This window comes from Pseudomonas parasichuanensis (assembly GCF_021601385.1).
In the GTDB taxonomy this organism is placed as follows: domain Bacteria; phylum Pseudomonadota; class Gammaproteobacteria; order Pseudomonadales; family Pseudomonadaceae; genus Aquipseudomonas; species Aquipseudomonas parasichuanensis.
Window position 1 is genome coordinate 55610 of record NZ_BQHO01000010.1, and the last position, 55710, is coordinate 111319.

54 protein-coding genes, 2 pseudogenes and 1 riboswitch (1 of these 57 running past the window's edge) are annotated in these 55710 nt (G+C 64.1%); of the genes and pseudogenes, 28 read left to right on the forward strand and 28 right to left on the reverse strand.

From position 1 onward, the window contains the following. Positions 1–291: 291 nt before the first annotated feature. From L6D77_RS10625 to L6D77_RS10635, 3 genes are all read right to left on the reverse strand, one after another. Positions 292–1638, reverse strand: a complete 1347-nt coding sequence (locus L6D77_RS10625) for an OprD family porin (RefSeq protein ID WP_232884150.1) — start codon at positions 1636–1638, stop codon at positions 292–294. Between the two features lie 100 nt (positions 1639–1738). Beyond that, positions 1739–3055, reverse strand: coding sequence for an MFS transporter (locus L6D77_RS10630; protein WP_232884151.1), 1317 nt, complete (start codon positions 3053–3055; stop codon positions 1739–1741). Between the two features lie 25 nt (positions 3056–3080). Beyond that, positions 3081–4256, reverse strand: coding sequence for a M20 aminoacylase family protein (locus L6D77_RS10635; protein WP_232884152.1), 1176 nt, complete (start codon positions 4254–4256; stop codon positions 3081–3083). A 146-nt stretch (positions 4257–4402) separates the two neighbouring features. Between L6D77_RS10635 and L6D77_RS10640 the strand changes: the two genes are divergently transcribed. Beyond that, entirely contained in the window at positions 4403–5353 is a 951-nt protein-coding gene (locus L6D77_RS10640; RefSeq protein WP_232884153.1) for a LysR family transcriptional regulator, read from the forward strand. A gap of 24 nt (positions 5354–5377) precedes the next feature. On the opposite strand, the gene L6D77_RS27295 is transcribed toward L6D77_RS10640, so the two are convergent. From L6D77_RS27295 to L6D77_RS27495, 3 genes and pseudogenes are all read right to left on the reverse strand, one after another. Further along, positions 5378–5506, reverse strand: a complete 129-nt coding sequence (locus L6D77_RS27295) for a hypothetical protein (protein WP_269807589.1) — start codon at positions 5504–5506, stop codon at positions 5378–5380. A gap of 287 nt (positions 5507–5793) precedes the next feature. Next, complete coding sequence (locus L6D77_RS10645; protein WP_232884154.1) at positions 5794–6135, reverse strand: hypothetical protein; 342 nt, start codon at positions 6133–6135, stop codon at positions 5794–5796. A gap of 164 nt (positions 6136–6299) precedes the next feature. Continuing rightward, positions 6300–6377 (reverse strand): annotated as a pseudogene (locus L6D77_RS27495) (hypothetical protein); the annotation flags it as partial. On the opposite strand from L6D77_RS27495, the pseudogene L6D77_RS10650 reads away from it, so the two are divergent. After that, a pseudogene (locus L6D77_RS10650) lies at positions 6376–6681 on the forward strand (LysR substrate-binding domain-containing protein); the annotation flags it as partial. The pseudogenes L6D77_RS27495 and L6D77_RS10650 sit on opposite strands and share 2 nt — an antisense overlap. Before the next feature lie 71 nt (positions 6682–6752). On the opposite strand, the gene L6D77_RS10655 reads toward L6D77_RS10650, so the two are convergent. Then, positions 6753–7916, reverse strand: coding sequence for an FAD-binding oxidoreductase (locus tag L6D77_RS10655; protein ID WP_232884155.1), 1164 nt, complete (start codon positions 7914–7916; stop codon positions 6753–6755). Continuing rightward, positions 7909–9429: a phytoene desaturase family protein gene (locus L6D77_RS10660; protein ID WP_232884156.1), complete on the reverse strand. Its 1521-nt coding sequence runs from the start codon at positions 9427–9429 to the stop codon at positions 7909–7911. Before L6D77_RS10660 ends, L6D77_RS10655 begins: the two co-directional genes overlap by 8 nt. Before the next feature lie 157 nt (positions 9430–9586). Here L6D77_RS10660 and L6D77_RS10665 point away from each other — a divergent pair, with 157 nt between their 5' ends. Further along, the gene (locus tag L6D77_RS10665) at positions 9587–10204 is read left to right on the forward strand and encodes a TetR/AcrR family transcriptional regulator (RefSeq protein WP_232884157.1); all 618 of its coding nucleotides are present in this window, start codon (positions 9587–9589) and stop codon (positions 10202–10204) included. Between the two features lie 13 nt (positions 10205–10217). Here the strand turns inward: L6D77_RS10665 and cuyB are convergent, their stop codons facing one another. After that, entirely contained in the window at positions 10218–11672 is a 1455-nt protein-coding gene (cuyB, locus tag L6D77_RS10670) for a cysteate racemase (RefSeq protein WP_232884204.1), read from the reverse strand. A gap of 40 nt (positions 11673–11712) precedes the next feature. After that, complete coding sequence (locus L6D77_RS10675) at positions 11713–12993, reverse strand: dicarboxylate/amino acid:cation symporter (RefSeq protein ID WP_232884158.1); 1281 nt, start codon at positions 12991–12993, stop codon at positions 11713–11715. 400 nt (positions 12994–13393) lie between these two features. Between L6D77_RS10675 and L6D77_RS10680 the strand changes: the two genes are divergently transcribed. Then, on the forward strand, positions 13394–14299 hold the full coding sequence (locus L6D77_RS10680; protein ID WP_232884159.1) for a LysR substrate-binding domain-containing protein: 906 nt from the start codon (positions 13394–13396) through the stop codon (positions 14297–14299). Positions 14300–14332: 33 nt separating this feature from the next. Here the strand turns inward: L6D77_RS10680 and L6D77_RS10685 are convergent, their stop codons facing one another. After that, positions 14333–15106: an AraC family transcriptional regulator gene (locus L6D77_RS10685; RefSeq protein WP_232884160.1), complete on the reverse strand. Its 774-nt coding sequence runs from the start codon at positions 15104–15106 to the stop codon at positions 14333–14335. Positions 15107–15206: 100 nt separating this feature from the next. Continuing rightward, complete coding sequence (locus tag L6D77_RS10690) at positions 15207–16463, reverse strand: MFS transporter (protein WP_232884161.1); 1257 nt, start codon at positions 16461–16463, stop codon at positions 15207–15209. Positions 16464–16726: 263 nt separating this feature from the next. Between L6D77_RS10690 and L6D77_RS10695 the strand changes: the two genes are divergently transcribed. The 12 genes from L6D77_RS10695 (at position 16727) to L6D77_RS10750 (ending at position 28637) form a co-directional block, all read left to right on the forward strand. Then, entirely contained in the window at positions 16727–17728 is a 1002-nt protein-coding gene (locus L6D77_RS10695) for a GlxA family transcriptional regulator (RefSeq protein ID WP_232884162.1), read from the forward strand. Between the two features lie 277 nt (positions 17729–18005). Continuing rightward, on the forward strand, positions 18006–19148 hold the full coding sequence (locus tag L6D77_RS10700; RefSeq protein ID WP_232884163.1) for an aromatic ring-hydroxylating oxygenase subunit alpha: 1143 nt from the start codon (positions 18006–18008) through the stop codon (positions 19146–19148). Between the two features lie 43 nt (positions 19149–19191). Beyond that, positions 19192–20121: a 3,5-dioxohexanoate:acetyl-CoA acetone transferase gene (gene kce / locus L6D77_RS10705; RefSeq protein ID WP_232884164.1), complete on the forward strand. Its 930-nt coding sequence runs from the start codon at positions 19192–19194 to the stop codon at positions 20119–20121. A 12-nt stretch (positions 20122–20133) separates the two neighbouring features. After that, complete coding sequence (locus L6D77_RS10710) at positions 20134–21555, forward strand: aminobutyraldehyde dehydrogenase (RefSeq protein ID WP_232884165.1); 1422 nt, start codon at positions 20134–20136, stop codon at positions 21553–21555. A gap of 33 nt (positions 21556–21588) precedes the next feature. Then, complete coding sequence (locus L6D77_RS10715) at positions 21589–22521, forward strand: 3-hydroxyacyl-CoA dehydrogenase NAD-binding domain-containing protein (protein ID WP_232884166.1); 933 nt, start codon at positions 21589–21591, stop codon at positions 22519–22521. Positions 22522–22658: 137 nt separating this feature from the next. Then, positions 22659–23612, forward strand: a complete 954-nt coding sequence (locus L6D77_RS10720; protein WP_232884167.1) for a PDR/VanB family oxidoreductase — start codon at positions 22659–22661, stop codon at positions 23610–23612. A gap of 17 nt (positions 23613–23629) precedes the next feature. Further along, positions 23630–24103 (forward strand): thioesterase family protein, encoded by a 474-nt coding sequence (locus tag L6D77_RS10725; RefSeq protein WP_232884168.1) that lies wholly within the window; start codon positions 23630–23632, stop codon positions 24101–24103. A gap of 86 nt (positions 24104–24189) precedes the next feature. Then, entirely contained in the window at positions 24190–25137 is a 948-nt protein-coding gene (gene choX, locus L6D77_RS10730; RefSeq protein WP_232884169.1) for a choline ABC transporter substrate-binding protein, read from the forward strand. Then, positions 25134–26087 (forward strand): choline ABC transporter substrate-binding protein, encoded by a 954-nt coding sequence (gene choX / locus L6D77_RS10735; RefSeq protein WP_232884170.1) that lies wholly within the window; start codon positions 25134–25136, stop codon positions 26085–26087. The genes choX (L6D77_RS10730) and choX (L6D77_RS10735) overlap by 4 nt, the downstream gene beginning before the upstream one ends. Positions 26088–26263: 176 nt before the next feature. Then, the gene (locus L6D77_RS10740) at positions 26264–27640 is read left to right on the forward strand and encodes a purine-cytosine permease family protein (protein ID WP_232884171.1); all 1377 of its coding nucleotides are present in this window, start codon (positions 26264–26266) and stop codon (positions 27638–27640) included. Between the two features lie 79 nt (positions 27641–27719). Beyond that, positions 27720–28049: a DHCW motif cupin fold protein gene (locus L6D77_RS10745; RefSeq protein WP_232884172.1), complete on the forward strand. Its 330-nt coding sequence runs from the start codon at positions 27720–27722 to the stop codon at positions 28047–28049. Between the two features lie 363 nt (positions 28050–28412). Continuing rightward, complete coding sequence (locus L6D77_RS10750; protein ID WP_232884173.1) at positions 28413–28637, forward strand: hypothetical protein; 225 nt, start codon at positions 28413–28415, stop codon at positions 28635–28637. A 238-nt stretch (positions 28638–28875) separates the two neighbouring features. Here the strand turns inward: L6D77_RS10750 and L6D77_RS10755 are convergent, their stop codons facing one another. The 4 genes from L6D77_RS10755 to L6D77_RS10770 all read right to left on the reverse strand — a co-directional run bounded on the left by L6D77_RS10755 (position 28876) and on the right by L6D77_RS10770 (position 33532). Further along, entirely contained in the window at positions 28876–29193 is a 318-nt protein-coding gene (locus L6D77_RS10755) for a hypothetical protein (protein WP_232884174.1), read from the reverse strand. A gap of 349 nt (positions 29194–29542) precedes the next feature. Next, entirely contained in the window at positions 29543–31951 is a 2409-nt protein-coding gene (locus L6D77_RS10760) for a TonB-dependent siderophore receptor (protein ID WP_232884175.1), read from the reverse strand. A gap of 79 nt (positions 31952–32030) precedes the next feature. Then, complete coding sequence (locus tag L6D77_RS10765) at positions 32031–33029, reverse strand: FecR domain-containing protein (RefSeq protein WP_309295653.1); 999 nt, start codon at positions 33027–33029, stop codon at positions 32031–32033. Beyond that, entirely contained in the window at positions 33029–33532 is a 504-nt protein-coding gene (locus L6D77_RS10770; protein WP_232884177.1) for a sigma-70 family RNA polymerase sigma factor, read from the reverse strand. The genes L6D77_RS10765 and L6D77_RS10770 overlap by 1 nt, the downstream gene beginning before the upstream one ends. Positions 33533–33657: 125 nt before the next feature. Then, a riboswitch (cobalamin riboswitch) is annotated at positions 33658–33855 on the forward strand. 344 nt (positions 33856–34199) lie between these two features. Here L6D77_RS10770 and L6D77_RS10775 point away from each other — a divergent pair. From L6D77_RS10775 to L6D77_RS10795, 5 genes are all read left to right on the forward strand, one after another. Continuing rightward, complete coding sequence (locus L6D77_RS10775; RefSeq protein ID WP_232884178.1) at positions 34200–35186, forward strand: DUF1852 domain-containing protein; 987 nt, start codon at positions 34200–34202, stop codon at positions 35184–35186. A gap of 28 nt (positions 35187–35214) precedes the next feature. Further along, complete coding sequence (locus L6D77_RS10780; protein WP_232884179.1) at positions 35215–36246, forward strand: methionine synthase; 1032 nt, start codon at positions 35215–35217, stop codon at positions 36244–36246. A gap of 25 nt (positions 36247–36271) precedes the next feature. Beyond that, the gene (locus L6D77_RS10785; RefSeq protein WP_232884180.1) at positions 36272–36781 is read left to right on the forward strand and encodes a flavin reductase family protein; all 510 of its coding nucleotides are present in this window, start codon (positions 36272–36274) and stop codon (positions 36779–36781) included. 17 nt (positions 36782–36798) lie between these two features. Next, positions 36799–37728: a LysR family transcriptional regulator gene (locus L6D77_RS10790; RefSeq protein ID WP_232884181.1), complete on the forward strand. Its 930-nt coding sequence runs from the start codon at positions 36799–36801 to the stop codon at positions 37726–37728. A gap of 201 nt (positions 37729–37929) precedes the next feature. Next, complete coding sequence (locus tag L6D77_RS10795; protein WP_232884182.1) at positions 37930–38325, forward strand: avidin-fold protein; 396 nt, start codon at positions 37930–37932, stop codon at positions 38323–38325. 45 nt (positions 38326–38370) lie between these two features. Here the strand turns inward: L6D77_RS10795 and L6D77_RS10800 are convergent, their stop codons facing one another. After that, the gene (locus tag L6D77_RS10800) at positions 38371–39255 is read right to left on the reverse strand and encodes an alpha/beta fold hydrolase (protein ID WP_232884183.1); all 885 of its coding nucleotides are present in this window, start codon (positions 39253–39255) and stop codon (positions 38371–38373) included. Between the two features lie 119 nt (positions 39256–39374). Then, on the reverse strand, positions 39375–40631 hold the full coding sequence (locus L6D77_RS10805) for an NADH:flavin oxidoreductase/NADH oxidase family protein (RefSeq protein ID WP_232884184.1): 1257 nt from the start codon (positions 40629–40631) through the stop codon (positions 39375–39377). A 128-nt stretch (positions 40632–40759) separates the two neighbouring features. Between L6D77_RS10805 and L6D77_RS10810 the strand changes: the two genes are divergently transcribed. Beyond that, positions 40760–41200, forward strand: coding sequence for a MerR family transcriptional regulator (locus L6D77_RS10810; RefSeq protein WP_232884185.1), 441 nt, complete (start codon positions 40760–40762; stop codon positions 41198–41200). A gap of 121 nt (positions 41201–41321) precedes the next feature. After that, positions 41322–42239, forward strand: coding sequence for an acetoacetate decarboxylase (locus L6D77_RS10815; RefSeq protein WP_232884186.1), 918 nt, complete (start codon positions 41322–41324; stop codon positions 42237–42239). On the opposite strand, the gene L6D77_RS10820 is transcribed toward L6D77_RS10815, so the two are convergent. Then, entirely contained in the window at positions 42227–42619 is a 393-nt protein-coding gene (locus L6D77_RS10820; RefSeq protein ID WP_232884187.1) for a hypothetical protein, read from the reverse strand. The genes L6D77_RS10815 and L6D77_RS10820 overlap by 13 nt on opposite strands. A 187-nt stretch (positions 42620–42806) precedes the next feature. On the opposite strand from L6D77_RS10820, the gene L6D77_RS10825 reads away from it, so the two are divergent. Further along, positions 42807–43700: a LysR substrate-binding domain-containing protein gene (locus tag L6D77_RS10825; RefSeq protein WP_232884188.1), complete on the forward strand. Its 894-nt coding sequence runs from the start codon at positions 42807–42809 to the stop codon at positions 43698–43700. A 307-nt stretch (positions 43701–44007) separates the two neighbouring features. Further along, positions 44008–44712: an SDR family oxidoreductase gene (locus L6D77_RS10830; protein ID WP_232884189.1), complete on the forward strand. Its 705-nt coding sequence runs from the start codon at positions 44008–44010 to the stop codon at positions 44710–44712. A gap of 19 nt (positions 44713–44731) precedes the next feature. Here L6D77_RS10830 and L6D77_RS10835 read toward each other — a convergent pair whose 3' ends face one another. Beyond that, positions 44732–45583 (reverse strand): sensor domain-containing diguanylate cyclase, encoded by an 852-nt coding sequence (locus L6D77_RS10835; protein ID WP_232884190.1) that lies wholly within the window; start codon positions 45581–45583, stop codon positions 44732–44734. A 246-nt stretch (positions 45584–45829) separates the two neighbouring features. Beyond that, a complete protein-coding gene (locus L6D77_RS10840; RefSeq protein WP_232884191.1) occupies positions 45830–46258 on the reverse strand; it encodes a TOBE domain-containing protein in 429 nt (142 codons plus the stop codon). Between the two features lie 487 nt (positions 46259–46745). Between L6D77_RS10840 and L6D77_RS10845 the strand changes: the two genes are divergently transcribed. Continuing rightward, a complete protein-coding gene (locus tag L6D77_RS10845) occupies positions 46746–48104 on the forward strand; it encodes an 8-oxoguanine deaminase (RefSeq protein WP_232884192.1) in 1359 nt (452 codons plus the stop codon). A 51-nt stretch (positions 48105–48155) separates the two neighbouring features. On the opposite strand, the gene L6D77_RS10850 is transcribed toward L6D77_RS10845, so the two are convergent. Beyond that, complete coding sequence (locus tag L6D77_RS10850; protein ID WP_232884193.1) at positions 48156–48953, reverse strand: outer membrane protein OmpK; 798 nt, start codon at positions 48951–48953, stop codon at positions 48156–48158. A 12-nt stretch (positions 48954–48965) separates the two neighbouring features. Here L6D77_RS10850 and L6D77_RS10855 point away from each other — a divergent pair, with 12 nt between their 5' ends. After that, positions 48966–49208, forward strand: coding sequence for a hypothetical protein (locus tag L6D77_RS10855; RefSeq protein ID WP_236170043.1), 243 nt, complete (start codon positions 48966–48968; stop codon positions 49206–49208). Here the strand turns inward: L6D77_RS10855 and L6D77_RS10860 are convergent. The 3 genes from L6D77_RS10860 to L6D77_RS10870 all read right to left on the reverse strand — a co-directional run bounded on the left by L6D77_RS10860 (position 49151) and on the right by L6D77_RS10870 (position 51512). Further along, positions 49151–49501, reverse strand: coding sequence for a hydroxyisourate hydrolase (locus tag L6D77_RS10860; RefSeq protein WP_232884194.1), 351 nt, complete (start codon positions 49499–49501; stop codon positions 49151–49153). The two genes, L6D77_RS10855 and L6D77_RS10860, sit on opposite strands and share 58 nt — an antisense overlap. Next, positions 49498–50007, reverse strand: coding sequence for a nucleoside deaminase (locus tag L6D77_RS10865; protein ID WP_232884195.1), 510 nt, complete (start codon positions 50005–50007; stop codon positions 49498–49500). Before L6D77_RS10865 ends, L6D77_RS10860 begins: the two co-directional genes overlap by 4 nt. Before the next feature lie 170 nt (positions 50008–50177). Beyond that, positions 50178–51512 (reverse strand): nucleobase:cation symporter-2 family protein, encoded by a 1335-nt coding sequence (locus L6D77_RS10870; protein ID WP_232884196.1) that lies wholly within the window; start codon positions 51510–51512, stop codon positions 50178–50180. 178 nt (positions 51513–51690) lie between these two features. On the opposite strand from L6D77_RS10870, the gene L6D77_RS10875 reads away from it, so the two are divergent. Next, positions 51691–52605: a LysR family transcriptional regulator gene (locus L6D77_RS10875; RefSeq protein WP_232884197.1), complete on the forward strand. Its 915-nt coding sequence runs from the start codon at positions 51691–51693 to the stop codon at positions 52603–52605. 41 nt (positions 52606–52646) lie between these two features. Here the strand turns inward: L6D77_RS10875 and L6D77_RS10880 are convergent, their stop codons facing one another. The 3 genes in view from L6D77_RS10880 to L6D77_RS10890 are tightly spaced (at most 18 nt apart) and all read right to left on the reverse strand, a layout consistent with a single transcriptional unit that may run on beyond the window. After that, on the reverse strand, positions 52647–53975 hold the full coding sequence (locus L6D77_RS10880; RefSeq protein WP_232884198.1) for a TolC family outer membrane protein: 1329 nt from the start codon (positions 53973–53975) through the stop codon (positions 52647–52649). A 1-nt stretch (position 53976) separates the two neighbouring features. Further along, on the reverse strand, positions 53977–55305 hold the full coding sequence (locus tag L6D77_RS10885; protein ID WP_232884199.1) for an HlyD family type I secretion periplasmic adaptor subunit: 1329 nt from the start codon (positions 55303–55305) through the stop codon (positions 53977–53979). 18 nt (positions 55306–55323) lie between these two features. Then, a protein-coding gene (locus L6D77_RS10890) for a type I secretion system permease/ATPase (protein ID WP_232884200.1) crosses the window boundary here: on the reverse strand, positions 55324–55710 show its end. It continues 1356 nt past the right edge of the window; the window shows 387 of its 1743 coding nt (coding positions 1357–1743); its start codon lies off the right edge, out of view — the gene reads right to left on this strand; the stop codon is at positions 55324–55326.

The following is a 55710-nucleotide window of genomic DNA, read 5'->3' on the forward strand; positions in this document are numbered from 1 at the left end:
TTTCCGGCCTGCTGGGACAGCCTGGCTGATGCCGATCTACTGGCCAGGAGGGTTCGCCCGGGTTGGATGCAGCCTTATATATACGTCTGCCATGGTTCGAAGGCGGTCACTCGACATTGACCGTTCTCGACCCTGAGCTGCCGCTGAACCTGTAGGGGCGGGATTAACCTGGACGTCTGCTTAGGATCGTTAGCTGCCGGGCGTGGACTAATATCGACCCAAATCGGACGCTCAGAATACTATGATTTTTCCCTGTGTCTTTGGGGCAGCCTGAGCATCAGGTTCCATAACTTAAAACTTCAGTGGATATTCGACGATGAGCCGCACTTCATTGATGTCCGGCAGGTCCACCTGCGCCTCTTGGTTGCCGCGATAGTTGGCTAACCGCGTGCGCACCGAGAGGTCCTGGGCTGGCCCGTGTTGCACCACGTAACGCAATTCCAGATCCAGCTCGTGCCAGCGGGCGCCATCGTACTGGCCGTAGCTTGAGAGCGGGCCGCCCGCATAGTGCCGCTCAGGGCGCCACTGCGCATCACTGGCGCTGCTGCCGGAGACGTAGCGGGCCATCAAGCTTAGGCCGGGGATGCCGTATGCCGCCATGTTGAGGTCGTACCGCGCCTGGCGGGACGTCATCCCGGGGGCGTTGAAGTCGGATATCTGCACCGAGTTGGCCAGGTCGATGGATAGGCCACCGACATAGTCGAAAGGTGTGTCGCCGTCGATCTGCTGGTAGGCCAGGGTGATGCGGTGAGCGCCGTGGCGCCAAGCGCCGGCCAGGCTCCAGCTGGTGTTGTCCACCCGGCCGGAGAGGGCGCGGCCGGTGTCGTCGCTACGGTACAGGTGCAGGTCTAAGTTCAGGCCGCTGGCCGGAGAGAAGGGGATGTCCTGGTTAATGTTCAGGTAGTTCTGCAGCCAGTTGTCCTCGGCGCGGGCGTGGAACAGCTTGACGCTGAGGGTCTTGTTGACTTGGTAGGTGGCACCGAGGAAGTCCAGGCTGCTCACCGCTACGTCGGAGTATCGGGTTCGCAGGCTGTCGTCGCCATTGCTGGAGGTGAAGTCGCGGTAGGCCGTGAAGTGTCCTGCTTCGAGCAGCAAACCACCCAGAGCATCGTTGCGCAGGTACAGCCCGGTGGCCATCTCTGGCAGCAGGCGGCTGTCGGCGGTGGTGAACACTGGGGTCGAGATGCGCATCTCGCCCCATTTCACCTCGCTGGCGAATGCTCGCGCCTTAAGCGCACCCCCAACGTGGCTGTAGTCGTTCGCTACCTCGGCGTTGCGCTGGCGGTTATGGCTGACCGGCAACAGCAGGGTACCGGTGCGCCCCGGACCGCTGTCGAGTTTGAGGCCGAGCTGTGCATGGGCATCGAGCCCCAGGCCCAGTGCGCCCTGGCTGTAGCCGGAGGTGAGGCCGAGCATCACGCCGTGGGCCCATTCCTCGCGGTAGCCCTTGCGCTCGCTGGCAGGGCGCGCGGCATTGTCGCCCTGGCTGTTGCTGGCGCCATTGCGAAAGTCGCGGTTGAAATAGAAGTTGCGGTTGCGTAGCTCCAGTTGGCTGTCTTCGACGAGGCCCTGAGGTTCGGCCAGGGCGTCGGTGGCCAGCAGGGCGGTGCACAGCAGTGTGGCGTGGCGATGGAGCATGGAGGTTCACCTGTTTTTCTTGTTCTAGGCGCAGCCGGTTATCGCAGGCGCAAGGCCTGTGGGTATGAGGAAAGGGGAGGGCTCATCCCTGAGCCGGGGGTCAATCGAGGTCTTTGCCGGCGGTTTCCGGGGCCAGTTTCAGACCAACCAGCGACAGCAGGATCGCCGTAATGATGTAGAACGCCGGGGCGTTGGTGTTGCCGGTGAGGCTGACTAGGCCTGCGGCGAACAGCTGGGCGAAACCGCCGAACAGGGCCACGCCGACGCAGTACGCCAACGACATGCCGCAGGCGCGGATGCGGGTGGGGAACAGCTCCGGCAGGATTGCCAGGTTGGGCACGATGGTATAGGTAAGCGGGATGCTCAGCATGAACACCACGGCCAACAGCACCGGCAGGCTGGGGTGTTGGTTGAGAAGCAGGAACGCCGGGTAGATCGCCAGCAGCAGGATCGGCAGTGGCCAGAAGATCGCCTTGCGTCGGCCGATGCGGTCGCTCAGCCGGCCAGCATGGGCCGACAGTAGCAGCGGTGGCAGGCAGGCCACGATCGCCGCCCAGGTGCCACTGGCCAGGGGCATGCCGAGTACGCCGATGGCATGGTTGGCCAGGTAGAACTGGATGGTGTAGATCGGCACGGTGGCACCGATCACCAGCAGCACGCCTGCCAGCATCGAGCGCGGGTGTTGAAGCAACAGGGCCAGTTGCTTGCCCTGGGACACCGGCGGGCGGCTACGCGAAGCCTGGCGATGGGCGTGGGTTTCTTCCAGGCGATGGCGAATGTATTCGCTGACCGGTATGGCGAGCAGGCCCATGGCGAAGATCAGCCGCCAGCCCCAGCTGTCCATGGACTCGTGGCTGAGCAGGTTGCTCAGCAGGGTGACCATCAACGCGCCGATGCAAATGCCCAGGCTCTGGCTGAAGGTTTGCCAACTGCAGTAGTAGCCACGCGAATGCTTGTCGGCGTACTCCATGAGCATGGTGGTCGAGGTGCCGATCTGACCCCCCACGGCAAAGCCCTGCAGCAGGCGCGCGGCGATCACCACGGCCGGGCCTAGCAGGCCGGCCTGGGCATAGGTGGGGGCGATGGTGAACAGCAGCGAGCCGAACGCCATCAGCCACAGGGTCAGGCGCATGGCTGCCTTGCGCCCGACGCGGTCGGCATACAGGCCGATCACCAGACCACCCAGCGGCCGCATCACGAAGCCAGTGCCGAACACGGCCAGCGATAGCATCAGTGGGACCAGCGGGTGGTCGCTGAAGGGGAAGAACAGCCTGGCCATGAGTGTGGCCAGCAGGCTGTAGACCAGAAAGTCATAGAACTCCAGGGCATTGCCCACGCAGATCGCGGCGATCGCGCGGCGCTTGCTGGGCTGTGGGGCGCTGGTGTCGATGGCGAAGTCTGTTGTTTTTGTTGTCATCGTCGTTGCTCTCTTGCTGTGGCCGTCAGGCCAGGAAGCGCCGCGCCAGCCGCACCCAGAAGGTTGCGCCCAAGGGCAGTGCCAGGTCGTTGAAGTCGTAGCCAGGGTTGTGCACTTCACAGCTGCCGCTGCCTTCGCCGTTGCCGATCAGCAGGTAGCAGCCAGGCACCTGTTCGAGCCAGAAGGCAAAGTCGTCGCTGGCGCAGATCGGTTTCTGGCCCTGCGCCAGGCCTTCGTCGCCAAGCCAGTCGCGCAGCACCTGTTCGGCCAACTGGCTGGCCTGGGGGGCGTTGACCAGCACCGGGTAGCCTTCGCCGAAACTCACTTCGGCGGCGGCCCCGTAGCTTTGCGCGTGGTGCTGGGCCAAGGCTTGGATGCGCTGGCGCAGCAGGCCGCGCACCGTGGGGTCCAGCGCCCGCACGCTCAGGCGCAGCTCGGCCTGGCCAGGGATGACATTGGCGGCATCGCCGGCCAGGAAGGCGCCCACGGTGATGATCGCGGTTTCGCTGGGCGGCACGTTGCGCGAGACGATGGTCTGCAACGCCAGCACCAGCGAGGCGCCCACCACCACCGGGTCGATCGCCCGGTCAGGCATCGCGCCGTGACCGCCGTTGCCATGGATGACGATGGTCACGCTGTCGGTGGAGGCCATGCGTGGGCCGGCGAGCACGCCGAACTGGCCCAGCGGCATGCCGGGGGAGTTGTGCAGAGCGTATACCGCGTCGCATGGGAAGCGCTCGAACACGCCCTCGTCGAGCATGCGCTTGGCCCCGGAACCGCCGTGGCCTTCCTCGGCGGGCTGGAAGAACAGATGCAGGGTGCCGCGCCAGTGGCGCTCGCGGGCCAGCTCGCAGGCGGCGGCCAGGAGCATCGCCGTGTGCCCATCATGGCCACAGGCGTGCATCTTGCCCGGCACCGTGCTGGCCCAGGGACGGCCGCTCTGTTCCGCGATGGGCAAAGCGTCCAGCTCGGCGCGCATGCCCAGGGTGGGGCCTTTGCCATTGCGCAAGGTGCCGACCACGGCAGTACCGGCCAGGCCTTGGTGGACCTCGTAGCCCCATTCACGCAAGTGGCTGACCACCCGGGCGCTGGTGGCGAACTCTTCAAAACCCAATTCGGGCTGTTGATGGATGGCCCGGCGTATCTCGATCATGGCCGGGGTGATGGCAGCGATGCCGGGGGCGATGCAGGTGGAGTGCATGTTGTTATTTCCTGGTTCGCGAGGCGACACTGCGCGGCCCGTTGGCGGCCTTGGCCTCGTGCTCTAACCTAGCGCCATCGGCGGCTAGGCATAAGCCGCAAAAATGTTGTCATGACGACCCTTGGTGTTCAGGCAGGAGACTCTTCGTGAAGCTGCACCAACTACAGGCCCTGATCGCCGTGGCCGACCACGGCGGCATCCGCTCGGCAGCCCGGGCCCTGGAATTGTCCCAGGCTGCCATCACACGTGCCCTGCGCGAGCTGGAGGAGGAGCAAGGACTACCCTTGTTGTCCCGCCACGCCGGTGGTGCGCGCCTGACCTTTGGCGGGCTGACGCTTTTACCTCATGCCCGGCAGATCGCCAGCCAACTGGAGAAGGCCCAGCGCGACTTGGCCAGCCTGCGCGGCGAAGCACCGACCCGCCTGTGCGTGGGCATTACGCCCTGGTTCGGGCAGACCTTGTTGGGTACGGCTCTGCAAGCCTTCCGCCAGCAGATGCCGGGGGTGCAACTGGAGCTTTACGAAGGCCTGCAGGCGGTCAGCCTGGCATTGCTGCGCAGCGGCCAAATGCAGTTCGCCCTGGGACCTGCCGGCGGGTTGTCGAGCCAGGAGTTCAGTCATGAGGTTTTGGCCCACTACCCCATGCGGGTGTTGGCGCGTATCGATCACCCTATGCTGGGTGCTCGGTCGTTGGGTCAGCTACTTGAGCAGGACTGGGTGATGAATTTTACCCAAGCTGGGCAACAAGCGTTGATGCATCAACTGTTCGGGCGTCATGGGTTGAGCATTGAGCCAGGACGAATCGTTTGCGCCCAATCCAGCGCTATGCTCAGTAGCCTGATCGTAGATGGTGGAATGCTTGGATTTTCGCCTGAACCCATGCTTCTGTGTGAGCCGCTGCGTAGCAAGGCGCAAGCGTTGGAACTTGAGGAGTCCTTGGAGGAGGGCGACATTAGCGTGATCCAGTTGCGCGACCAGACGCTGGACCCGGCCGCGCGCTGTTTGGTGCGTTGTCTACAGCAGGCGCTCAAGGCCTCGAATCGCTCAAGTGATGTAACAGGTAGGCGGATTATGGAAAAGCTCAGATTGAGCTTTTGATGTTCACAACTAGTCGAGCCTTTCCTAATTGTCCGGATCGACCAGATCTTCTGGGGGACTACCGATCTGCAGTTCAATGACAGTTCCAGGAACCGGCGCGTACCAGTCGACGATGACGAGGCGGCCGGTACCGCTGGCCGCGTCGTAGTCCATCAGGACGCAGTCGTCATACCATCGCTGTAACGCCCAGCTTAGTTCAGAGTGGCATGGGAATACGTCCTGAGTCTGCTCAAGCTGGCGAATCTGGCTACGCCACTCACTGACTGATTGCGCCGGCCAGGACGGCAGGTTGGTGTGCAAAACGCCGAAGAATAGGGTAGGAATCAATTCCAAAACTGAAACGGCGACGCTTGCAGTATGCAGTCTAGATGCCAAGCGAGGGGCGGTCCGGTGTCGACCCACAGCGGCCATTACAAAAGGGTAATGGGGCGCCGCGAGCCTCATGCTCGGATACTTGCCTTTCCTTCCATGGCCAGCATCGCTCGCGCCTTGCTTATCGGTAGGAACATTATGCTGCCACTACGTCCATCGTAATAAAGGAAATAACTACCAGGGTCGATCAGTAGTATTCGATAAAGCTCATCGCTGTGAAACTTTTCTCGAATCTTAATACGCTCCATCAGGATCTCGAACGATTTGACTCGGTGTTCTTTCATGGTGGCCTCGAAGGCTTCGTAAAGCACCTCCCTGCGGCGCCGCGCTTGCTGAGACAGCTTCAAGTGGTATAGCCAGATCACCCATGCAAAAAACAAAACAACTACCAGGCCCAATGCTGACTCCATGGCTCAATCTCCTTGCCAGTGAGACCGATGTCTTTGCTAGCTTAATCGATGCTCGGAGTTTGGCCGTTCTCTGTTGGTCGCCGCTTCGGTAGGTTCAAGCCGATACGGCAGATAACGAGAGATCCGCAAGGCATGTGTTGTCAGCCGTATCGTCGAGCCGGCTTGTAGTCCACGCTTTGCGCGAAGCGCTCGCCACGGCTGCCATGGTCCAACCCGTAGGCGGGGAGCTCCACCGGGCGGTCCCTGCGCCATGGCCTGGGCGACTACCCGGGGCTGGTGTCGAAAGCACTGCTGGCGCCCGTGTTGCTGCCGGTTGCCAGCCCCGCGCTGCTCGCCAACGGACCGGTATTGCACGCCCCTGAAGATTGCCTGCACTACCCGCTGTTGCAGCACGCCGAGCGCGCCGACTGGGCGCTGTGGTTGCAGGCCCACGGCGTCGAGCCCGACCCCCGTAGCCGCCGCGGGCAGAGCTTTGACGAGGACCTGCTGTTGCTGCGCGCCGCCGCCAGTGGCCAGGGCATCGCCCTGGTGCGGGCGCAGCTTGCCGATGCGGGCTTTTTTCGTCGAATGGATCGAAGGGCAACTTGCCGTCGAGTCGCGCTGAACCGGGTGCCCGCTTACAGCAGCACTTCGATATCCCCGGTCGGGAACGCCACGCAGGCGTAAATCCAGCCAAAGTCACGGTCGGATTTGCGCAGGTGCGCCTCTTGCGGGTTGAACACACTGCCGGCCACCAGCTTGACCCGGCACAGGCTGCATTCCCCCGAGCGGCAGGCGTTCTCGGCGAAATAGCCATTGCGCTCCAGGGCGTTGAGCAGCGGCTCACCCACCTGGCTGCGGAAGCTGCCGCGCCCGCGCACGGTGATCTGCACTTCATCCTCCAAGGCCACACCGTCGGGCCAGCCGGGCTGCTGGTTCGGCGCCTTGGGCGCGCCATTGGCCTCGACGCGGATACGCCTGCGGGCCACGCCCAGCTCGCTCAGCAGGGCCACGCAGTTGTCGTTGAATGGCGTCGGGCCGCAGATATAGAACATCTTGTCGCCGACCGCGCCCAACTGCTCGCGTAGCAGGTCCACATTCAAGCGGCCGCTGTGTCCGCTGTAGCCAGCGGGCGGGCGGGAGATCACTTCGGTCAGGGTGAACTGCGGATGCCGCGCTGCCAGCGCGCGTAGCTGCTCGGCATAAATCACATCGTCCAGATGGCTGTTCACATGGATCAGCTGCAAGCGCTGTGGCAGGTCGCGCGCCAGGATATCCAGGAGGATGCTGCGCGCAGGCGCCACGCCGGAGCCACCGGCCAGGAACACCAGGTCGTCACCATGAAACAGCGGGTTGTGGTGGAAGGTGCCCATCGGCCCCGAGCTGGTCAGCGGCTGGCCCACCGTCACCCGGTCGAGCAGGTAGCTGGACACGAAGCCGCCCTTGGCCCGCTTCACGGTCAGGTCGTAGTAACCGCGCTGGGAGGGCGGCGATGACAGGGCGTAGGGGCGGGCGGTGTGCACCCCGTCGATCTCGACGAACAGGTTGATGTACTGCCCGGCCTGGAACGGCGGCAGGGCCTGGCCATCGACTGCCACCAGGCGCAGGGTGCGGGTGCTGGGGGTGTCCTCGATGATCTCGGCCACTTCCAGCGCCAGGCGCTTGGGGTGCAACTGCACCACGGCGTTGCCGACTTCGCCGCGCACTTCGAGAAAATCGCTGCCGCTTTGTTCGAGTGCCAGCTTGGCGGCGGCCGCGGCGCTGTAGCCGGCGATCAGGTTCAATGCGTTGTGCTCAGGCATGTTCCACCTCATTGGCTTTCAATTGTTTGAGCACGGCCCTGGCCGTGGACTCGCCCGCCATGTAGGTCGGCTGGAAGCCGCCCATGGTCATCCAGGCTCCGGCCATGTACAGCCCCGGCACCGCGTCCAGGCGCTCGCGCAGCAGCGCCGAGTCCTGGGCGCTCTGCTGGAAGCCGTAGATGGCGCCGCCCGGGGTGTTGAGGTAGCGCATCATGGTCAGCGGCGTGGCCACCTCGACTTCCTCGATGTGCTGGCGGACCTTCGGGTAGACCTGCTCGATCAATGCGATCAGTTGCTCGGCGAAGGCGTATTTGGTCTGCGCGTAGCGCTCCGGCGTCACTGTTTTCCAGACATCACCGTATTGCAGGCACACCAGCACCACCTGGCTCTTGCCCGCTGGCGCGGCGCTCGGGTCTTCCAGGTTGTAGCAGGTGAGCATGCCGCCAAGCGGCGGCTCCAGGCTGCCCATGCGGGCGTGGATCTGCTCTTCGTCGAGGGTCTGGTAGATGAAACTGGACGCGGTCGTAACCCCCAGCTCCTCGGGCGTGCAGTCCAACCCGAGGTAGATGACGAAGGCCGAGGTGCCCATGCGCCGTGACTTGAAGTCCTGCTGAATGGGCAGCGGCGGCTGCTCAAGGTCGAGCAGCTCGTTGAAGGTGATCAGCGGGCTGGCGTTGGACACCACGGCCTTGCAGGCGATGGTTTCGCCACCCTCCAGGCTGACGGCACAGACCCGCCCGTTGTCGGTGTGGATCTTTTCCACGCCGCAGTTGAAGCGCACCTCGCCGCCGGCCTCGAGGAACGACTCCACCAGCGCGCTGGACATCGCCTGGGAGCCGCCCTTGATATGCCAGGGTTTGAACACCGCATAGGCGTACAGCATGGTGGCCAGGTCGGCGAACGGCAGCATGCTCGGTGCCACGCCCAGGTACAGCCAGTAGGTGGCCAGGATGTTCTTCAGCTTGGCGTCGCTGAAGAATTCGTCCAGCACCTCCCGCGCCGGGCGAAATCCGTATTCGACGTAGTAGGGGCACAGTGACTGGAGCATTGCTTCGCTGTTGGCGCGCTTGGCCTTGGGCAGGGTCATGAAGCTTTCCAGGGTGACCTTTTCACACACCAGCATGAAGCGCTCGATGGCCTCGTGCTCTGCCGGGTACAGGCCTTGCAGCAGGCGGCGAATCCCCGACCAGCTGGCCGGCAGGGTGACATCCAGCTCACCGGGCACCACCAGCCGGTAAAGGGCGTGTTCCTGGATGAACTCGACCTTGTCGAGCACGCCGAGCTTGTCGAAGAACGGGCGCATCACGAACGGCTTGTCCTCGGTACCCAGCCCGCTGAGCTGGTGCAGCGCCACCTCGAACTCGAAGTTGCCGCGCACGAAGGACGTCGCGCAGCCGCCCGGAATGTTGTGGCGCTCCACCAGCAAGGTCCGGCAGCCACCGCGCTGCAGCGCGGCCGCCGCTGTCAGCCCGGCGTTGCCCGCGCCGATCACCACCGCATCGTAGTGCTTCATCATCACCTCGAACTTATCACTGATAAGATTTGGTTAAAAAAACACCTGGAAAGCACAGGATGTTAGCGATGCTAAGATTTGATCTTATCAGCGTCAAGATATTTCCGGGTGTTAAGATCGAGGCGCTTCGCACCCCGTAATCAAGGCCTCATCGCACATGACCAAGACCCGCAGCACCTACCACGTCGGCAACCTTGCCCCCCAATTGCTCAGCGCCGCGCGGGACATGCTCGAAGAAGTGGGGCCGACCAAGCTGTCGCTGCGCGCCGTGTCCGAGCGGGTAGGGGTGAGCGCCACGGCCGCCTACCACCACTACGCCAACCGCGCCGAGCTGGTCGGGCAACTGGCGGCGCAGGGCTTTCGCGAGCTGGCCGTAGCGCTGCGTGGCGCCGACCGCGGCAACGCGGGCATCGACAAGCTGCGCGACGCCAGCCTGGCCTATTTCAGCTTCGCCCGCGCCAACCCGGCGCTGTACCAACTGATGCTCGGCCCGGAGCTGGCCAGCTGCGATATGCCCTTCGAGTACTGCACCGCGCGTGACGAGGCGTTCGGTGAACTCAAGCGCATCATTGCCGAGATCCTCGGGCAGGATGTGGCCAGCGCCGAGGTGCGCCGGGCGGCGTTGGCGGGTTGGTCCTATACCCATGGGCTGGCGTCGCTGGTGATTCATGGGGTGCTGCAGTTGCCGGACTCCACCACCGATGCACGGTTCGTCGACAGCACCCTGCGAGGGTTCGAGCACCTGTTCCAGGCGGGGCGAGAGGGTGGGTTGTAGCCCGGTGAGTGCGCTAGGCCTGTGCCAGGGCAACGCAACGTTGCGCGAGCACGTTCGTGGGGTCGACCAAGGCCACACGGGCGGTACCGATCAGACAGTCATCGGCCAGGGGAAACATCAGCGGCAGCTCCGTGCAGCCGAGGATCAGCACCGTGGCGCCTCTGTCCACCAGATGTGCTGCGGCCGTCAGCAGATCGTCCTTGCACTGGCCTGTGGTGTATCCGGCTTTCACACCACGCTCACCATAAATCGAGCGCATCACCAGCGCCTGCGCAGCCTCATCAGGCACCATCAGGCTCAAGCCGGACCGCTCTGCAGCCGCGTGGTACACCCGGCTTTGCAGGGTGCCGGAAGTCGCCAGCAAACCGACCTGCCTGGCGGCTCCGTACGCCTGATGAATGAACGCGATGGTCTCTGTCAGCATGTTGATGATCGGGATCTGCAGGTGCCCCTGGATGCGCTCGACATAGGCATGCGCGGTGTTGCAGGGAATGGCGATGGCCTTGGCGCCTTCGCACTCCAGGCGCTTGCAGGTCGCGTACATTGCCACCGTAGGGTCCATTTCCTTTCGCAGCAGGTTGGCCGTTCGGTCGGGGATCTGCGGGTTCTGCTCGACCACCATCTTGATGTGTTCCTGGTCTCTACCCGCTGGCGTGTTCTTGACCACCTTGCCCATGAAATCGACGGTCGCCGCCGGGCCGACCCCGCCGACGATGCCCAGTTTGAACGGCGCGGTGACGCGTGCTGATTCACTGGCCGTCGCGTAATCGGCATACACCCGGTTCACGTCTATGCAGCGAATGCCGCGTCGATGCAGGTCCGCCGCCACCAGGGAAATCTCGGTCATGCCCGGCAGCAGCAGTTGCGCCCCTTGGCTGTTCAGGTCCAGACAGACTTGATGCAGCCGCTCCAACGCAACCCCGTCGAGGTGGCCAGCCTTGATGCCTGCGGGGCCGTATACAGCTTCCATCAGCACTGTCTGGTTCGCCGGCGATGGATAGACCAGCTCAAAGTCAGCACCGAAGTGCTGCTCGAACAGGCCCGCAGCGCGAACGTAGTCCGAGGCCAGCACGCCAAGGCGGGCCCCCGGCTCAGCCATTTGGGCCAGGTGCTGCTTAAGCGCAGCCATCAGGTCGACAACCGGGATGTCCAGTTCCGCTTTCAGCTCATCCAGGAAGGTGTGGCTGGCGAAGCACGGAATCAGGACGGCATCCGCATTGCTGTCGGCGAAGCCCTGGCAGGTCTGAAACACATAGAGCTTGCGCGAGGTCATGCTGGCGTCGCTGCACAGTGGCAGCGACAGGTCCTTGAAGGGGTGTTGCTCGAACAGCAAGTGATAGCGCCCCAGGTCCGCCAGCACAGGCTCGCTTTTGAGCAACTTGTAGAACAAGTCCCCTCCCGCCAGCGAACCCAGGCCGCCAATGATGCCAAGCGTGCGCGCGGGGTGATTTTTTCTCGAAGGTTTCATGTTCAGTTCAACCAGGCAGTGAAGGGGAGCGAGTGGCGGATCAGGCGTTCTGTGGGTGAATGCCGGCGGTGTGCGCTTGAGGGGTGTCGCCGTGCTTGCTCTCCAGGTTGGCAATCACCGCCGTGGCAATGCTGTTGCCCACCACGTTGGTGGCGGTGCGGCCCATGTCGAGGAACTGATCGATGGCCAGGATCAACAGCAGGCCCGCTTCCGGCAGGTGGAACATGGGCAGGGTGGCCGCGACCACCACGACCGAAGCGCGGGCAACGCCGGCCATGCCCTTGCTGGTGATCATCAGGGTCAGCAGGATCAGCAGTTGCTGGGTAAACGACAGGTCGACGTTGTAGGCCTGGGCGATGAACATGATGGCGAAGGCCTGATACATCATCGAGCCGTCCAGGTTGAAGGAGTACCCCAGGGGCAGGACGAAGCTGGAGACGCGTTTAGGTGCACCGAATTTCTCCAGCGCATCGATGGTCTTGGGGTAGGCCGACTCACTGCTGGCTGTGGAAAACGCCAGCAATACCGGTTCACGGATCAGCTTGCCGAGCGTGAACACCGGGCGGCCGAGGAACGCGTAGCCGACCGCGAACAGCGCCGCCCACAGCAGCAGGATGCCGATGTAGAACTGGCCGATCAGCTTGCCGTAATCGAACAGCAGGCCAATGCCTTGGGTGGTCACCGCGGCGGCGAGGGCGGCGAACACACCGACAGGGGCGAACATCATCACGTAGTCGGTGATGCGGAACATCACCTTGGCCAGGTCGTCGACCAGTCCGCCGATGCGTTCGTTGCCCTGCTTCTTCACGTAGGCCAGTGCCAGGCCGAAGAACAGCGAGAACACCACGATCTGCAGGATCTCGTTGTTGGCCATGGCTTCGGCAATGCTGCGCGGGAACACATGGCTGATGAAGGTCTTGAGGCTGAAATCGCCCGCGTTGACGGTCACCGCACCGGCCGCCTGGGCCTGCTGGACACTCAGGTTGAGGTCGGCCCCGGGCTGGAAGACATTGACCAGCAACATGCCCAGGGCCAGCGAGAACACCGAGGCACTGACGAACCAGATCATCGAGCGCAGGCCGATGCGGCCTACCGAGCCGGAGCTGCCCAGGCTGCTGATGCCGGCCACCAGGGTGGCGAACACCAAGGGCGCGATGATCATCTTGATCATGCGCAGGAAAATGTCGGTGACCAGGCTGAAGTAGCCGGCGATTTCTTTTGCCGACTCGGGGCTGGCTGCAAACGTGTTGCAGCCCCAACCGACGACGATGCCAAGCAGGATTGCCACGGCGATGTATTTGGGTAGTTTCTTGTTGTTCATCTCGACCTCGTTGTTTTTGGTGGGCGCGTCGAAGCTCGTCCCGCGCTGTCACTGCAGCGCTGGGCCAGGTGTTGGGTCAGTCAGCGATGGGCGCTCAGGCAGGCTTTGATGGCTGCGGCGGGTGTTGATGGCGACTTCGTTTTGGCCAACGAGCTCAGACTACGCCGAGCGCTTTGATGAGTTGATGAGGAAGCGCGATAGTTTTATGCGTTAATTTCATAGTTATTGAATTGCGTTCAATAGCGTCTAAAACCATGCATCATGCAGGCAATGTTCTGTATCTCCATGTTGGGTTGTAACGCTCTGTTCGACCTTGGCCTGGAGCGGTGCTTTGAACAGTGCAAAGCTTTCAGAGGCTGTTGCCAATCGAGCCACCGTCGAACACCTACCCGAGCCTGCCATGCAAACCAAGTGGATAGATGACCTGCTAGCGGTCGCCGAAACCAAGAACTTCTCCCGCGCTGCCGAGATCCGCTGCATCACCCAGTCAGCGCTGTCACGGCGGATCAAATCACTCGAGGAGTGGGTGGGCGTCGACCTGGTCGACCGCGGTACCTACCCGGTGCAATTGACCAAGGCCGGCCAGATCTTCTGCAGCGAAGGGCGCGAAGCCCTGTCGGCTTTCATGGACCTGCGCTCGTCCTTGCGCCGTGGCGAGCGCATGCCCGGGCGTTCGATCCAGGTGATCGCCGGCCACACGCTGTCGATGACCTTCGTGCCCAAATGGTTCTCCGGCTTTCAGCGGCGCTACGGCTATTTCAATGCCCGGGTGCTGGCTGCCAACGTGCAGGAGGCGGTGATTGCCCTGGCGGAGGGGGGCTGCGACCTGATGATCGGCTACAGCCACCCGCGCGCGCCGATCGTGCTCGACCCGGACAAGTTCATCGGCCTGCGCCTGGGCTCCGATGCGTTCTTTCCGGTCTCGGCCCCCGACGCCGAAGGCCGGCCGTTGTTCGAGCTGCCAGGTATTCCCGACCAACCCATTCCGTACCTTGCGTACACCGCAACCTCGTTCCTCGGGCGTGTGGTCGACGTGATTATCCAGGCGGAACAACGCCAGCCCGGGCTCAACCGTTTCTATGAAGCCGACATGGCCATGCACCTGTTGCGCATGGCGCGCGAAGGCTATGGCATCACCTGGGTGCCAGAGTCGGCGGTGGAAGAGGAAATGGCCGCGGGCAAACTGGTGCGCGCAGGCGGGCCTGAATGGTCCGCGGAGCTTGAGATCTGGTCGTTCCGCTCCATCGGCAATACCAACCAGACGATGCTTGAGCTGTGGAAGTCGCTGGAGAAGGACACCCGCTGACCCCGGCCTATGGGGCGTTCAGGATGACTGCGGTTAGCTGAAGAAACGGCTCGGCGTGGTGCCGAACTGCTTCTTGAACATGCTGGCAAAGGCACTGGGGCTGTCATAGCCCAGCACGCCTGCGACATCGATGATCTTCTCGCCCTGGGCGATGCGCTCAAGCGCCAGCAGCAGCCTCGCTTGTTGCCGCCATTGCCCGAAGGTCATGCCCAGTTGCTTGTGGAACAGGCGCTGGATGGTCTTCTCATCCACGCCAAGGCGCCTGCTCCAGTCGGCGACGGTGGAGGTGTCGCCGGGGTGGGCTTGCAGCGCCGCGCAGATGGTCTTCAGGCGTTCATCGGTGGGGTGCGACAAGCTCAGTGGCAGCGTCGGCAGGATGCTCACTTCATCGAGGATCAGGCGCATGATCCTCGCCTCCCGTGAGTCGGCATCGAAAGGGTGGGCGATATTCACCGACGCTTTTATCAGTTCGCTCAGCAGTGGTGAAATGCTGATGGCCTTGCATTGGCTCGGCAGCCCCGGCGCGCTGTCGGGCTGGACAAAGATGCTGCGCATCTTGACCGGGCCCATGCATTGAATCGCATGGATTCGGCCTTGCGGCATCCAGATCCCGCGGCTGGGTGGCACCGTCCAGCGTGCGTCCTCGGCCTGCACGGTCATCACCCCTTCGATGGCATGGATCAGCTGATGCTTGGCGTGCGAGTGGGGGGCAATGAACCAGCCGTCAGGGTAGTCGGTTGCACTGCTGGTGATGGCCCAGGTCCAGCGATCGACTTCCTTCAAGAATTCATCCAGCGACTTGAGCACGTTGGCCTCTTTTCCGTTGATGGTCGCCTTGACCGCGTAAGACGGTGCAGGGGCGTTTCTAGCCGACTCGGCGAGGCGGCCGCAATAGCCGCCCTGTTGTTCAGCAGCAGCGGGCCGGCGCTGTGGCCTGCGGGTTGGTCTTGGGCAGCAAGGCTGTGACCAGCCCCAGCAACGGCAGGAACGACACCAGCTGGTAGACCCAGACGATACCGTAACGGTCGGCCAGTACGCCCAGGCCGGCAGCGCCGATGCCGCCGATGCCGAACATCAGCCCGAACATCACGCCAGAGACCATGCCCACGCGCCCGGGCACCGCTTCCTGCGCATACACCACCAGTGCCGCAAAGGCCGAAGACATGACCAGGCCTATCGCCACCGCCAGCAGCGCCGTCCCGGCAAGCCCTGCATAGGGCAGCGCCAGGGCGAACGGCGCCACCCCGAGGAACGACACCCAGATCACCGCTTTGCGCCCGATGCGGTCACCCACCGGGCCACCTGCGAATGTACCCAGCGCGACCGAGGCAAGGAAGACGAACAGGTACAACTGGCTTTGTTGAACCGAAATACCGAAGCGCTCGATCAGGTAGAACGTGAAGTAGTTGGTGAAGGCGGTGATGTAGACGAACTTGGCGAACATCAACAAGGCAATCACCACCACGGCACGGATCATGGCGCCCCTGTCCAGCCCTGCCGGCTGGTGGCGTTTGAGGCTGTTGAGCTGCGCCTGGCCGTGGCGTACGGTCCAGCCCGTCACCCGCAGCAGAATCCACACCGCCAACGCCGCTGCCAGCATGAACCAGGCAATCGCGTGCTGCCCGTAGGGAATGACGATGGCGGCCGCCAGCAGCGGGCCGATCGCCGAGCCGGTATTGCCGCCCACCTGAAAGGTGGACTGCGCTGTGCCGAACCGGCCACCCGACGCCAGCCGGGCCACCCTGGAGGCTTCCGGGTGGAAGGTGGCCGAACCCACCCCCACCACGGCGGACGCCACAAGCAACATCCCATAGCTGCTGGCCACCGCCAGCAAGGCGATGCCGATCAAGGTGATCACCATGCCCGAGGGCAAGAGGTAAGGCTTTGGGTGCTTGTCGGTGTACATCCCGACCCAGGGCTGCAGCAAGGAAGCGGTGACCTGGTACACCAGCGCGATCCAGCCGATTTGCGCGAAGCTCAGGGAAAAGTCGCTTTTCAGCATCGGGTAGACCGAGGGCAGCACGGCTTGAATCAAGTCGTTGAGCAGATGGGCGAAGGCTGCTGCCCCCACGATCGGGATCAACAGGCCGGTGGGCTGCTGTGTTGTGGCGCAGATCGGCTCGCTGAAAGCGCCGTGATCGGGGGTGGTCTGTTCAGTGGTCATGGATAAGTGCTCGACAGTGAAGATTAAGGCGGACGGGCACAGCCTGGGCTGTTCGAGCAGAGTAGGGACACTGAAAATGCCTGTCTCTCGCTTAACAGGCGCTTTGGCCCGCAAAACAGGCATTGGTGACAGTGTATTCGTGCATTGACCGGCACCAGCCCAGTCCAGGAGGCTTGCCCAGGACCAACCCTGTCGCCCCCACACCAGCACAGGGCATTTCACTGCCGTATGATCAGCCCACCCAGCCGCTGAGCGAGACCGCCGTGTTCAACTTCCTGGTCATCGTCTTCCCCCACTTCAATGCCGCCGCCACCACGGCCTTTGTCGACCCATTCCGCGCCGCCAACTACCTCAGCGGCGAGGCACGCTTCCACTGGGCGTTCGCCTCGGTCGAGGGCGGCGGCATCCGCGCCTCCAACGGCATGGACCTGTTCACCCAGTCGCTGGCCAACCTGCGTGACGAGCCGTGGGACCTGGTGATGCTCTCCAGCAGCTGGGCCCCGGAGCAGCACCACAGCAGCCACCTGCAGGGCGTGCTGCGAACCTGGGCGAGCAAGGGTTGCCTGCTGGGCGGGCTGGACACCGGCACCTTCCTGCTGGCCGAGGCCGGGCTGCTGGCAGGCCGGCGCGCCACTGCGCACTACGAGCACATCGACGCGCTGCTGGAGCTGTACCCCGAGGTCACCATCGTCGAGGACCTGTACGTGTTCGACCAGCAGCGCATCACCTGCTGCGGCGGTGCGGCGGCCACCGACACGGCGTTGCAGCTGATCCGCAACCTGCACGGCGAGACCCTGGCCAACGAGGCGGCGCGCTATGTGTTTCACCAGCAGTTCCGGCCGGGCAGCAGCCAGCAGAACCCCGAGGCCCAGCAGCCGTTGGGGCATACCATCCCGCTGGTGGTGCGCCAGGCGATCAAGCTGATGGAGGGGCACCTGGAGGAGGTGATCGGCATTCCCGAACTGTGCGAGCGAGTCGGCATCTCCCAGCGCCAGCTGGACCGGTTGTTCCGCCAGGTGGTGCACAAGAGCCCGGCGTTGTACTACCGCGATATCCGCCTGGACCGGGCGCGCGGGTTGGTGACCCAGACCGACCTGGCGCTGACCAAGGTCGGGGTGGCGTCGGGGTTTCCCAACCAGTCGCATTTCTGCCGGATCTACCGCGAGCGCTTCGGCCTGACCCCGCGCCAGGACCGGCAGGAGGGCAGGGTGCCGTTCGATTACCGGGCCTGGCCGATGCATCAGCGCGGGGTGGCCCGTCGGTAACCTGCACCGGCCTCATCGCTGGCAAGCCAGCTCCCACATGGACACTGTCCTTCCCAAGGCAGGCGCGGGACCTGTGGGAGCCGGCTTGCCGGCGATGAGGCCGGTGCAGGCCACACAAACCAGTCGCTTCCAACGCCTGCATACCTAAAAACGACAATGGCCAATGCAGAATAAAACACGGCGTATTTTGCACATTTAATCCCTCGGCCACGGACCACTATCAACCCCACAGAACGGGCAAACACCCCTTGCCCGTAACAATAAAAGGGCCGTTGATATGTCTGAGTTGCTGCATCCCCGCCAATTCGAAGCGATCAAGCAGGGTTACGATCCAGACCCGCTGGTCTCCCAGTCGCTGCGTGCCGACGCCTACGTGCAACCGGAGTGGTTCCGCCTCGACCAGCAGGCGATCATCGCCAAGAGCTGGCAGTGGGTGTGCCATGTGGAGAAGGTGCGCGAGCCGGGCAGCTACACCACCGTGGACATCGCCGGCCAGCCGATCGCCGTGGTCCGCGACCAGGAAGGCGTGCTGCGCGCCTTCTACAACGTGTGCAAGCACCGCGCCCACCCGGTGCTGCAGGGCGAGGGCAAGACCAGGCGCATCGCCTGCCCCTACCACTCCTGGTGCTACGGCCTCAACGGCAGCCTGGTCGCCGCGCCCCATGTCGGCGGCCTGAAGGACTTCGACAAGGAGCAGATTCACCTGAGCCCAGTGCAGGTCGAGGAATTCTGCGGCTTCGTCTACGTCAACCTCGACCCGGCCGCCGCACCGCTGCGCGAACAGTCTGGCGAGCTGGCCAACGAGATCCTGCAATGGGCGCCGGACATCGACAAACTCACCTTCGGCCACCGCCTCACCTACGAGATCAAGTCCAACTGGAAGAACGTGGTCGACAACTTCCTCGAGTGCTACCACTGCCCGACCGCGCACAAGGACTTCTGCACCCTGGTGGACATGGACACCTACAAGGTCAAGACCCACGGCATCTACTCCAGCCACATGGCCGACGCCGGCAAGGGCCAGAACTCGGCCTACGACGTGTCCCAGGCCAGCGTGCGCACCCATGCGGTGTGGTGGCTGTGGCCCACCACCTGCCTGATGCGCTACCCCGGGCGCAGCTCGATGATCGTGCTCAACATCGTGCCGGTGGGCCCGGACCGCACCCTGGAAACCTACGACTTCTTCCTCGAAACGCCCGAGCCGGATGCCATGGAAAAAGAAGCCATCCGCTACCTCGACGAAGTGCTGCAGGTGGAAGACATCTCGCTGGTGGAGAACGTCCAGCGCGGCATGCAGACCCCGGCGTTCGAGCAGGGCCGCATCGTCACCGACCCCAACGGCTCGGGCAAGTCCGAGCATGCGCTGCACCACTTCCACGGCCTGGTGCTGGACGCCTATGCCCGCTGCCTGAAGCCCTGACCCTCGACATCGGCCTCCAAAATCTCAATCCGTGAGCCTTGCCATGCCCAAATCCGTGATCATCACCTGCGCCACCACCGGTGGCGTACACACTCCGACCATGTCCGAATACCTGCCGATCACCCCGCAGGAAATCGCCGACTCATCGATTGAGGCGGCCGCGGCGGGCGCTTCGATCATCCACCTGCACGCCCGCAACCCCGAGACCGGCAAGCCCGACCCGCGCCCCGAGCTGTTCCAGGACTTCATGGGCCAGATCCACCGCCAGAGCGACGCGGTGCTCAACGTGTCCACCGGCGGCGGCCTGGGCATGACCCGTGAAGAGCGCCTGCGTGCGGCGCTGGCGGTGAGCCCGGAAATGGCCTCGCTGAACGTCGGCTCGATGAACTTCGGCATCTTCCCGATGAAGGCCAAGTACAGCCACTGGAAGCACGACTGGGAGCCGGCGTTCCTCGACAGCACTCGCGATTTCATCTTCCGCAACACCTTCGCCGACATCGAATACATCGTGAAGGAGCTGGGCGAGGGCCATGGCACGCGCTTCGAGTTCGAGTGCTACGACCTTGGCCACCTGTACAACCTGGCGTGGATCATCGAGCAGGGCTGGGTCAAGCCACCGTTCCTGATCCAGATCGTGTTCGGCGTGCTCGGCGGGGTCGGTGCCGACCTCGACAACCTCATGCACATGCACACCGTGGCGCAGAAGCTGTTCGGCAAGGACTACGAATGGTCGGTGCTGGCCGCCGGGAAAAACCAGATGGCCTTCGCCACCCAGGCGGCGATGCTCGGCGGCAACGTGCGGGTGGGCCTGGAGGACAGCCTGTTCATTGGCGCCGGCGAAAAGGCCAAGAGCAACGCCGAGCAAGTGCTGAAGATCCGCGCGATCGTCGAGAACCTCGGCCTGAAGGTGGCGACGCCCAGCGAAGCCCGGGCACGCCTGGGGCTCAAGGGCCGCGACAGGATCACCCTGTAAGGAGGGCGTGCCATGCACACCAGACTGTTGATCGATGGCGAGCTGGTCGAGGGCGCAGGCGAAGCCTTGCCGGTAATCGACCCCTCGACGGGCGAGGCGATCGTCAGCGTCCATCAGGCCGATGACGCCCAGCTGGACCTGGCGGTGCGCAGCGCGCAGCAGGCGTTCGCCAGCTACTCGAAAACCACCCCGGCCCAGCGCGCCGGCCTGTTGCTGGACATCGCGGGCGTGGTCGAGGCCCATGCCGAAGAGCTGGCCGCGCTGGAAAGCCAGAACGTTGGCAAGCCCTGGCCCTCGGCACTGGATGACGAGATGCCGTTGACCCTCGATACGTTGCGTTTCTTCGCTGGGGCCGCACGGACCCTGGCCGGGGTGGCGGCGGGCGAATACGTAGCGGGGCACACCAGCCTGATCCGCCGCGACCCGATCGGCCCGGTGGCCGCCATCGCGCCATGGAACTACCCGCTGATGATGGCCGCCTGGAAGCTCGCCGCGCCCTTGGCCGCCGGATGCAGCGTGGTGCTCAAACCGTCGGAGGTAACGCCGCTGTCGACCCTGCGCCTGGCGCAGTTGCTGGCCGACGTGGTGCCCAAGGGCGTGATCAATATCGTCCACGGCGTGGGCAGCGTAACCGGCGACCGGCTGATCAATGCCGCAGGCATCGAGGCGGTCAGCATCACCGGCTCGCCGGGCACCGGCAGCGCCGCCATGCGTGCGGCGGCCAGCCAGATGCGCCAGGTGCACGTGGAGCTGGGCGGCAAGGCGCCGGTGATCGTCTTTGATGATGCCGATATCGACAAGCTGGTCGCCACCTTGCGTGCCACGGCGTTCTTCAATGCCGGGCAGGACTGCGCGCAACCGTGCCGGCTGATCGTCGCCAGCAAGGTCTACGACCGCGTGGTGAGCGCCCTGGCCGAGGCGGCGGCGTCGATCCAGGTGGGGGCGCCACGGGCGGCGGGTACCGAGATGGGCCCGCTGGTCACCGCGCAGCACCGCCAGCGCGTGGCGGGCTTCGTCGACCGCGCGCGTGGTTATGCCGAAGTGGTGACCGGCGGCGTGGCCGGGCAGGGTGCTGGTTTCTTCTACCGGCCCACGGTGGTGGCCGACGTCGACCACCGCGCCGAGATCGCCACCGAGGAAATGTTCGGGCCGGTGCTGACGGTATCGCGCTTCACCCCCGATCAAGACCCGATTGCCATCGCCAATGCCACCCGCTACGGCCTGGCTTCGTCGATCTGGACCCGCGACAGCGGCCGCGCCATGGCCGCCAGCAGCCAGCTGCGCTACGGCTTCACCTGGGTCAACACCCACGGCGTGGCCACCCCGGAAATGCCCTGGGCGGCGATGAAAGGCTCGGGCCACGGTTGCGACATGTCGGTGTTCGCACTCGACGCCTACACCAGTGTGCGCCACGTCATGCTGGCGCACGGCTGATCTGTTTTCCCCACTACAACCGAGGTGCTCTTGATGCGTGAATTTGAAAATGTCGCGGTGATCGGCGCGGGTGTCATCGGCGCCAGCTGGGCCGCGCTGTTCCTGGCCTCTGGCCGCAACGTGGCGGTGTACGACCCGTCGCCAACGATGCAGGCCGACGTACGTGCCTACATCGACAATGCCTGGCCGACCCTGCGCGAACTGGGGCTGGCCGAGGGCGAGCCGGGGCTGCTGAGCTTCCATGACGATGTGGCCGGCGCGGTGCAGCACGCCGACTTCGTCCAGGAGAGCGTGCCCGAGCGCATCGCCATCAAGCATGAGCTGTTCGCCAGGCTGGAGGCCGCGCTCAAGCCCGGCGCCATCGTCGCCTCGTCGGCCTCCGGCCTGCGCCTGGGCGAGATGCAGGCGGGCTGGCAGAACCCGTCGCACTTCATCCTCGGCCACCCGTTCAACCCGCCGCACCTGATCCCCTTGGTGGAAGTGATGGGCAACGACAAGACCGCCGCCGGTGTGGTCGAGCGGGCCGAGCGTTTCTATGCGCTGGTGGGCAAGGTGACCATCCGCGTCAACCGCGAAGTGCGCGGCCACGTGGCCAACCGCTTGCAGGCGGCGCTGTGGCGCGAAGCCATTCACCTGGTGAAGAGCGGCGTGGCCAGTGTCGAGGACGTGGACAAGGCGGTGTGGGCCGGCCCCGGCCTGCGCTGGGCGGCCATGGGGCCGACGATGTTGTTCCACCTCGGCGGTGGGGCGGAAGGCCTGACCTCGTTCTGCCAGAAGTACACCGAGAGCTTCCATGGCTGGTGGGACGACCTGGGCGACCCACGGCTGGATACCGAGACGGCGGCGCAGCTGGTGGCCGGTGTGCATGAAGAGGCCGGCGACGCCAGCTGGTCGGCGCTTGCCAGCCAGCGCGACGCACTGATTACCCACATGTTGAAAGCGACCGCGCCGCTGCGCCGCCGTTGATTGCCGGCCATGCCCCGGCGATTCATGCGTCGACACTTAATGTTGGGGCCGCGTTGCGGCCCATTCGCGGCACAAGGCCGCTCCTACAGGGGGCGGCCAAATCAATGAGTGAGCGGTTGTTCTATGGGAGATTTGCCATGCCTGATGAAGCCCTGACGCTCCAGATAACCGACCTGATCGCCGAGGCCAAAGGCGTGATGGTCATCGAGCTGCGTGCGCCCGACGGCGCCATGCTGCCTGCTTTCAGCGCCGGTGCGCATATCGAACTGCACCTGCCCGGCGCCATCGTGCGCCAGTATTCGCTGTGCAACGACCCCCGTGAACGCCACCGTTACTGCGTTGGCGTCGGCCTGTCGCCGACCAGCCGTGGCGGCTCGCGGCATGTGCACCAGTCGCTGCGGGTGGGCGACACGCTGCGGGTCAGCCCGCCGCGCAACAACTTCGCCATGGAGCAGGACGCCGCCGGCTTCGTGTTCTTTGCCGGGGGCATCGGCATCACGCCGATCTGGTCGATGATCCAGTGGTGCGAGGCCAACCAGCGGCCCTGGCATTTGTTCTACCTGGTGCGCAGCCGCCAGCGTGCGGCGTTCCTCGAGGCGCTGCGCGGCTTCGGTGACAAGGTCACGTTGCACGCCGACGACGAGGCCGGCGGGCTGTTCGATATCGCCTCGGCGATCAATCGCCAGGCGCCGAACGTGCATTTCTACACCTGTGGCCCGACGCCGTTGATGCTCGCCGTCGAGGCCGCCGCCAGGGGTTTTCCCGAGGTACAGGTGCACTTCGAATGGTTCACCCCCAAGGCGCAGAATGGCCCGGCCAGCAACAAGGCCTTCACCGTGCAGTTGGCGCGTAGCGGCCAGCGCCTGGAGGTGCCGGCGGACCGCAGCATCCTGCAGGTGCTCGAAGCCCACGGCCTGCGGGTGGAAAGCTCGTGCCGCGAAGGCACCTGCGCCTCCTGCGAAATCTGCGTGCTGGACGGCACCCCCGAGCACCGCGACAGCGTGCTGAGCCCGGCCGAACGCAAGGCCAACGACGTGATGATGATCTGCGTGTCCCGGGCGCTGTCCGACACGCTGGTACTCGACCTCTGACATGCAAGGACCACCCCGTGAACGACCTGCTGCTGACCTACCAGACGCCCATCCGCGAAGACTGGATCGACTACAACGGCCATCTGCGCGATGCCTTCTACCTGCTGCTGTTCAGCCATGCCACCGACGCGCTGATGGACCGCATCGGCCTGGATGCCGACGGCCGTGCGCTTTACGGCCACACCCTGTACACCCTCGAAGCGCATATCAACTACCTGAGCGAAACCAAGCTGCACGAACAGGTGCAAGTGTTCACCCATCTGATCGACCACGACAGCAAGCGCCTGCACCTGGTGCACCACCTGTACCGGCCTGCCGATGGCGAACTGTTGGCGGTGAGTGAACAGCTGCTGATGAACATCAACACCCAGGCCGGCCGCGCAGCCAAGTTCGCCGGTGCCGTCGAGGCGCATATCGGCGAGCTGTTCGAGGCCCACCGGCGCTTGCCGCGCCCGGGCTATTGCGGCCGGGTGATCGGTATCCGCCGTTGAGCAACCCATAACAACAAGACCGCTTCGCCTCTGCATAACAACAAAACTGCCGCTCCCCACAGCTGCCACAAAGAGGAACATGCGTCATGAACATCGCCCGTCGCGCCGTGCTGTGTACCACCTTGGCGTTGTCCGCCCACAGCTTCGCCGCCGAACCGCCGCAATGCCGCCTGGTGCGGATGTCCGACCCCGGCTGGACCGATATCCAGAGCACCACCGCCATCGCCACCACGCTGCTCAAAAGCCTCGGCTATGAAACCAAGTCGACCCTGGTGGGCGTGCCGCTGACCTTCAAGGCGCTGTCCGAAGGCAAGAGCATGGACGTGTTCCTCGGCACCTGGCTGCCGACCATGGCGCCCGACCTCAAACCCTACCGCGACGCCCGCAGCATCGACATCGTGCGGGTCAACCTGCGGCACGCCAAGTACACCCTCGCGGTGCCGCAAACCCTGTGGGACCGGGGGCTCAAGGACTTCGCCGACATCGCCCGTTTCAAGACCGAGCTGGGCGGCAAGGTCTACGGCCTGGAGCCCGGTGACGGTGGCAACAACGCCGTGCTCAAGGCCATCGCCGACAACGCCTTCGGCCTCAAGGACGCCGGCTTCAACGTGGTCGCTTCCAGTGAGTCGGGCATGCTCGCGCAGGTGGAGCGGGCGCAGCGGCGCAACCAGGCGATCCTTTACCTGGGCTGGGAGCCGCATCCGATGAACACCCGCTTCAAAATGAAATTCCTCACCGGCGGCGACCACTACTTCGGCCCCGACTTCGGCGACGCCACCGTCTACACCAGCACCCGCAAGGGCTACGTGGATGAGTGCGGCAACGTCGGCCAGTTGCTCAGGAACCTGAGCTTCACCCTGGACATGGAGAACCACATCATGGGCGGCATCCTTTACGACAAGCACGAGCCCGAAGCCGCCGCCAGGGCCTGGCTCAAACAGCACCCCGAGGTGCTCGATGCCTGGCTGGAAGGGGTGACCACCTGGGACGGCCAGCCCGGGCTGGCCGCGGTCAAAGGGGAGGTGATGCAATGAGCCGCTCGGTCGTGAAAGGCCTGAGGGCAGGGGCCTGTATCGCCGCCGCGCTGCTGTGCAGTGCCAGCTGGGCCGCCGAGCCCGCCGCCTGCACCCAGGTCAAGCTCGGCTCCACCAACTGGTCGGACACCGTCGCCACCAGCGCCATGGCGCAGATCGCCCTGGAGTCGCTGGGCTACCAGGTCAAGCTCACCACAGCCTCGCAGCAGATCATCCTGGCGGGCCTGGCCGACAACAAACTCGACACCTTCCTCGGCTACTGGCAGCCGACCATGCGCCCGGTGGCCGAGCCTTACGTGCACAAGCAGCGCATCCAGGTGATCGAGCCGGCGGCCTTGCCGGATGCCCAGTCCACATTCGCCGTGCCGCGCTACGCCTTCGATGCCGGCCTGCGCACCTTCGCCGACATCGCCAGGTTCAAGGACAAGCTCGGCAGCAGGATCTACGTGATCGAGCCCGGCAGCGGCTCCAACCGCATCACCGCGAAGATGATCGACAGCGACCAGTTCGGCCTCAAGGGTTTCACCCTGATGGAGTCGAGCGAGGCCGGCATGCTCACCGCCGTCAAGCGCGCCGTGAGCCGCAACGAATGGGTGGTGTTCTTCGGCTGGAAGCCACACCCGATGAACCTGCAGTTGGACATGGTCTACCTCACCGGCAGCGAGGATGTGTTCGGGCCGGATGAGGGGGCCGCCACCGTGTCGGTGATGACCGCGCAAGGGTACGGCGAGCGTTGCCCGAACGTTGGGCGGTTGCTGCATAACCTGTCGTTCAGGAGCGACCAGGTGAGCCACCTGATGGTGCCGATCCTGGAGCGGGTGGCGCCGAAAGATGCTGCGCTGGCCTGGCTGAAGCAGAACCCCGAGCAGGTGAAAGGGTGGTTCGAGGGGGTTGAGACGGTTGATGGGAAGCCTGGGTTTGCGGCGTTCCAGACTGCGCTCAGCCGCTAGGGTGGCAAGGGCTGCGCCCTTGATCGCTGGCAAGCCAGCTCCCACAGGGACCGGCGCCGTGCTCAAGACATGCACAGAACCTGTGGGAGCTGGCTTGCCAGCGAATGGGCCGCAAAGCGGCCCCGGCATTCTCAGTCCAAGCACGGACCCCAATAACAACAACGAGGGCCCCAACGGTGAAACTCGAACAACGCAGCATCGAATTCGTCCCCCACGCCGAACGCTACGGCACCCCCCGCCGGCTGTTCACCGTCTGGTTCAGCGCCAACCTGCAAGTCACCGCCCTGATGATCGGCACCCTGGGTGTGGCCTCCGGCCTGAGCCTGGGCTGGACCCTGCTGGCGCTGCTGCTCGGCAGCCTGGTCGGCACCGTGTTCATGGCCGCCCACTCCGCCCAGGGCCCGCAGCTGGGCGTGCCGCAGATGATCCAGAGCCGCGCCCAGTTCGGTGTGCTCGGCGCCGCCGTCCCACTGCTGGTGATGGTCACCGCCGCCGTGCTGTTCATGGCTGCCAGCGGCGTACTGATGCGCGACAGCCTCAAGGCCCTGCTGCCGGTCAGCGACAACCAGGCCATCGCTCTGATAAGCGTCGCCACCTTCGCCATCGGCGCCGTCGGCTACGAGCTCATCCACCGCCTCGGCGCCTGGATGACCCTGCTCTCCAGCCTGGTGTTCGGCACGGCCTTGCTGCTGATCCTGCTGCACGCCGACGCCCCCACAAGCTTCGCCACCGCAGGCGGTGGCTTCTCCATGCCGCTGTTCAACCTGGTGATCGCCCAGGCCGCCTCCTGGACCCTCGGCTACGGCCCTTACGTCGCCGACTACTCGCGCTACCTGCCGGCCAATGTGCGCACCCGCGACACCTTCTGGACCACCTACTTCGGCTGCGCCCTCGGCTCGCTGGGCATGATGGCCCTCGGCGCGCTGCTGGCGGCCGTGTTGCCCGGCGTCCTGAAGCTGGACCCCGGGAACGCCATCGCCAGCCTGTTCGGCCCCTGGGCCCAGGTGGCGCTGGTGGTGATCGTGCTCGGCGTGGTGCAGTACAACGTGCTGTGCCTGTACAGCGCCTACATGTCGACCACCACCATCTACAGCGGCTTCGCCAAGTTGCAACGGGTGCGCCCGGCCACCAAGGCCCTGGTGATGGCGGTGCTCGCGGGGCTCGCCTGCCTGATCGCCATGGGCACCCAGCACCACTTCGACACCTTCTTCGCCGACATCCTGATCGGCCAGCTGTACCTGCTGATCCCCTGGAGCGCGATCAACCTGGTGGACTACTACCTGGTGCGCCGCGGCGCCTACCACGTCGACGATTTCTATGATGCGGGTGGGTGCTACGGGCGCTGGAACAAGGTGACCCTGGGCGTGTACGCCGCCTCGGTGCTGGGCACGGTGCCGTTCATGAAGCTGTCGTTCTACGAAGGGGATATCGCCCGGTGGCTGGGCGTGGATATCAGCTGGATCGCCGGGCTGGTGCTGGGTGGGGTGTTGTATTGGGTGTTTCAGGCGAGGCAGGGGCAGGCGCTGGGGCCGCAGCGCTCGTCGGCTGTATGAAGCAAATGCGGCCGGTCTGTATCTATCGATGAGTACGGCGCGGCGGTAAGTTCGAGCCTCTCATCCATAGGAGTCGAACATGCAGCTGACCGCCATCCCCTTTGGTACCACCGACTGGTCGCAGATCGAACCTGTCGCCCACCCCGGCGAGGTGGGCACTGCGTACTGGCGCACCTGCCAGTTCGGCAGCATCCGCGTGCGCCAGGTGGAGTACAGCGCTGGCTACGTGGCCGATCATTGGTGCAGCAAGGGCCATATCCTGCTGTGCCTGGAGGGCCAGCTGGACACCGAACTGGACGATGGCAGGCGCTTTACGTTGAAGGCTGGCATGAGCTATCAGGTTGCCGACAACGCCGAGGCGCATCGGTCATCCACATCCATCGGGGCCAAGCTGTTCATCGTGGATTGAGTGCCCGGCAGCTAAGTGACTGACGCACTGTTGCGTCCTACAGGACTGAATCGGAGTTTCCCTATTTCAGGTAGTCCATTTCCGAAGCATCCTTAGCCCGCTTTTGCACCCAGGCAGTGGCGACTACTCTCGCCGGGCCGTTGCGAAACCAACGGCCGGACCTGCAAGTCCGTCAGCAAATTTGAAGCACTGCCGATGGATCAGCCTGCCCTGATCGATGCGTTATGGCGGCTGCGTACGGGAGGCCCTTGGGCCTGCCGGTTTTCTCTTTTGCACCGGTCTTGCAGACCCGTACGTAGCCGCCACCCCATTCATTGCAAGGGTGGCGTGGTGGCTTAAATCCGATGCAAAAGAGGATTCACCATGCTCAAGATCGTCCCCGATCCACCCCAAATCGCCGACTCCCCTTACGCCCTCGAAGACACCCTGGCCGTCGCCCTCCATGCCTTCAGCACACTGCCCAAATCACCCGCCACTATGATGCTGCTGACCGTGGTGCACGAGCTTGATGCTACCCGCTCGCTGTTGGAGTCGGCGCTGGCGCAGGTGCAATTGAACGTACACCGGCAGGTATCCACGCTGCACTAGGCGAAGGGCTTTGCGATCCGCATGAGGAATGCAGCCTTAGGAGGCGGTTCTATCCGCTCCCTGAGGCCCGTGCCGAATGCGAACATGACGTGATGCTGCTGGTTGCTGGTTTATCGGCGACCAGAAGTGAAGGACCACCAGAGGCTCCCGCATGGAAAACGAAAGCGCCGAAGGTCTTGGCAAGCTTGAATGTGTTGATGCTGAACTCAGTCAGTTATCGCCACATGTACACCGGTTATTAATAGACAAATTTTGCGTTTGCCTTGCCATTGTTGTCGATGAAAAGTATCAGCTTTTGCCAATCGCCACCGGTGTGCATCTTCATCTTTTTGTGGAGCTCACGTACGAGGTCATTTGTAGTACCGCCCGGGTCGTCCAACAACTCGCTATGGGAGATATCGCCCCGCACGAATGAAAATTTTGAGCCTACAGACCAGCCATCCTCGTAGTCTTCATATTCAAATTCACACCGCATTTCGTCGTACTGACCACCCGCAGAATCGTGCATGATTCGAGTGAGTGCGCTCAAGATTTCCACATCATGTTCAATGGTCATTGGCCCGTCTTAACGCCGAAGTGATCAGCGTGATTGTCCTTGGTATTCATGAGTCAACCACCCACGTACGGCCAATGCAAGAAGCGATCACCGGTGTCTAGCCTCAGGTATACATACGACTGGCCACTACGGGTCGATTACCGTCGATCGACACAGTCTCCTTCCAGCCCAACGCGGTCGGCAGGGAGCTTGTGGGAGCGGGTTTGTCGGGGTACCGAACCGCCGCGAAGCAGGCAACGCGCTGGATGGCACGGGCTTCGCCCGTGTTCGCGGGCAAGCCCGCTCCCACAGGTTTCGCGACGGTCTTTGATATTGATGAACCCAGTGACCGCACCAGCGCCTACGCGGCTCAGAAGTTGTACTTGATCCCCGTCATGATGTTGCGAGGCGCGCCGTACATGCCGTGGTCGCCGGCATAGCTGAGGTATTCGCGGTCGAACACGTTGTTCAGGTTGATCGACGCACTCAGGTGCTGGTTGAAGTCGTAGCGCGCCAACAGGTTGGTAACGGCGTAGCTGCCCTGGGTGAAGGTGTGCAGGTCGGCACCGGTTTTGCTCTGCCAGTTCACACCGCCGCCAAGGGTGACCTTGTCCAGAATCCCTGGCAGGCGATAGCTGGTGAAGGTCTTGAGGCTGTGGCGCGGCAACGTGGTGACGATGCGCTGATCGTCTGCGTCGGTGCTGACCGCGTAGGCGTAACCTGCGGATGCCTGCCAGCCCTCGGCCAGTTCGCCGTCCAGGGTGAATTCGACACCTTTGGTGGTGGTGCCTTGTTCGGACTTGTAAGTGTTGCCGCCCGGGGTGTCGATCCAGATCGCCAGGTTGTCCTGCTCGATCTTGAACAGCGCGACGCTGGAGTTCAGCTTGCCGTCGAAGTGGCTGCCCTTGATGCCGACTTCATAGCCGGTGCCTTCCATAGGGTCCAGCGGTTTGTTGTTGATGTCGCGAACCCAGGATGACTGCGGGTTGAAGATTTTCGTATAGCTGGCATACAGCGACCAGGTGTCGTTGACGTCGTACACCACGCCGGCATACGGAATGTAGACGCCGGTTTCCGATTCCTTGGTCTTGGTGTGCGCAGCGTCATAGGGTTTGTCTTCGATATCGCGATGCCAGTCGACCACGCGGCTGCCCAACAAGATGCTCAAGTCATCGGTGGCGTGCAGGCGTGTGGCCAGGTAGGCGGCGTACTGGGTTTCGTCGGTGGTGGATTTGCCGGTGACATTGAATTGCGGTTTCGCCGAGCCGCCATTCCAGTTGAACAGGTTGTCGATGGCGCCCGCGGGCGAGCCTGAATAGTCGTATTTCCAGCCGCCGTAACTGGGCACGCTCTCGTAATAGTGGGACAAGGTCACGCCAGCGATCACTTCGTGCTCGCGGCCCAGCACGCTGAACGGGCCGGTCAGGTAGGCATCGATGTTGTTCTGGCGCGGGATGCCCGAGAAGCGCACGGGCAACTGAGTGGTGCCACTGCCGTCCGGGTTGAGGCCGCCGTTGACGTAGTTGAACACCTCGTCGAATTTGTTCTCGGTGTGGGTGAGTTCGACCTTGCCGCTCCAGCCATTGGCGAACTGCTGTTCGATCGAGGTGAAAAAGCTGGTTTGCTCATGGTCGTTGTAGGACCAGGTTTGCGCCGAATTGAGCGAGCGCTTGAGGTTGGCGCGCGAGCCGTCGGTGAAACGGGTGGGCAGGCCGGAGCGCATGGGGGCATCGACATCGGTGCGCTGGTAACTGAAACCCATGGTCAGCAGGGTGTCCTCAGTCAGGTCGAATTCGGTGATGCCGTAGATCAGTTGCGAGTCCTGCTTGTAACGGTCGATCCAGGACTGCTCGGTCTTGAAGTCGGCGACCAGCCGACCGCGCACGTTGCCGGTTTCGGTCAGCGGGCCGGATACATCGAAACCGGTGCCATAGCGATCCCAGTTACCGGCCTCGGCGCTGACGCTGGCCTGGCCCTCGGCGGTGGGGCGCTTGCGGATCAGGTTGATGGTCGCTGAAGGGCTGCCCAGGCCGCTGATCAGGCCGGTTGCCCCGCGTACCACTTCCACGCGGTCATACATGGCCATGCTCTGGGTGTAGTTGTCCATGCGCTTGACGGTGGGCACACCGTCAATTTCGAAGTTCTGGATCTCGAACCCGCGCGAGAAGTAGCCGTCGGATTCCGCACCCTGGCCATCGCGCAGCACGATGATGCCGGGGGTGGCATCGAGGGTGTCGCTGAGGTTGGTCAGGCGCTGGTCATCCAGGCGCTGGCGGGTCATGACGGTCAGCGACTGCGGGGTTTCCTTGGGGGTCAGGTTCAGGCGGGTCGAGCTGCTGGACGAGTAGGTGGTATAGAGCCCGGTGCCCTCGGTGGTCGAGCCGGGCGCCTTGCCGGAAATCGAAATGCTCTGCAGCTCCAGGGCGCCTGAAACCTGCGCCCGCTCAATGACGTAGCGCCCATCCGGCTGGCGGACTGCAACCAGTTGGCTACCCGCAAGCAGCGCCCGCAGCGCCTCGTCGACGGTGAAGTCACCCTGCAGCCCTTGGCTGCTTTGCCCGGTGATCAATTCATCGGGGAACGACAGCAACAAGTGAGCCTGCTGGCCCAGGCGGGTGAGCGCAGTGCCCAATGGCGCCGCAGGGATGTCGAAGCGCTGCACGTTCTGTTCGGCGGCCGCCCACACGGGGGAGGCGCTGGCGGCAAGGACCGCTGCGGCGCAGCCGAGGGCGGTCAGTAGCGAGGTTGGGTGGGATAGCGCAATGCTGCGGTCTTGCATGTGGTGGCCCCGATGATCTTGATGTTTGCTCTATGAGTCTCACCAGAAAGCAGAACGGCTCATCGACGGCGAAAAAAATTCAAACGTTGGCCGGCAAGGGGCGCAGGTTGACCCACAGCCGAGTGAAACGTTGCACATCCAGTTTCAGCGTCTGGGCAACGGCATCGATGATTCGATCGCTGTCTGCCAGCGGGTAGCTGCCCCATACCTGCAGGTTGGCCAAGGCGGCATCGCACCCAAGGTGCCCATGGCGATAGCGACCCAGTTCATCGAGGAACGCCTGGAGTGGCTGGCCGTTGGCGACGATCATGCCTTCGGCCCAGGCCGGCGCGTAGGCTTGCAGTGCGCCCTGGTCGAGCATTCCGAGCGGCCCGAAACGGGCCTGCTGCCCGGCTTGCAGGGAAGCCCCCGTGCGGGCTTGTGCCGGGTTTACCTGAAGCGAACCCCGATAGACCGCCAAGTGGGTTGAGCCATTGTCGAACTGGCGCACCGTGAAATGCGCCGAAGCCGCCTGCGCCCGAACCTGGGCGGTCTCGATGAACAGCGTTTGATTGGAAGCCGTATCGATCAATACCTCGCCGCTGCGCAACCGCAGGTGCCAGCGATGATCTGCCTGGCGAGCATTCATCGCGCTGCGGGTATTGAGTTCAATCGACAAGTCGCTGGCCAGCGCGATACGTCGCTGCTCGCCAACGCCCGTGGCGTAATCGGCGCTGATGCGCGCCACCATCTCGCTGTCCCGGGCCATCCATGCACCCGCGCTGGCGCTCAGCAGCAAGGCCAGGCCCTTGATTGCCCGTCTTCTGCTCAAGCCTTCCTGAGGGGCAAGCAGCAGGGCCTGACGGGCAAGGTCTGGGTCGCCGTGGGTGCGCAATGAATCGAGCTGCTCCCCCAGCGCCAAGGCCTTGCCCCAGGCCACCTCATGCAGGGGGTGTGCCTTGCGCCAGGCTGTGAGAGCGGCCTGTGCTGGTGAGTCGAAACTGGCTTCCTGCATGTCGAGCCACCACGCCATCGCCTCCTCACACATTTTCGGTGATGGCGAGGGTTCTCGTGTCCGGGCGTTTGTGCTGAGGGCCATCAGAGTGCTTCCGTCACCAGCATGCACTTCGCACCCGCCTTGACGATATGGCGTTTGACGGTGGCGATCGAAATGCCCAGGCGCTCGGCAATTTCCCCGTGGCTCAGGCCATCGAGTTGCGACCAGAGGAAGGCTTGCTTGACGGCGATATCCAACTCGCAGAGTGCCTGGTCGAGCCGAACCAACGTTTCGAAAATGATCAATTGGGTCGCCAGATCCGGCAGCACGCTTTCGTCTTCGCGCTGCAGCGCCTCCAGATAGGCTTTTTCCAAACGTGCGCGGCGGTAGTGATTGGACAGGACGCTGCGCGCCACCTTGGCCAGAAACGGTCGCGGCTGGCGGACTTCAAGTGCCTCGTTGCTGGCCAGCAGGCGCATGAACGTGTCCTGCATCATATCCGCGGCGCGGTGTGGGCAGCTCAACTGCCGATACAGCCAGCTACGCAACCAGCGGTGTTGCTGTTCGTACAGAGCAGTCAGCTGAGCGGTGTCGACGGAGGCCATGGGTGGTCACAGACTTATGCAAATGAGACTTAGTATCATATGTGGCGGATTGAGTGGCGACAAGAACGCAGGAGGGCGCGAAGCGTTTTTGCCCCAACGCCGTCTTTCCCTCGCCAGCCTGATGCTCTACCATGCCGCCCGCCGGTTTCCATCACGGAATTAATAGGGAATCCGTCGCTCGCCAGCACGTGAGCCAAACGGAACTGCCCCCGCAACTGTAGGTGCCGAGCCTGCTCCTGAAACGCCACTGGACAAGATCCGGGAAGGTTGGAGCCAGGCCATGACGCACCAGTCAGGAGACCTGCCGGCAAACATTCACCAACCGGCGGGGTGTCCGGGATGGCCATCCTTTGCCCTGCCCAGGGTGCTGTCCCGTGCCTGCACGGGGCTTGGTGATGCCTGTCCGTGCGCCTGTGCCGCGCACTGTTCGACAGGAGTTGCCCCATGCTGCCGCGCTTCGCTACCCCATTGCTCGCATTGAGCTTGCCCAGGCTCGCTCAGGCGGTTGCCACTCGCGGGGCTGCACACTGCGTTCGCGTTGTCAGCGCACCGGTTATGAACATGACTAAAGGGTTTGTGAATTCAATTCAGTTCCACTCGTTCAGCACCGCCACATAAAATACATATCAATTGTAGTGACTATGAATATTCGAGTGGGGCCCCAAACATGACGAGCACGGATTTCGAATTTTCCATCAAGCGCATCGGCTTCGATGAACATTATCATCCCGCTGAAAATACCCGCATCACGACCAACTTCGCCAACTTGGCGAGGGGGGCGAGTCGCCAGCAGAATTTGCGCAATACCTTGAGGATGATTGATAACCGCTTCAATGCCTTGGCGCACTGGGATAATCCCGAAGGGGATCGTTACAGCGTCGAGCTTGAAATTATTTCGGTCGAGATGACGATCGCTGCTGGCAGCAGCGACAGCGGCCTGCCGCTGATCGAACTATTGAAAACACAGATCGTCGATCGAAAAACCGGCGAACGCATCGCCGGCATGGTGGGGAATAACTTTTCTTCCTACGTGCGTGATTACGATTTTAGCGTGTTGCTCCTGGGGCACAATAAAGGTCAGTCGACGTTCAGTACGCCAGAACACTTTGGCGAGCTGCATGGCAAGCTGTTCAAGCGTTTCGTGAGTTCAAGCGCTTATCAGGAACACTTCGGCAAGCCGCCCGTGATCTGCCTGAGTGTTTCCAGCAGCAAAACCTACCATCGCACCGAAAACCAGCACCCGGTGCTGGGCTTTGAATATCAACAGAATGAATATTCATTGACGGATGACTACTTCGCAAAAATGGGCCTGAAGGTGCGTTACTTCATGCCGCCGAACAGTGTGGCGCCGTTGGCGTTCTATTTTGCCGGCGATTTGCTCGGTGACTACAGCAACCTCGAGTTGATCAGCACCATCAGCACGATGGACACCTTCCAGAAAATCTACCGGCCCGAAATTTACAATGCGAATTCGGTTGCAGGCAAAACCTACCAGCCCAGCCTCCAGCACGAGGACTATTCGCTGACCCGCATCGTCTATGACCGAGAGGAGCGCAGCCGCCTGGCCATCGAGCAGGGGCGGTATGTCGAAGAGCACTTCATCAAACCTCACCACGCGATGCTCGCGCAGTGGTCCGCCCACTACGCTGCCTGATCAACCGGATAAACAAGGTCATTTGTTCATGAAAAAACCGTTACCCACGTCGACGGCCGGTAGTTTGCCTAAACCCTCCTGGCTGGCTCAACCCGAGACACTTTGGTCACCTTGGAAGTTGCACGATCAGGCATTGGTCGAAGGCAAGCAGGATGCCTTGCGCTTGTCATTGCAGGAGCAGCAGCACGCCGGCATCGATATCGTCAGTGATGGCGAGCAAACGCGCCAACACTTTGTAACTACCTTTATCGAGCACCTCAGCGGCGTTGATTTCGAGAAGCGTGAAACCGTCAGGATCCGTGATCGCTATGATGCCAGCGTACCGACGGTGGTGGGTGCGGTTGCGCGGCAAAAGCCGGTGTTCGTTGAAGATGCCAAGTTCTTGCGTCAGCAAACCAACCAGCCGATTAAGTGGGCGCTGCCAGGCCCCATGACCATGATCGATACGCTGTATGACAGCCACTATAAAAGCCGCGAAAAACTGGCCTGGGAATTTGCCAAGATTCTCAACCAGGAAGCCAGGGAACTGGAGGCTGCCGGTGTCGACATCATTCAGTTCGATGAACCGGCATTCAATGTGTTCTTCGACGAGGTGAATGACTGGGGGGTAGCCACCTTGGAACGGGCCATTGAGGGCCTCAAGTGTGAAACGGCCGTCCATATTTGCTACGGCTACGGTATCAAAGCCAATACCGACTGGAAAAAGACCCTGGGGGCGGAGTGGCGGCAATATGAAGAAGCTTTCCCCAAACTGCAAAAGTCCAGCATCGATATCATCTCGCTGGAATGCCACAACTCCCATGTGCCCATGGACCTGATTGAACTCATCCGCGGTAAAAAAGTGATGGTGGGTGCCATTGACGTGGCGAACCACGCCATTGAAACACCCGAGGAAGTCGCCAATACCCTGCGCAAGGCACTGCAATTCGTGGATGCCGACAAACTGTACCCGTGCACCAACTGTGGCATGGCGCCCTTACCGCGTCAGGTAGCCCGCGGCAAGCTGAGTGCCTTGAGTGCAGGCGCAGACATCGTGCGCAGAGAACTCGCGGCCCGTTAAAGGCTGCCAAAGGTCAGGACCCACCATGTCACTTTCCACTACGGCTATCGAACCCGTGAGTTTTCGTGAAGCGCTCGGGCACTATGCATCCGGGATCACGGTGATCACCTCACTCATCGATGGCGTGCCGATTGGCTTCACCTGCCAGTCGTTCCACAGCGTGTCGATGAGCCCGCCACTGGTGTCCTTCAGCGTGATGTCCAGCTCGGCCAGCTATCCCGGCATTCGCCAGGCAGGTCGCTTCGCGGTCAATATCCTCTCGCAGGAGCAAGTCGGGCTGTCCAACCAGTTCGCCCGCAAAGGCACGGACAAGTGGCATGGCGTGGAGTGGCAGGCGTCGCCGTTGGGTAACCCGGTGATTGCCGGCAGCCTGCACTGGCTTGATTGCCAGATCCACGCCGAGCACGCGGCCGGTGATCACCTGATCGTGATCGGTGAAGTGAAAGCCTTGCGGCTGCATGACTCCACGGCTGCGCAACCCTTGCTGTACTTCAAAGGAAACTATTGCAACCTCGCAGCGCCCAGCGCGGCTTGAGGGTTTGCCTTCTGCTCATGATCGACTTGAGACACCTGCGTACACTCAACGCCCTGCGCGAAACGGACAGCCTGCCCGAGGCTGCCGAGCGCCTGCACCTCACACAGTCGGCACTGTCGCACCAGTTCCGCGAGCTGGAAAATCGCCTGGGCATGCCGGTGTTCGTGCGCAAATCCAAGCCGGTGCGCTTCACCACCGCCGGCCTCAAGCTGCTGCAACTGGCTGACCAGGTGCTGCCACTGATCCGCACCACCGAGCGCAACCTGAGCAAGCTGGCTGGCGGCACGGCCGACCGCTTGTTCATCGCGATCGAATGCCACAGCTGCTACCAGTGGCTGATGCCTTCACTGGACGAGTTCCGCAGCGCCTGGCCAGAGGTTGAGCTGGACCTGGCGTCGGGGTTGTCGTTCGCACCGCTGCCGGCCCTGGAGCGGGGGGACCTCGACCTCGTGGTCACCTCCGACCCGGTGGACCTCCCAGGTATCACCTACGTGCCGCTGTTTGGCTACGAGGCACTGCTGGCCATCGACAAGCATCATGCCCTGCGCGAAAAGCCGTATGTGCAACCTGCCGACATCGCCAGCCAGACCCTGATCACTTACCCGATCGAGCGTAACCGCCTGGACATCTTCACCCGCTTCTTCGACCCGGCCGACCTCGAGCCGGCCCAGGTGCGCACCGCAGAAATGACCGTGATGATGATGCAGCTGGTGGCCAGCGGCCGTGGCGTTTGCTGCCTGCCCAACTGGGCGGTGCATGAGTACAGCTCCCGTGGTTACGTCATTGCCAAGCGCCTGGGCGAGCGCGGCTTGCATGCCACGCTGTTCGCGGCGGTGCGCACTGACATGCTCGAAGTGCCTTACATGAGTGATTTTCTGCTCACGGCAAAGGACATTTCCTTTGCGACGCTTGCGGGGGTCAATGCGGTGTCGCAGCCCACAGCCTGACGAAACGCATACCCATTGCTGTCATGCTGTTTAGGGGGCCGCTTGGCGGCCCATCGCGGCACGAGGCCGCTCCTACACTGTGTCCGTGTGGGGCCTGTTGTCAGTGGCTGGCGCGGTCGGGGTAGGAGCGGCCTTGTGCCGCGAAAGCAAGCTTCAGCTAGAGCACTCAACGTCGCCTGGGCTAAGGTAGGCGTTTCTGAAATGGATCTCGCCATGCACGACACGTCAAAACCGGACGCTGATGTTTCCTGGATCGAAGCACGCCTGAACAACCGTCGGTTCTCGGTAGCCAGCAACACACAAGGGCTATCGGGTGCCGGCACGGTCTTCCATTATTCGGTCGACGAAGGCGCCATCAACAGCACCTACCAAGGCGGGCGGATCCGTACGGGCAACCAGGTAGGTCGCGTAACGGGCCCCGATATCATCGCGCTTCTGTTCCAGTGCCTGACCACCGAAGGTGAGCTGCTGGCCGGCTGGTCCCGAGGCACGGTGGGCGTTGATCCAGCAGGCCGCACGACCCTGCACTTCGTCTGGGGTTGGTTAGCCGGTGCCACGGGAGGAGGGGAGTCTGATTACGTCGAGCTGATCGAGTAGCCAAAGCCCCTGTATTTACCCCTTGCCGTAGCCGTGGCCACAGCCTCACTGCGCCAGAAACTCCATTACAGCCCCGGCAAACACCTCCGGCTGGTCCAGCATGATGAAATGAAAGCTGCCGTCGATACGCTTGAAGCTGACATTCGCTGCCGAGGCATAGGCTGTACCGAACAGGGCATCAACATTGGAAGCGGGTACGCCATAGAGGGGGTCATAGGCATAGACGACCTTCATCGGTGCCTGGATCTGATCAAGTTCCGCTCGCAAGTCGGTGGTCATCAGTTCATGCACGGCATTGGCCACAGTCGTTCGATCCGAGTGGAGCGCCGCCGCGATCACAGCAGGCCTGGCCCCTTCAGTCTTGACCAGGCGAGCGACGGTGGCGCTTTGCAGGGTTTCAGCCTGTTCCACCGGCGCCGCCAGCATCGCTTCGCGTAGCGCGGCGGCTTGTGGCCCGGCCGTCTCGCGGGTCGCGCTGGGGTCGATCAGCAAGGTGTAGAAGGGCAGCGCATCCACGACCATCAGGCGACCCACCTGATCGGGATGCCGCGCGCCGAGCATCAGCGCCACCTCGCCGCCCAGCGAGTGACCGATCACAGCCGGTGCTTCGATGCGTTCGTTGCGAATGTAGTTGGCGACGGCCTCGGCCAAGGGTGCGGCTACCTGGCCGTCCACGCTGGGAACGGCGGGTGAGCCGGCGAAGCCTGCAGCTTGCACAAGATGCAGGCGGTGGTGCTGGCGCAACTTGGCGGCCAAATCAGCCCAGACTTCGCGGGACGAGGCCAGGCCTGGAATCAAGATGACGTCTGGCCCTGCGCCTTCGACGGCCACCGAAATGCGCGGCTGGATGCCGGGTGCCGGTTGCGTGGCTGATGCCGCCGAAATCGAAAATGCGGTGCCGATTGCCGCGAGGAGTGTTCGTGTGCGCATGTCATGTCCCTATGCAGTGGCCAGCCTGCGCGCAGGATGATCCCGGCTGCGGCAATGGCGTGTTGCAGGGAGTGAACAGTATTCGCCGGTAGGGTGCAACGCTGTTCCAGGGTGAGCACTCAAACCGTCCCCGGGTACCCCTCATGCTTGCTCACCGCTCGCATCCAGCGCCGATACTGCCGCGTGCGCAGCGCATTGGCCAATTGCTGCAGCACCAGCGCCCGCAACGGCGACACCTGTGGATCCGGCGCCCGCCCAAGGCTCAGGCGGCGCAGCTGGAACTTCACTGCCGCCATGTTGGCCAGCGAGGCCAATGCCTTGTTCTTCCAGGTGATCGGCCGCAGCTGCGGTGCCGGGTCGAGGCCCTGCTGCCAGTCGTTGGGCAGGCTCGGGGCGATGGCCAGCGCCGAGCCGATGCCGACCATCTCCACGCCACTGGCCACCACCTCTTCGGCGACGGGCAGGCGGCGTATGCCGCCGGTGACCATCAGCGGCATCTGCGCGACCTGGCGGATGTCGCGGGCGAAGTCGAGGAAGTAGGCCTCGCGGGCGAGGGTGCGCCCGTCGCGGGCGTCGCCTTGCATGGCCGGGGCTTCGTAGCTGCCGCCGGACAGCTCGATCAGGTCGACGCCCTGGCCGTTGAGCAGCGCCACCACCTGGCGTGCGTCTTCGGCGCTGAAGCCGCCGCGCTGGAAGTCGGCGGAGTTGAGCTTGACCGCTACCGCGAAGCCGGGCGATACCACTTTGCGCACCGCCTTCACCACCTCCAGCAACAGGCGTGCGCGGTTTTCCAGCGGGCCGCCCCATTCATCGGTGCGGGTGTTGCTCAGCGGGGAGAGGAACTGGCTGAGCAGGTAGCCGTGGGCGGCGTGGATCTCGACGCCGGTGAAACCGGCCTGTTCGGCCAGTTGCGCGGTACGGGCGAAGCGGGCGATCACCTCGGCGATGATGGGCGCGGTCATCGCCCGTGGGGCGGCGAAGTGTCTGGACATGCTGCCCAGCTCCAGCGGCACGGCCGAGGGTGCCCAGGTCTGCTGGCCGAGGTTGGCCTGCATCTGCCGCCCCGGGTGGTTGATCTGTAGCCAGAACTGCGCGCCCCGCGAGCGGCCGATCCGCGCCCAGCGTTTGAAAGGCTCCAGTTGCGCGTCGTTCTCCAGCACCACGCCGCCGGGGCCGGTCATGGCGCGGCTGTCGATCATCACGTTGCCGGTGATCAGCAGGCCGGCGCCACCGTCGGCCCAGGCCTGGTACAGGCGCATCAGGCGCTTGGAGGGAGCCTGGTCGACCTGAGCCATGTTTTCTTCCATGGCGGCCTTGGCGATACGGTTCGGCACCAGCGAACCATTGGGCAGGGTGAGCGGGGCAAACACGTTCATTGCAGGGGCCTCGTGGGGGGAGTGGCTTGACCTTAAGCTTAAAGGCAACTTTAAGGTCAACAGTTTTTGTGGGATAACGTGCCTCGGGCGATGCCATCGTCCGTTGAACCCAAGCAGCGAGGTGTGTGATGAAAATCGGTGAACTGGCCAAGCGCAGCGGCCTGGCGGCGTCACGTATTCGCTTCTACGAGGCCAGCGGGCTGATCAAGGCGGTCGAGCGCCGGGCCAATGGTTACCGCGACTACGGGCCAGAGGCGGTGTGGGTCCTGGAGATCATCACCGGTGCCCAGCGCGCGGGCTTTTCACTGGAGGAGATTCGCCACCTGCTGCCGGTGGGGCCCAATGCCTGGCGCAAAGACGGCCTGCTCGACGGTCTCAAGCGCAAGGTGGCCGAGATCGAGGCCATGCAGCAGCGCCTGGCGCAGAGCAGGGCGCAGCTGTTGATCGCCATCGACAGCATCGAGAACCGGCCCGAGGGCATGCCCTGCGATGACAATACCCAGCGGGTGCTGGAGCGCCTGCGCGAGGAAAGCGCAGGCGAAGCCAAGGCTCAGAGGGTTACGAAATGAGTCTTGGATGAACGCTTGACCTTGAAGTTGAGTTGAACCTTAAGGTGGCCGACACGGGCTGGCTATCAGCCCGTCCCCCGGGCTATCCGGCGGGTCATTCATCGAGAAAGGGCAAGCAGCTATGCAAAGGCGATACACCCAGGTCGAGTTCGGCACGCAGCAGGTCGAGGTGCTGGAAGGGGGTTATTACGACCGCTTCCGCATGAACCCGGACCTTGACCAGGTCGCACGCGACCCGGCCGCCGGCGACATCGCGTTCTTCCGGCGCATCCCCAAGCAGCTTGTGGCATCGAGGGTCGGGCCGGTCTGGGCGCCGAATTTCTACTACCGCTCCGGCAGCATCCAGCTGCTGTACCTGGCCCCCCTTGGGCGCCTGCGGGCGAGCCTGCCGGTGGCCCTCGAACCCTTGAGCCCGTTCCCGGGGTACGGCTTGGTGGCGCTGAATTTCTTTACCTATGCGGTGTGCGATAACGACCCCTACGACGAGGTGTCCGTGGCCATCGTCGTGCGCCGCCCTGGCGCCCGAGGGTCCCAGGCGCTGGAGTTGCTGGATGCGATGCGGCGGCGCAGCTTCTTCGCACATGTGCTGGCGCTGCCGGTCAACACCGAGATCGCCCGGGTGCGTGGGGTGCTGGGCTATCAGTTGCCCAAGTGGCGCGCAGCGATCGAAGTGGATATCGGCACCCGCGTGCAGGCGCGGATCGCCGCTGCCGACGGCAGGCCGGACTTGAGCCTGCAAGCGCCGTTGCCCGTGTTGCGCTCGGTGGCGTCGCAATCGAGGATGGGCACGACGACCATGGTCCACCAGGTCGACGGGCAATGGCAGCAGACCCAGGTGTTGACCAATCCGCTGTCCTTCGCCCAGCGCCTGCTACCCCGGGGCGTGAAACTGGTGCGCCACGGCGGCCCGTTGAGCCAGTTGCTCGACGGGCTGGGGGCTTCGACCCTGTTGCGGTTGGATGTGGTCAAGGAGGCGCAGGTGGTGTTGCACCTGCCCGCGCCCATGGATGGGGTGGGGCAGGTCGGTCAGCGGCGATAGTAGCGACGGTCATCGTAGTAGCGGTCCTGGCGGGCGCGGTCGTGATAGCGCTCCCAGTTGTGCCGCCGTTCCATTTCGCGGCGGTATTGCTCACGGCGCCACTGCTCCTTGCGCCATTGCTCGCGGCGCCAGTCTTCGCGGCGGTCATGCCAGCGGTCATCACGGTAGTAGCGGTCGTCATGGGCCAGCAGCGTCGCGGGCTGCTCGGCGACCATGCTGGCCAGGCTCGGCCACGGGTTGGCGGCCGCCGGGGCCTGGGCAGTCACCGCTTCGGTGACAGGCACAGGGCTGGAAGTCTTCATTGGCGAAGCGTTCGCCGAGCCCACTGCCACAAGGGCGAACAGGCCAAGGAGCAGCATGCGTGGGGTAGGTAGTTTCATGGGTGAAGACAGCCTCTGAAGGACAGTTGAAGGTGTGGCCAGCCGACCGCGTCAGCGTTTCGCTTGCGGCTTGTGCAGATAGACCGGCAAAACGGAAAAAGTTCTGGGCACGGTCGCTTTTATAGCCAAGGCCGGAAACCCTTGGCACACTGGCCTGCACTCCGTAGCCAATAGAATTCCTACCGCCATGCCCGCCGCGTTCCCCTCGCTGCCTTCACTCAACGCCCTGCGCATGTTCGAGGTGGTCGCCCGCCACCTGAACTTCCGCCTCGCCGCCGAGGAGCTGGGCGTCACCCAGGCGGCAGTGGCCCAGCAGATCCGTGGCCTGGAGGCCAGCCTGAACATCCGCCTGTTCGAGCGCCTGCCCCGTGGCCTGGGCCTCACCGACGCCGGGCGCGCCTACAGCACCAGCGTGCGTGGCGCATTGGCGATGATCGACGAGGCGACCCGGCTGCTGCGCCCGCAGCCTTCGCAGCTCACGGTCAGCGTGACACCGAGCTTCGCCGCGAAATGGCTGATCCCCAGGCTCGGCGATTTTGCCGAGAGCAACCCGGACATCGACCTGCGCCTGTTGGCCAGCGACCGGCTCTCGCACTTCCAAACCGATGGCGTCGACCTGGCCGTGCGCTATGGCCAGCCACCGTTCGGCGCGGGGCTCAATGCCGAACTGCTGATGGAGCAGAGGCTGGTGGCGGTGGCCAGCCCACAGCTGCTGGCGGAGAAGGGCGCGCCGCAAAACTTTGCGGCGCTACAGGCGTTTGTTGCGCTTCACGATGCCCATGACTTCTGGCCCGCGTTCACGGCGGCGCTGTTCCCCGGGCAGGGGCCGGGGACGGCGCGCAACCTGCGCTTCAACCAGACCTCGCTGGCCATCGAAGCGGCGGCGGGCGGGCAGGGCATCGCCCTGGCCAGCCACGCCTTCGTCCAGGACGATATCGCCGCCGGCAGGCTGGAGCAGGTGTTCCCCCAGCAGCTACGGCTGGATAAAGCGTTCTACCTGGTGTGGCCGCGCAAGGCGCAGCAGCCTGCTGCGCTGGCAGTGGTCAAGGCGTGGCTGAAACAGCGGGCAGGCGATAGCTGAGCTACTGTCTGTGCAGCGCCTGGCTGCCTCCCTCGAAGGCGTGATGGCTGCTAGGGTGAGTGGGTGTCATGGGGGCTACTGTCTTGCACAGGTTCCCCGGCGTCACTCGGTCCCTGTAGGAGCGGCCTTGTGCCGCGAACGGGCCGCAGAGCGGCCCCAGGATTTGAGCGCAAATGCTGAAATCGCCGGGGCTGCTGCGCAGCCCTTTCGCGGCACAAGGCCGCTCCTACAGGCGAAGACGCCAGCGCAGGCCATGCAAGCCTGGCGCCCTCAAACCTTCATGTTTTTGTTCAATCCAGGAGGCAGCATGTCAGTACAGAAAGTGGCAATCATCACCGCCGGTGGCAGCGGCATGGGCGCGGCCGCGGCCCGGCGCCTGGCCGCCGACGGCTTCAAGGTCGGCATCCTGTCGTCGTCGGGCAAGGGCGAGGCGCTGGCCGAAGAGCTGGGCGGTATCGGCGTGACCGGCAGCAACCAGTCTGTCGAAGACCTGCAGCGCCTGGTCGACGCGGTCATGGCCAAGTGGGGCCGGGTGGATGTGCTGGTCAACAGCGCCGGCCACGGCCCGCGTGCACCGATCCTGGAGATCAGCGACGACGACTGGCACAAGGGCATGGAGGTGTACCTGCTCAACGTGATCCGCCCGGCGCGGCTGGTGACGCCGATCATGCAGCGCCAGCAGGGCGGGGTGATCATCAATATCTCCACCGCCTGGGCCTTCGAACCCAGCGACATGTTCCCCACCTCGGCGGTGTTCCGCTCGGGGCTGGCGGCGTTCAGCAAGGTCTTCGCCGACACCTACGCGGCCGACAACGTGCGCATCAACAACGTGCTGCCGGGCTGGATCGACAGCCTGCCGAAAACCGAGCAGCGCCGCGACATGGTGCCGATGAAGCGCTACGGCACCAGCGAGGAAATCGCCGCCACCATTGCCTTCCTGGCCAGTGACGGCGCGGCCTACATCACCGGGCAGAACATCAAGGTCGATGGTGGTTTGACCCGCAGCGTGTGAACCCAGCGGTGCCCTTGCCTCAGCCCGCCGCGCGGCGCCGGCGTTTCTGCTGGTACATGTCGTCGTCGGCGCGGCTGAGCAGGGTGTCGGCGTCCTCGCCGTCTTCGGGGTAGCAGGCCACGCCGATGCTGCAGCTGGGCATGCCGATATCGCCGAACTCCGGGCCCAGCGGCTCGGCCATGGCGGCAAGGATCTGCGCGATCTGCTCGGCAACCGCAGCGGGCGACGAGATATCCGGCAGCAACACGGTGAACTCGTCGCCGCCCATGCGCGCCACCGTGTCGGTGGCCGCCACGCAGGCTTCCAGGCGCCGGGCTATCGTGCACAGCACGCGGTCGCCCGCCGCATGCCCGTGTACATCGTTGATGCCCTTGAAGTCGTTGATATCCAGGAACAGCAACGCCAGTGGGCGCTGCTGGTGCAGCGCCGTAGCCAGGCGGTCGTTGAACAGCGAGCGGTTGCACAGCCGGGTCAGCGGGTCGTGATGGGCGAGGAAGCGCAGCTCCTGCTCGGCCTGGGTCAGGGCGGTCACGTTGCGCGCCACGCCGATCCGCGCACCCACCTCGTCGGACCAGAACGCCGCCCACAAGATGTGCACCACCGCGCCATCCTTGCGGATGTAGCGGTTACGGAAATCGAAATGGGCCTGGCCGTTCATGATGCGGATGATCGAGGCGCGGGTCGCCTCCAGGTCGTCCGGGTGCATGTAGCGGGTGATCGGGGTGCCGGTGAGTTCGTCGGCGCGATAGCCCAGCAAGGTTTCGCAGGCATTGCTGACGAACACGATGGTGTTGTCCCGGTCGACCACGAACACGGTGTCCAGCATCAGGTGGATCAGCTTGGGGTAGAGTGCTTGCAGGTCAACGGGCATGGGGCTGGGAGTCCGCTACGGTGGGCTCGATCGTGGCCTGATCGCGAAGGGCGGCGGCGAGTGGCCCGGTTGGCAGCGGGGCAGGGCCAGGCAACGGTTCGCGGCGCCGGCCAGCATACACAGTGGCGGGCGGCTGTCACCAGTAGTGGCGGACGAAATGGACGGGCGCGCAGCAGCACCTGTCGTTCATGGGCAGGTGACGTGCCGGGCCGGCCAGGGCGCCGAGCGGTGCCCTGGCCGGGATCATCAGGCCGGTACGCCGAGGATGATGTGCGAGGCCTTGATGACGGCGGTCGCCTGGACGCCTGGGGCCAAGCCCAGCTCCTGCACGGCATCGCGGGTGACGATGGCATGAACCTGGGTGCCGCCGGCGAGTTCCAGCGTCACTTCGGCGTTGACCGAACCGTCGGTGACTTTCACTACTTTGCCATTCAGGCAATTGCGGGCGGACAGGCGAATGTCGCTGGCCTCGGTCATCAGCATCACCCAGGGTGCCTTGATCAGCGCAATGGCTTCGGCGCCTGGCTTGAGGCCCAGGCTGTTGACGCTCTCGACGGTGACCACCGCCACCAGCGTTTCACCGCCGGTCAGCTCGAGGGTGACCTCACTGTTGACGGCGCCTTCGCGCACGTCACGGATCTTTCCTTTGAACACATTGCGGGCACTGACTTTCATAACGTTCTCCGTGATGATGAAAAATCCGACTGCAGTGTCAAGATTTCGCTATGTACTTTCCAGCATAGCGCCGACAATGACAGTCTTTTTTGTATACAGTAATCGCTAATTCTGCTTACATTGGCCGACGCCTACGACAGCGGCAACCGCCACTGCGTATTGCGACGGTCACCCATCATGCAACACCCAACGCTGCTCGAACCCTACGAGCCTCTTGCGCGAATCCCGTTCAACGCTGATGCACGCTTCAGCGCTCCCACGAGCGACGGACTCGCTGCCATACCCATCACGCCTGAAACCCGTCCATGCCTGTCAGGGCTCATGGCCCATGCTTTGGCACGTCCGGGCTCAGCCGCGGCACGGTATCGCCTCCTGTTCATCTCGACACTGCCTGCGCAGTTGCACTGAACGCTCCATCCAGGTCGCCCGACGGTGGCCTGTGCACACATCCTGTTGAATGCGACCCCCTTGCGGGAGAGGAACACCCATGCCCAAGACAATGCTGGTCAAGAACGCCGAACTACTGGTGACGATGGACGGCCAGCGCCGTGAAATCAAACGCGGCGGCCTGTACATCGAAGACAACATCATCAGGCAGGTCGGCCCCAGCGACACGCTGCCGCAAACCGCCGATGTGGTGCTGGACATGGCCGGCAAGGTGGTCATCCCCGGCCTGGTCAACACCCACCACCACATGTACCAGAGCCTCACCCGCGTGGTGCCGGCAGCCCAGGACGGCGAGCTGTTCAACTGGCTGACCAACCTGTACCCGATCTGGGCGCGGCTGACCCCGGAAATGATCGCGGTGTCGACCCAGACCGCCATGGCCGAGCTGATCCTGTCGGGCTGCACCACCTCCAGCGATCACCTGTACATCTACCCCAACGGCTGCAAGCTCGACGACAGCATCCACGCTGCCGAGGAAATCGGCATGCGCTTCCACGCCGCGCGCGGCAGCATGAGCGTGGGCCGCAGCCAGGGCGGCCTGCCGCCGGACTCGGTGGTGGAGAAGGAGAGCGACATCCTCAAGGAGTCCCAGCGCCTGATCGAGGACTACCACGATGCCAGCCATGGTTCGATGCGCCGTGTGGTGGTGGCGCCGTGCTCGCCGTTCTCGGTGAGCCGCGACCTGATGCGTGAAGCCGCGGTGCTGGCGCGCGAGTATGGCGTGTCGCTGCACACCCACCTGGCCGAGAACGTCAACGACATCGCCTACAGCCGCGAGAAGTTCGGCATGACCCCCGCCGAGTACGCCGAAGACCTCGGCTGGGTCGGCCACGATGTCTGGCACGCCCACTGCGTACAGCTCGACCAGCACGGCATCGAGCTGTTCGCCCGCACCGGCACCGGTGTGGCCCACTGCCCCTGCTCGAACATGCGCCTGGCCTCGGGTATCGCGCCGATCCGCAAGATGCGCGACCACGGCGTGCCGGTGGGCCTGGGTGTGGATGGTTCGGCCTCCAACGACGGCGCCAGCATGATCGGCGAGGTGCGCCAGGCGCTGCTGCTGCAGCGGGTCGGTTTCGGCCCCGATGCCATGACCGCGCGCGAAGCGCTGGAGATCGCCACCCTGGGCGGCGCCAAGGTGCTCAACCGTAACGATATCGGCGCCCTGGCCCCGGGCATGGTCGCTGACTTCGTCGCCTTCAGCCTGGGCCATGTGGCCTACGCCGGCGCGCTGCATGACCCGTTGGCGGCGCTGGTGTTCTGCACCCCGACCCACGTCGATACCAGCGTGATCAATGGCCGGGTGGTGGTGAAGGACGGCCGTATCACCACCGTTGATTTGCCGTTGGTGCTGGAGCGCCACAACCAGCTGGCGCGGCAACTGGTCAGCGGCGAGTGACCTGAGTGGCCGTTGCGCGCCTCGCAGGGCGCAACGGCGCTGGTTTCCCCCTCAGAAGTGATACTTCACCAGCGCACTCACCGTGTTCTGGTCGGTCCTGAAGCCCTTGCTGTCCTGGATGCCGTACTTGTCCGACCAATAGTCGTACTCGATGCCGACATACAGGTGCTTGGGCTCATGCCCCAGCGCCTTGCCCAGGTCGTATTTGACCTGCGGGTTGATGTGCAGGTTGGCGTGGTAGTCGGCCTGGCCGCGACGCCCGTCGCTGGCGTCGCGGTTGTTCACCACCCAGTCGATATAGCCGTCGATCAACAGGTCCGAGCGCCCCAGCGGCAGGGTGTAGGACCAGGCCGGCGTCACCTGCCAGGCACCAGCGCGCACCCGGTGGCCATCGGGCTTGCGGTAATAGACGTTGAGCTGGAAATAGTCGAAGCCGGGGATGGCCAGGTCGAAGCCAGGGCCCAGCAGGTAGCTTTCCGTGTCGCCTTCGCCGAACTCGTAGGAGGCGGCCAGCAGCACATCCTTGACCGGGCCGAAGGCCATCTTGTGGCCGCTCAGCTTGCCCAGCGACAGGCGCGGTTGCAGCTCGCCGTAGTAAGTACTGCGCCCCTGGTTGTAGTCCTCGCGGCCCTGGTAGTTGATCTGGTCGACGAACAAGAACAGATCACCCCAGCTCCAGCCGCTGGCGTGCTCCAAGGTGAAGGTCTGCTGGGTGTCCGGGTTGACGCGAAAGTTGCGCCCCCACAAATAGCTGAGGCTCTCGTTGTGCCAGAGCAGCTCGGCCTGGGCCGCAGGGGCGAGGGTGGTGGCGAGCAGCGTGGCCAGCGTGCAACGGCGAAGCGGTGACATGGTCGGTTCCTTGTGCTGATTGTTGTTGTTGTTGTTGTTGTTGTTGTTGTTGTTGTTGTTGTTGTTGTTGTTGTTGTTGTTGTTGTTGTTGTTGTTGTTGTTGTTGTTGTTGTTGTTGTTGTTGTTGTTCGGGCAGCCGGAGGCACGGCACCGCCCGAAGCGGTGCCGCGTGATGCGGTGGTGGGGAAACGGGTAGCTCAGGCGCCGCCGCGGAAGCAGGAAACGCCCCAGGCGGTCAGCTTGAACGGCAGGTGATAGTGCTGGGCCGGGTCGCCGATGCCGAAGCGGTACACCAGCACATCGAGAAACGGCGTGGTGGGCAGGGGCGTGCCGGCTTCGCGGTAGTAGTCGGCCACTTCCAGGCGGGCCTCGTAGACCCCGTTGGCAAAGCGCTCGGCAAGGGCCTCCAGGCCAGGCAGCAGCCCACGTTCATCGATGCGCCCGCGCAGCAGGCATTCGCCGTCCTGGCGCTGGATGCTCAGCGCCAGGCCCTGGGCCACGCGGCCCGTGGCGATGTCGACGACATGCACCGAAACCCCGCCGTTCATGCCCAGAACCCGTGGTGGGCTTGGGCTGCTTCCTGCTCCAGCAATGGGCCGTGCACTTCGACCTGGCGCTGGCCACGGGCGAACACCTCGCGGCAGGGCAGGGCGAAGGTCGGGTTCTCTGGGTGCGAGCCGGTCAGGCCGAGCAGGGCATGTTCGGACAGCGCGTAGACCACCCGGCCAATGCCGGTCCAGTACACGGCGCCGGCGCACATGCAGCAGGGTTCGGCGCTGGTGTACAGGGTGCAGCTGGCCAGCTCCTCAGGCGTCAGCAGCCGCGCGGCGCGGGCGGCGGCCACCAGTTCGGCGTGCTGGGTGGGGTCGCCCTCGGGCGGCATCGAGTTGTTGCCGGCACTGGCGATCACCCGGCCCTGGGCGTCGGCAACCAGCGCGGCGAACGGGTGCCGGCCCCGCTCACGGGATTCCTCGGACAGGCGGATCGACTGGCGCAGCAGGTCCAGATCCTGCTCGGACAGGGTGGCGGGGGTGAGTTTGTTGAAGTGGTTCATGGTGATTCCTTGGCAGTGGCAGAAGAAAAGAGGGCACATCGTTGGTAACCGCGACACCTTCCTTGTGGGAGCCGGCTTGCCGGCGATGCAGGCGGCGCGGTGTTGGGCACCGGCTTCGCCGGTGATCGCCGGCAAGCCGGCTCCCACAGGGTCTTGATCCGCGATCGGACTCAATGACTGATGTCTTGTTGTTCGGCGAAGCTTTCGCTTTGCTGCTCGTTGTTAAGCAGCACATTGAGCAGAATGGCGGTGATCGCGCCGAGGAAGATGCCGCTCTCCAGCACCAGCCGCAGCGGCCCGCTGGCGTGTTCGAACAGCGCCGGGAACGACATCGGCAGCACGCCGACGCTCACCGACACGGCGACGATGATGCCGTTGCGGGTCCCTTCGAAACGCACCCGCGACAGCTCCTGGATACCGGCCACGGTGGTCATGCCGAACATCACGATGGCGCAGCCGCCCAGCACCGGGGTGGGCACCGCGGCAATCAGCGCGCCAAGCTTGGGGAACAGCCCCATCAGCACCATGATGGCCCCGGCGGCGGCCACCACGTAGCGGCTCTTGACGCTGGACAGGGCGATCAGCCCGGTGTTCTGGGTGAAGGCGTTGTACGGGAAGCTGTTGAAGGCACCGCCCAGCAGGGTCGACAGGCCGTCGGCGCGAAACGCATCGCCCAGGGTGCGCTGGTCGGTCGGCTTGCCCACCAGCTTGCCGATGGCCAGGCAGTTGCCGGTGGTCTCGGCCATGATCACCAGCATCGCCAGCACCATGATCAAAATCGGCGTGAGCGAGAACTGCGGCACCCCGAAGGCCATCGGCGGGCTCAGCTCGAACCAGCTGGCGGCGCTCACCTGGCCGAAGTGGGTCATGCCGAACGCCGCCGCCAGCAGGCTGCCGGCCACCAGGCCGATCAGCACGGCGAGGTTGCCGATAAAGCCCGAGAAGCGCGCATAGATCACCAGGGTGATGGCCACCGTGGCCAGGCCCAGCAGCAGGTTGGCCGGCTTGCCGAAGTCCTGCGCATCGGGGTTGCCGCCGCCCAGCCAGATGGCCGCGGCCGGCATCAGCGAGATGCCGATGATGGTGATCAGGCTGCCGATCACTACCGGCGGGAAGAACCGCAGCAGGCGGCTGAACACCGGCGCCAGGCCGATGGTGATGGCGCCGGCGGCGATCACTGCGCCGAACACCTCCTGCAGGCCGAACTGCTTGCCGATCATGATCATCGGCGCCAGGGCGATGAACGAGCAGCCCTGGATCATCGGCAGGCGGGCGCCGAAGCGCCAGAAGCCGAGGGTCTGGATCAGCGTGGCGATGCCGGAGGTGAGCAGGTTGGCGTTGATCAGGGTGACGATCTGCGCCTGGGTCAGGCCCAGGGCGCTGCCCAGGATCAACGGCACCGCCACGGCCCCGGCATACATCACCAGCACATGTTGCAAACCAAAGGTGAACAGCTGCCGCAAGGGCAGGATCTCGTCCACGGGGTGGACGCGGGAAAGGCTCATGTCATGGATCTCCTGAAGGTGCGGCTGTTGTTGTTATGCGGGCGCCCGGAGTGACACGCAGCACAGTGGGTCGAGGGCAGCTGGCTGATGTCGGGGGAGATAGTCGTACGGAATAAGCGATGGAACAAATTAGTAACCATCGCTACAGTCGATGGTTCAAACAACGGGAGAGGGTGCGATGCGTTTTTCGCTGGAGCAGTTGCAGGTCTTCGTCGCCGCCGTGCAGGCCGGCTCGTTCTCGGCGGCGGCGCGGCGCCTGGGGCGCACGCAATCGACCGTCAGCGCGGCGATCGCCAACCTGGAGACCGACCTGGGGGTGGAGTTGTTCGACCGCTCCACCCGGGTGCCGTCGCTGACCCCGGTCGGGCACAAGCTGCTGCTGCAGGCCGAGGCCGTGCTGGAGCGCTGCCTGGCCCTGGAGGGCAGCGCCGACAGCCTGGCCGAGCAGGTCGAGCCGTCGTTGACCCTGGCCATCGAAGTGCCCTATGCGCCGCTGATCCCGATGCTGCGCGAGTTCGACCAGGCCTTCCCCTATGTCGACCTGCTGATCCGCCACCCGATGCATGGCGATGTCAGCGAGATGGTGCTCAAGGGCGAAGCCGATATCGGCGTGGCCTTTTCACAACCCGAATACCCCCAGGAGCTGGAGTTCCAGCAGCTGGGCAAGCTGATCATGGCCCACGTGTGCCAGGCCGGTTTCCCGCTGGCGCAGCTTGAGCGGGTGAGCTTTGCCGACTTGCACGCGCACCGGCGCCTGGCGTTCTATGCCCATGCGCAGAAGCTGCCGAGCAGCGAGTACCTGCGTGCCGCCCAGGTGTGGCAGGCGGAGAGTTACCTGGCGCTGGTGGAGATGGTGCGTGCCGGCCTGGGTTGGGCGACCCTGCCGCGCCAGCTGGTGCAGCGCGAGCTGGCGGCCGGCGAGCTGGTGGAGCTGCAGTTGCAGGCCTACCCGCATACCGACTGGCTGGTGGGTGTGGACCTGCTGTGGCACCGTCGCCGCCGGCCCGGTAAAGCCGAGCGCTGGCTGCGCGAGTGCCTGCGCCGGAGCAAGGTGTTCGAGCTGGATCAGCGTGGGGTGCCGACGACGTTGTGACCGGCTCAAATCGCCGGGGCTGCAAAGCAGCCCCAGCGATATCACTTGCTCACCAACAACTCCGGCCCCAGGTAATCATTGATCTGGTCGATATCATCATCCCCCAGGCTCCCCACCGACGAAGCCAGGCGCAGCCGCGACATCAGGTAGCGCAACTTGGCCTCGAACAGGTCATGCCTGGCCACGAACAGCAGCTCCTCGGCATTGAGCACATCCGAGTTGGTGCTGATGCCCCCCTCCTTGAAGCCCTTGCGGGTCGACAGCAATGAGCGTTCGTTGGACACCACGGCTTTCTCCAGCGCGCGGATGCGCAGGGCGCCGCTCTGCACGCCGCGAAACTCCCGGGTGGTGCCGGTGATGACTTCCTGGCGGGTGGCGTCGAGTTCGTCCTGGGCCTTGGCGCTGTTGGCGCTTGCCTGGCGGCTGAGGGCGCTGACGCCGCCGCCGCTGTACAACGGGATGTTGATTTCCAGGCCGATCGAGCTGTAGTGGTTGCGCTGGTTCAGCTCTGAAAGCGACTGGCTTTCGCCGGCGGTGTAGCCGGCGACGAAGTCCAGGGTCGGCCAGTGGCCGGCCTTGGCCCGTTTCACTTCTTCCTCGGCGATTGCCTGGCTGTGGCGGCGCGCATGGATCAGCGGGCTGTCGGCCTGGGCCTTGACCAGCCAGTCCTGCAGGTTGCTCGGCAGCAGCGGCGGGGTGGCGAAGCCCGGTTGCAGGGTGGTCAGCGAGTCAGGGGTTTCACCGATGTACTCGGCGAGCTGGCGGCGGGCGTTGACCAGGTTGTCCTGCGCCTCGATCAGCTCGGCCTCGGCAAGGTCGCGGCGCGCAGCCGACTCGTCGATGTCGGTGATGGTCCCGTCGCCCAGCTCCATGCGCCGTTTTGCCGAGGCCAGCTGCTCTTCGAAGGCGCTCAGCTTGGCGTGGGCCAGGGTGATGGTCTCGCTGGCCAGCAGCACGTTGAAGTAGCTCTCGGCCAGGCGCACCGCGGCGTCCTGGCTCTTGGCATCGAACACCGCCACGCTGTAGTCGGCACGCTGCTGGCCCTGGTGGTACTCGGCCAACTTCTGTTTGTTGAACAGCGGTTGGCGCAGGCGCAGGTTGGCGCCCGTGGAGTTGTAGTCGAGGTCGTTGTTGATGCCGTTCTGCCGTTGGTTGCCGTTGACCTTGTTGGTGTAGGCCGAGGCGTTGATCTGCGGCAGCAGGCCGGCGCGGCCGATGGCGCGGTTTTCGGCGCCGGCCTCTTGTTCATGCACGGCGGCGCGGTACACCGGGCCCTGGTACTGCAGCAGGTCCCAGGCTTGCTTGAGGTCCATGGCGCCGGCAGGCAGGGCCAGGCCCAGCAGGCACAGGCACAGGCAATGACGGTTCATCTCATTGCTCCTTGAAGGCGCTGTCGACGCGCTCGATCATCGGCTTGAGCAGGTAGCTCAGCAGGTTGCGCTCGCCGGTCTTGATGGTGACGCTGGCCGGCATGCCGGGGCGGATGTGGTTGCTGCCCAGCAGGGCCATGCCGGCCGGGGTCACCTCCACCTGGGCCAGGTAGAACGGCTGCTTGCTCTCTTCGTCCATCAGCCGGTCGGCCGAGACGGTCTTGACCCGCCCGGGGATGTTGGGGGTCTGGGCGTGGTTGAACGCCGGGAAGGACAGGTCCACATCAAGCCCCGGGACCATCTTGTCGATGGCCTGCACCGGGATCATCGCGTCCACCTGCAGCGGCTCGTCGAGCGGCACCACCTCCATGATCTTGGCGCCGGGCTGGATGATCCCGCCGACCGTGGCGATGCTCAGGGCCTGGACCATGCCGTCGATCGGCGAGCGGATCACCGTGTGCGCCACTTCGTAGTCCAGCGCGCGCAGGCGGTCGGCCAGGGTGGTGCTCTCCTTGGCGGTGTCGGTCAGCTGCGATTGCACCTCTTTGCGGTAGTCGTGCTGGCGCTGCAGGATGCGCAGGCGGATCTCGCTGGTCTGGCTGCGCACCCGGGCGATGTTGTTGAGGTTCTCGGCCTGGCCTGCGGACAGGTCGGCATGGCTGCGTTCCAGCTCCAGCAGGCGGTTGCGTGGCACATAGCCTTCGGCGGCGAGGGTGCGGGTGCCGTGCAGTTCCTGGTCGAGGAAGCCGATCTGCGAGGCACGCGCGCCATACACCTGCTGCAGGCCCTTGAGCTGCACGGCCGAGGCCGTGAGGTTCTCTTCGAGGATGTCGATTTCGCCGGCCAGGCCCGCGCGGCGGGTGTCGAGCAGGTGTTCCTGCAGGTCCATGGCGGCCAGCAGGCGGTGGTCGCCGGCGAAGCGGGCCAGCAGGTCGGGGTCGTAGGTCACCGTATCCTGGCTGTCTCGTTCGGCCTCCAGGCGGTTCTCCACGGTCTTGCTGACGATGTACTGGGCGCTGACCGCGCCTTGTTCGGCCACGGCGCGCAAGGCATCCAGGCGCACCACCTCCTGGCCTTTCTTCACCAGGTCGCCTTCGCGCACCAGGATCGCTTCGACGGTGCCGCCGGTCAGGTGCTGCACGGCCTTGCGATTGCTGGTGACCTTGACCGTGCCGGTGGCCACCACGCCGGCATCCAGCGGCGCCAGCCATGACCACATCAAAAAACCGCCGAAGCCGGCGAGCATCAGCCACAGGCCGCAGCGGGCAGGGCGGTCGACGTTCAGGTCAATGCCGTGGTCGGGGGCGTTGCGGGTAGTTTCAACAGGCATGTTCATCTGCATGATCGGTCACTCCCGTGCCTTGACCGCGGCCAGTGGGGTCGGTGCCGCCGCGCCTGCCGGCATCACGCTGGCCTTGCGCAGCGCAGCGAACACTTCGTCGCGGCTGCCGAGCATCTGCACGGTGCCGTCGCGCAGCATCAGCACCTTGTCGACGGCGCACAGCACATTGGGCCGGTGCGAAATCAGGATCACCGTGGCGCCCCGGGCCTTGAGCTCGGCCATGGCGTCCACCAGGGCCTTTTCGCCGAGGTCGTCAAGGTTGGCGTTGGGCTCGTCCAGCACGATCAGGCTGGGTTCGCCGTACAGCGCGCGGGCCAGGGCGATGCGTTGCTTCTGGCCGCCGGACAGCGGGCTGCCGTCGTTGCCCAGGCGGGTGTCGTAGCCCTGGGGCAG

What these genes read in the sequence shown, in the direction of transcription:
- L6D77_RS10645 (WP_232884154.1), bottom strand. Translation starts at nt 6,135, where the DNA reads ATGGAGTCAGCATTGGGCCTGGTAGTTGTTTTGTTTTTTGCATGGGTG.
- L6D77_RS10630 (WP_232884151.1), bottom strand. Translation starts at nt 3,055, where the DNA reads ATGACAACAAAAACAACAGACTTCGCCATCGACACCAGCGCCCCACAG.
- L6D77_RS10875 (WP_232884197.1), top strand. Translation starts at nt 51,691, where the DNA reads ATGCGTTTTTCGCTGGAGCAGTTGCAGGTCTTCGTCGCCGCCGTGCAG.
- L6D77_RS10760 (WP_232884175.1), bottom strand. Translation starts at nt 31,951, where the DNA reads ATGCAAGACCGCAGCATTGCGCTATCCCACCCAACCTCGCTACTGACC.
- L6D77_RS10765 (WP_309295653.1), bottom strand. Translation starts at nt 33,029, where the DNA reads ATGGCCCTCAGCACAAACGCCCGGACACGAGAACCCTCGCCATCACCG.
- L6D77_RS10800 (WP_232884183.1), bottom strand. Translation starts at nt 39,255, where the DNA reads ATGCGCACACGAACACTCCTCGCGGCAATCGGCACCGCATTTTCGATT.
- L6D77_RS10850 (WP_232884193.1), bottom strand. Translation starts at nt 48,953, where the DNA reads ATGTCACCGCTTCGCCGTTGCACGCTGGCCACGCTGCTCGCCACCACC.
- L6D77_RS10825 (WP_232884188.1), top strand. Translation starts at nt 42,807, where the DNA reads ATGCCCGCCGCGTTCCCCTCGCTGCCTTCACTCAACGCCCTGCGCATG.
- L6D77_RS10835 (WP_232884190.1), bottom strand. Translation starts at nt 45,583, where the DNA reads ATGCCCGTTGACCTGCAAGCACTCTACCCCAAGCTGATCCACCTGATG.
- L6D77_RS10715 (WP_232884166.1), top strand. Translation starts at nt 21,589, where the DNA reads ATGCGTGAATTTGAAAATGTCGCGGTGATCGGCGCGGGTGTCATCGGC.
- kce (WP_232884164.1), top strand. Translation starts at nt 19,192, where the DNA reads ATGCCCAAATCCGTGATCATCACCTGCGCCACCACCGGTGGCGTACAC.
- L6D77_RS10690 (WP_232884161.1), bottom strand. Translation starts at nt 16,463, where the DNA reads ATGACCACTGAACAGACCACCCCCGATCACGGCGCTTTCAGCGAGCCG.
- cuyB (WP_232884204.1), bottom strand. Translation starts at nt 11,672, where the DNA reads ATGAAACCTTCGAGAAAAAATCACCCCGCGCGCACGCTTGGCATCATT.
- L6D77_RS10745 (WP_232884172.1), top strand. Translation starts at nt 27,720, where the DNA reads ATGCAGCTGACCGCCATCCCCTTTGGTACCACCGACTGGTCGCAGATC.
- L6D77_RS10865 (WP_232884195.1), bottom strand. Translation starts at nt 50,007, where the DNA reads ATGAACCACTTCAACAAACTCACCCCCGCCACCCTGTCCGAGCAGGAT.
- L6D77_RS10700 (WP_232884163.1), top strand. Translation starts at nt 18,006, where the DNA reads ATGTCTGAGTTGCTGCATCCCCGCCAATTCGAAGCGATCAAGCAGGGT.
- L6D77_RS10775 (WP_232884178.1), top strand. Translation starts at nt 34,200, where the DNA reads ATGACGAGCACGGATTTCGAATTTTCCATCAAGCGCATCGGCTTCGAT.
- L6D77_RS10660 (WP_232884156.1), bottom strand. Translation starts at nt 9,429, where the DNA reads ATGAAGCACTACGATGCGGTGGTGATCGGCGCGGGCAACGCCGGGCTG.
- L6D77_RS10845 (WP_232884192.1), top strand. Translation starts at nt 46,746, where the DNA reads ATGCCCAAGACAATGCTGGTCAAGAACGCCGAACTACTGGTGACGATG.
- L6D77_RS10885 (WP_232884199.1), bottom strand. Translation starts at nt 55,305, where the DNA reads ATGCCTGTTGAAACTACCCGCAACGCCCCCGACCACGGCATTGACCTG.
- L6D77_RS10790 (WP_232884181.1), top strand. Translation starts at nt 36,799, where the DNA reads ATGATCGACTTGAGACACCTGCGTACACTCAACGCCCTGCGCGAAACG.
- L6D77_RS10720 (WP_232884167.1), top strand. Translation starts at nt 22,659, where the DNA reads ATGCCTGATGAAGCCCTGACGCTCCAGATAACCGACCTGATCGCCGAG.
- L6D77_RS10870 (WP_232884196.1), bottom strand. Translation starts at nt 51,512, where the DNA reads ATGAGCCTTTCCCGCGTCCACCCCGTGGACGAGATCCTGCCCTTGCGG.
- L6D77_RS10655 (WP_232884155.1), bottom strand. Translation starts at nt 7,916, where the DNA reads ATGCCTGAGCACAACGCATTGAACCTGATCGCCGGCTACAGCGCCGCG.
- L6D77_RS10625 (WP_232884150.1), bottom strand. Translation starts at nt 1,638, where the DNA reads ATGCTCCATCGCCACGCCACACTGCTGTGCACCGCCCTGCTGGCCACC.
- L6D77_RS10805 (WP_232884184.1), bottom strand. Translation starts at nt 40,631, where the DNA reads ATGAACGTGTTTGCCCCGCTCACCCTGCCCAATGGTTCGCTGGTGCCG.
- L6D77_RS10830 (WP_232884189.1), top strand. Translation starts at nt 44,008, where the DNA reads ATGTCAGTACAGAAAGTGGCAATCATCACCGCCGGTGGCAGCGGCATG.
- L6D77_RS10785 (WP_232884180.1), top strand. Translation starts at nt 36,272, where the DNA reads ATGTCACTTTCCACTACGGCTATCGAACCCGTGAGTTTTCGTGAAGCG.
- L6D77_RS10810 (WP_232884185.1), top strand. Translation starts at nt 40,760, where the DNA reads ATGAAAATCGGTGAACTGGCCAAGCGCAGCGGCCTGGCGGCGTCACGT.
- L6D77_RS10750 (WP_232884173.1), top strand. Translation starts at nt 28,413, where the DNA reads ATGCTCAAGATCGTCCCCGATCCACCCCAAATCGCCGACTCCCCTTAC.
- L6D77_RS10675 (WP_232884158.1), bottom strand. Translation starts at nt 12,993, where the DNA reads ATGAACAACAAGAAACTACCCAAATACATCGCCGTGGCAATCCTGCTT.
- L6D77_RS10820 (WP_232884187.1), bottom strand. Translation starts at nt 42,619, where the DNA reads ATGAAACTACCTACCCCACGCATGCTGCTCCTTGGCCTGTTCGCCCTT.
- L6D77_RS10860 (WP_232884194.1), bottom strand. Translation starts at nt 49,501, where the DNA reads ATGAACGGCGGGGTTTCGGTGCATGTCGTCGACATCGCCACGGGCCGC.
- choX (WP_232884170.1), top strand. Translation starts at nt 25,134, where the DNA reads ATGAGCCGCTCGGTCGTGAAAGGCCTGAGGGCAGGGGCCTGTATCGCC.
- L6D77_RS10840 (WP_232884191.1), bottom strand. Translation starts at nt 46,258, where the DNA reads ATGAAAGTCAGTGCCCGCAATGTGTTCAAAGGAAAGATCCGTGACGTG.
- L6D77_RS10815 (WP_232884186.1), top strand. Translation starts at nt 41,322, where the DNA reads ATGCAAAGGCGATACACCCAGGTCGAGTTCGGCACGCAGCAGGTCGAG.
- L6D77_RS10680 (WP_232884159.1), top strand. Translation starts at nt 13,394, where the DNA reads ATGCAAACCAAGTGGATAGATGACCTGCTAGCGGTCGCCGAAACCAAG.
- choX (WP_232884169.1), top strand. Translation starts at nt 24,190, where the DNA reads ATGAACATCGCCCGTCGCGCCGTGCTGTGTACCACCTTGGCGTTGTCC.
- L6D77_RS10755 (WP_232884174.1), bottom strand. Translation starts at nt 29,193, where the DNA reads ATGACCATTGAACATGATGTGGAAATCTTGAGCGCACTCACTCGAATC.
- L6D77_RS10635 (WP_232884152.1), bottom strand. Translation starts at nt 4,256, where the DNA reads ATGCACTCCACCTGCATCGCCCCCGGCATCGCTGCCATCACCCCGGCC.
- L6D77_RS10770 (WP_232884177.1), bottom strand. Translation starts at nt 33,532, where the DNA reads ATGGCCTCCGTCGACACCGCTCAGCTGACTGCTCTGTACGAACAGCAA.
- L6D77_RS10780 (WP_232884179.1), top strand. Translation starts at nt 35,215, where the DNA reads ATGAAAAAACCGTTACCCACGTCGACGGCCGGTAGTTTGCCTAAACCC.
- L6D77_RS10665 (WP_232884157.1), top strand. Translation starts at nt 9,587, where the DNA reads ATGACCAAGACCCGCAGCACCTACCACGTCGGCAACCTTGCCCCCCAA.
- L6D77_RS10880 (WP_232884198.1), bottom strand. Translation starts at nt 53,975, where the DNA reads ATGAACCGTCATTGCCTGTGCCTGTGCCTGCTGGGCCTGGCCCTGCCT.
- L6D77_RS27295 (WP_269807589.1), bottom strand. Translation starts at nt 5,506, where the DNA reads ATGGACTACGACGCGGCCAGCGGTACCGGCCGCCTCGTCATCGTCGAC.
- L6D77_RS10795 (WP_232884182.1), top strand. Translation starts at nt 37,930, where the DNA reads ATGGATCTCGCCATGCACGACACGTCAAAACCGGACGCTGATGTTTCC.
- L6D77_RS10710 (WP_232884165.1), top strand. Translation starts at nt 20,134, where the DNA reads ATGCACACCAGACTGTTGATCGATGGCGAGCTGGTCGAGGGCGCAGGC.